General features: G+C 62.9%; 61 protein-coding genes, 1 other RNA gene and 3 pseudogenes (2 of these 65 running past the window's edge). 39 read left to right on the forward strand and 26 right to left on the reverse strand.

Going from position 1 to position 53,622, the window contains the following annotated elements:
• Positions 1-653, reverse strand: partial view of a LysR family transcriptional regulator gene (locus M727_RS0111775; protein WP_027152854.1) — the 5' portion only. It extends 229 nt beyond the left edge of the window; 653 of the gene's 882 nt are visible here — the first part of the coding sequence; it begins with the start codon at positions 651-653; its stop codon lies beyond the left edge, outside the window.
• A 397-nt stretch (positions 654-1,050) separates the two neighbouring features.
• On the opposite strand from M727_RS0111775, the gene M727_RS0111780 reads away from it, so the two are divergent.
• The 3 genes from M727_RS0111780 (at position 1,051) to M727_RS0111800 (ending at position 3,785) form a co-directional block, all read left to right on the forward strand.
• On the forward strand, positions 1,051-2,547 hold the full coding sequence (locus M727_RS0111780; RefSeq protein WP_027152855.1) for a CoA-acylating methylmalonate-semialdehyde dehydrogenase: 1,497 nt from the start codon (positions 1,051-1,053) through the stop codon (positions 2,545-2,547).
• A 330-nt stretch (positions 2,548-2,877) separates the two neighbouring features.
• Positions 2,878-3,177 carry a hypothetical protein gene (locus M727_RS0111790; protein WP_027152856.1) on the forward strand — a complete coding sequence of 100 codons (300 nt, stop codon included), beginning with the start codon at positions 2,878-2,880 and terminating at the stop codon, positions 3,175-3,177.
• A gap of 293 nt (positions 3,178-3,470) precedes the next feature.
• Positions 3,471-3,785: a hypothetical protein gene (locus M727_RS0111800; RefSeq protein WP_027152857.1), complete on the forward strand. Its 315-nt coding sequence runs from the start codon at positions 3,471-3,473 to the stop codon at positions 3,783-3,785.
• Positions 3,786-3,852: 67 nt separating this feature from the next.
• On the opposite strand, the gene M727_RS0111805 is transcribed toward M727_RS0111800, so the two are convergent.
• Positions 3,853-4,545 carry a GntR family transcriptional regulator gene (locus tag M727_RS0111805; protein WP_084646706.1) on the reverse strand — a complete coding sequence of 231 codons (693 nt, stop codon included), beginning with the start codon at positions 4,543-4,545 and terminating at the stop codon, positions 3,853-3,855.
• 69 nt (positions 4,546-4,614) lie between these two features.
• Between M727_RS0111805 and M727_RS0111810 the strand changes: the two genes are divergently transcribed.
• The 14 genes and pseudogenes from M727_RS0111810 to M727_RS0111870 all read left to right on the forward strand — a co-directional run bounded on the left by M727_RS0111810 (position 4,615) and on the right by M727_RS0111870 (position 19,204).
• Positions 4,615-5,508 carry a dihydrodipicolinate synthase family protein gene (locus tag M727_RS0111810; protein ID WP_027152859.1) on the forward strand — a complete coding sequence of 298 codons (894 nt, stop codon included), beginning with the start codon at positions 4,615-4,617 and terminating at the stop codon, positions 5,506-5,508.
• A 106-nt stretch (positions 5,509-5,614) separates the two neighbouring features.
• On the forward strand, positions 5,615-5,965 hold the full coding sequence (locus M727_RS0111815) for a GNAT family N-acetyltransferase (protein ID WP_236473476.1): 351 nt from the start codon (positions 5,615-5,617) through the stop codon (positions 5,963-5,965).
• A complete protein-coding gene (locus tag M727_RS0111820) occupies positions 5,962-7,218 on the forward strand; it encodes an FAD-binding oxidoreductase (protein WP_027152861.1) in 1,257 nt (418 codons plus the stop codon). Before M727_RS0111815 ends, M727_RS0111820 begins: the two co-directional genes overlap by 4 nt.
• 12 nt (positions 7,219-7,230) lie before the next feature.
• Positions 7,231-8,232 (forward strand): 4-hydroxyproline epimerase, encoded by a 1,002-nt coding sequence (locus tag M727_RS0111825; protein ID WP_027152862.1) that lies wholly within the window; start codon positions 7,231-7,233, stop codon positions 8,230-8,232.
• A 337-nt stretch (positions 8,233-8,569) separates the two neighbouring features.
• Positions 8,570-9,472 (forward strand): branched-chain amino acid ABC transporter permease, encoded by a 903-nt coding sequence (locus M727_RS0111830; RefSeq protein WP_023800038.1) that lies wholly within the window; start codon positions 8,570-8,572, stop codon positions 9,470-9,472.
• Between the two features lie 49 nt (positions 9,473-9,521).
• Positions 9,522-9,818: pseudogene (locus M727_RS43990) on the forward strand (DUF3382 domain-containing protein); the annotation flags it as partial.
• Positions 9,819-9,962: 144 nt separating this feature from the next.
• Positions 9,963-11,072, forward strand: a pseudogene (gene livM / locus M727_RS0111835) (high-affinity branched-chain amino acid ABC transporter permease LivM); the annotation flags it as partial.
• Positions 11,072-12,229, forward strand: a complete 1,158-nt coding sequence (locus M727_RS36290) for an ABC transporter ATP-binding protein (protein ID WP_084646708.1) — start codon at positions 11,072-11,074, stop codon at positions 12,227-12,229. The pseudogene livM and the gene M727_RS36290, both read left to right, overlap by 1 nt.
• Positions 12,229-12,957, forward strand: coding sequence for an ABC transporter ATP-binding protein (locus M727_RS0111845; protein WP_027152864.1), 729 nt, complete (start codon positions 12,229-12,231; stop codon positions 12,955-12,957). The genes M727_RS36290 and M727_RS0111845 overlap by 1 nt, the downstream gene beginning before the upstream one ends.
• 17 nt (positions 12,958-12,974) lie before the next feature.
• The gene (locus M727_RS0111850) at positions 12,975-13,322 is read left to right on the forward strand and encodes a DUF6867 family protein (RefSeq protein WP_027152865.1); all 348 of its coding nucleotides are present in this window, start codon (positions 12,975-12,977) and stop codon (positions 13,320-13,322) included.
• Between the two features lie 139 nt (positions 13,323-13,461).
• On the forward strand, positions 13,462-14,580 hold the full coding sequence (locus tag M727_RS0111855) for a branched-chain amino acid ABC transporter substrate-binding protein (RefSeq protein ID WP_023800033.1): 1,119 nt from the start codon (positions 13,462-13,464) through the stop codon (positions 14,578-14,580).
• 240 nt (positions 14,581-14,820) lie between these two features.
• Positions 14,821-18,279 (forward strand): pyruvate carboxylase, encoded by a 3,459-nt coding sequence (gene pyc, locus M727_RS0111860; protein WP_027152866.1) that lies wholly within the window; start codon positions 14,821-14,823, stop codon positions 18,277-18,279.
• Positions 18,280-18,439: 160 nt separating this feature from the next.
• Positions 18,440-18,700 (forward strand): DUF2312 domain-containing protein, encoded by a 261-nt coding sequence (locus tag M727_RS0111865; RefSeq protein ID WP_023800031.1) that lies wholly within the window; start codon positions 18,440-18,442, stop codon positions 18,698-18,700.
• Positions 18,701-18,748: 48 nt separating this feature from the next.
• On the forward strand, positions 18,749-19,204 hold the full coding sequence (locus M727_RS0111870; RefSeq protein WP_027152867.1) for a hypothetical protein: 456 nt from the start codon (positions 18,749-18,751) through the stop codon (positions 19,202-19,204).
• Between the two features lie 22 nt (positions 19,205-19,226).
• Here M727_RS0111870 and M727_RS0111875 read toward each other — a convergent pair whose 3' ends face one another.
• On the reverse strand, positions 19,227-19,736 hold the full coding sequence (locus M727_RS0111875) for an arsenate reductase ArsC (RefSeq protein ID WP_027152868.1): 510 nt from the start codon (positions 19,734-19,736) through the stop codon (positions 19,227-19,229).
• 217 nt (positions 19,737-19,953) lie between these two features.
• Between M727_RS0111875 and M727_RS0111880 the strand changes: the two genes are divergently transcribed.
• A complete protein-coding gene (locus M727_RS0111880) occupies positions 19,954-20,298 on the forward strand; it encodes a hypothetical protein (protein WP_027152869.1) in 345 nt (114 codons plus the stop codon).
• Between the two features lie 60 nt (positions 20,299-20,358).
• Here M727_RS0111880 and msrB read toward each other — a convergent pair whose 3' ends face one another.
• From msrB to M727_RS0111910, 6 genes are all read right to left on the reverse strand, one after another.
• Positions 20,359-20,763, reverse strand: coding sequence for a peptide-methionine (R)-S-oxide reductase MsrB (gene msrB, locus M727_RS0111885; RefSeq protein WP_027152870.1), 405 nt, complete (start codon positions 20,761-20,763; stop codon positions 20,359-20,361).
• 108 nt (positions 20,764-20,871) lie between these two features.
• On the reverse strand, positions 20,872-21,693 hold the full coding sequence (locus tag M727_RS0111890; protein ID WP_027152871.1) for an MBL fold metallo-hydrolase: 822 nt from the start codon (positions 21,691-21,693) through the stop codon (positions 20,872-20,874).
• The gene (locus tag M727_RS0111895; protein WP_027152872.1) at positions 21,694-22,884 is read right to left on the reverse strand and encodes a VWA domain-containing protein; all 1,191 of its coding nucleotides are present in this window, start codon (positions 22,882-22,884) and stop codon (positions 21,694-21,696) included.
• A gap of 10 nt (positions 22,885-22,894) precedes the next feature.
• On the reverse strand, positions 22,895-23,302 hold the full coding sequence (locus M727_RS0111900) for a type II toxin-antitoxin system HicB family antitoxin (RefSeq protein WP_027152873.1): 408 nt from the start codon (positions 23,300-23,302) through the stop codon (positions 22,895-22,897).
• Between the two features lie 43 nt (positions 23,303-23,345).
• A complete protein-coding gene (locus M727_RS0111905; RefSeq protein ID WP_023800023.1) occupies positions 23,346-23,792 on the reverse strand; it encodes a GNAT family N-acetyltransferase in 447 nt (148 codons plus the stop codon).
• Between the two features lie 167 nt (positions 23,793-23,959).
• Positions 23,960-24,799 carry a MoxR family ATPase gene (locus tag M727_RS0111910; RefSeq protein WP_027152874.1) on the reverse strand — a complete coding sequence of 280 codons (840 nt, stop codon included), beginning with the start codon at positions 24,797-24,799 and terminating at the stop codon, positions 23,960-23,962.
• Positions 24,800-24,980: 181 nt separating this feature from the next.
• Between M727_RS0111910 and ssrS the strand changes: the two genes are divergently transcribed.
• The 4 genes from ssrS to M727_RS0111925 all read left to right on the forward strand — a co-directional run bounded on the left by ssrS (position 24,981) and on the right by M727_RS0111925 (position 27,567).
• A non-coding RNA gene (gene ssrS / locus M727_RS39895) (6S RNA) lies at positions 24,981-25,136 on the forward strand.
• Positions 25,137-25,233: 97 nt separating this feature from the next.
• Positions 25,234-25,821 (forward strand): 5-formyltetrahydrofolate cyclo-ligase, encoded by a 588-nt coding sequence (locus tag M727_RS0111915; RefSeq protein ID WP_027152875.1) that lies wholly within the window; start codon positions 25,234-25,236, stop codon positions 25,819-25,821.
• A gap of 81 nt (positions 25,822-25,902) precedes the next feature.
• Complete coding sequence (locus M727_RS0111920) at positions 25,903-26,727, forward strand: YmdB family metallophosphoesterase (protein WP_023800020.1); 825 nt, start codon at positions 25,903-25,905, stop codon at positions 26,725-26,727.
• Positions 26,728-26,799: 72 nt separating this feature from the next.
• Positions 26,800-27,567 (forward strand): TerC family protein, encoded by a 768-nt coding sequence (locus M727_RS0111925; RefSeq protein ID WP_027152876.1) that lies wholly within the window; start codon positions 26,800-26,802, stop codon positions 27,565-27,567.
• Positions 27,568-27,844: 277 nt separating this feature from the next.
• Here M727_RS0111925 and M727_RS0111930 read toward each other — a convergent pair whose 3' ends face one another.
• Genes M727_RS0111930 through M727_RS0111940 form a run of 3 tightly spaced genes read right to left on the reverse strand, consistent with a single transcriptional unit; the run spans position 27,845 to position 29,201 of the window.
• Complete coding sequence (locus M727_RS0111930) at positions 27,845-28,312, reverse strand: SRPBCC family protein (protein ID WP_027152877.1); 468 nt, start codon at positions 28,310-28,312, stop codon at positions 27,845-27,847.
• A gap of 27 nt (positions 28,313-28,339) precedes the next feature.
• A complete protein-coding gene (locus tag M727_RS0111935; RefSeq protein WP_027152878.1) occupies positions 28,340-28,702 on the reverse strand; it encodes a glyoxalase/bleomycin resistance/dioxygenase family protein in 363 nt (120 codons plus the stop codon).
• 16 nt (positions 28,703-28,718) lie between these two features.
• Positions 28,719-29,201, reverse strand: coding sequence for an SRPBCC domain-containing protein (locus M727_RS0111940; protein ID WP_027152879.1), 483 nt, complete (start codon positions 29,199-29,201; stop codon positions 28,719-28,721).
• Between the two features lie 51 nt (positions 29,202-29,252).
• On the opposite strand from M727_RS0111940, the gene M727_RS0111945 reads away from it, so the two are divergent.
• The 3 genes from M727_RS0111945 (at position 29,253) to M727_RS0111955 (ending at position 30,912) form a co-directional block, all read left to right on the forward strand.
• On the forward strand, positions 29,253-29,576 hold the full coding sequence (locus tag M727_RS0111945; RefSeq protein WP_027152880.1) for a helix-turn-helix domain-containing protein: 324 nt from the start codon (positions 29,253-29,255) through the stop codon (positions 29,574-29,576).
• Positions 29,577-29,789: 213 nt separating this feature from the next.
• A complete protein-coding gene (locus M727_RS0111950; RefSeq protein ID WP_027152881.1) occupies positions 29,790-30,539 on the forward strand; it encodes a YebC/PmpR family DNA-binding transcriptional regulator in 750 nt (249 codons plus the stop codon).
• A gap of 61 nt (positions 30,540-30,600) precedes the next feature.
• Complete coding sequence (locus tag M727_RS0111955) at positions 30,601-30,912, forward strand: SelT/SelW/SelH family protein (protein WP_156941523.1); 312 nt, start codon at positions 30,601-30,603, stop codon at positions 30,910-30,912.
• Between the two features lie 29 nt (positions 30,913-30,941).
• On the opposite strand, the gene M727_RS0111960 is transcribed toward M727_RS0111955, so the two are convergent.
• Together M727_RS0111960 and M727_RS0111965 are read right to left on the reverse strand one after the other, a co-directional pair.
• Positions 30,942-31,421: an anthrone oxygenase family protein gene (locus tag M727_RS0111960; protein ID WP_027152883.1), complete on the reverse strand. Its 480-nt coding sequence runs from the start codon at positions 31,419-31,421 to the stop codon at positions 30,942-30,944.
• A gap of 1 nt (position 31,422) precedes the next feature.
• A complete protein-coding gene (locus M727_RS0111965) occupies positions 31,423-32,256 on the reverse strand; it encodes an NAD(P)H-binding protein (RefSeq protein WP_027152884.1) in 834 nt (277 codons plus the stop codon).
• A 112-nt stretch (positions 32,257-32,368) separates the two neighbouring features.
• On the opposite strand from M727_RS0111965, the gene M727_RS0111970 reads away from it, so the two are divergent.
• Complete coding sequence (locus tag M727_RS0111970; RefSeq protein ID WP_027152885.1) at positions 32,369-33,010, forward strand: TetR/AcrR family transcriptional regulator; 642 nt, start codon at positions 32,369-32,371, stop codon at positions 33,008-33,010.
• 66 nt (positions 33,011-33,076) lie between these two features.
• On the opposite strand, the gene rpmE is transcribed toward M727_RS0111970, so the two are convergent.
• A complete protein-coding gene (gene rpmE, locus M727_RS0111975) occupies positions 33,077-33,298 on the reverse strand; it encodes a 50S ribosomal protein L31 (RefSeq protein ID WP_006327661.1) in 222 nt (73 codons plus the stop codon).
• A 206-nt stretch (positions 33,299-33,504) separates the two neighbouring features.
• On the opposite strand from rpmE, the gene M727_RS0111980 reads away from it, so the two are divergent.
• A complete protein-coding gene (locus M727_RS0111980; protein ID WP_027152886.1) occupies positions 33,505-35,307 on the forward strand; it encodes an ABC transporter transmembrane domain-containing protein in 1,803 nt (600 codons plus the stop codon).
• 93 nt (positions 35,308-35,400) lie between these two features.
• Here the strand turns inward: M727_RS0111980 and M727_RS0111985 are convergent, their stop codons facing one another.
• Positions 35,401-36,900 (reverse strand): carboxypeptidase M32, encoded by a 1,500-nt coding sequence (locus M727_RS0111985; protein WP_027152887.1) that lies wholly within the window; start codon positions 36,898-36,900, stop codon positions 35,401-35,403.
• 189 nt (positions 36,901-37,089) lie between these two features.
• Between M727_RS0111985 and M727_RS0111990 the strand changes: the two genes are divergently transcribed.
• Positions 37,090-37,443 (forward strand): DUF1304 domain-containing protein, encoded by a 354-nt coding sequence (locus M727_RS0111990; protein ID WP_027152888.1) that lies wholly within the window; start codon positions 37,090-37,092, stop codon positions 37,441-37,443.
• A 122-nt stretch (positions 37,444-37,565) separates the two neighbouring features.
• Here the strand turns inward: M727_RS0111990 and M727_RS0111995 are convergent, their stop codons facing one another.
• The 9 genes from M727_RS0111995 to M727_RS0112035 form a co-directional block, all read right to left on the reverse strand.
• Positions 37,566-37,964 (reverse strand): hypothetical protein, encoded by a 399-nt coding sequence (locus M727_RS0111995; protein WP_027152889.1) that lies wholly within the window; start codon positions 37,962-37,964, stop codon positions 37,566-37,568.
• Positions 37,965-38,192: 228 nt separating this feature from the next.
• Positions 38,193-39,224 (reverse strand): peptidoglycan -binding protein, encoded by a 1,032-nt coding sequence (locus M727_RS0112000; RefSeq protein WP_027152890.1) that lies wholly within the window; start codon positions 39,222-39,224, stop codon positions 38,193-38,195.
• A gap of 1 nt (position 39,225) precedes the next feature.
• On the reverse strand, positions 39,226-40,251 hold the full coding sequence (locus M727_RS0112005) for a MotA/TolQ/ExbB proton channel family protein (RefSeq protein WP_023800004.1): 1,026 nt from the start codon (positions 40,249-40,251) through the stop codon (positions 39,226-39,228).
• A 115-nt stretch (positions 40,252-40,366) separates the two neighbouring features.
• Positions 40,367-41,074: a hemolysin III family protein gene (locus M727_RS0112010; protein WP_036262149.1), complete on the reverse strand. Its 708-nt coding sequence runs from the start codon at positions 41,072-41,074 to the stop codon at positions 40,367-40,369.
• Between the two features lie 100 nt (positions 41,075-41,174).
• Positions 41,175-41,975, reverse strand: coding sequence for an inositol monophosphatase family protein (locus M727_RS0112015; protein WP_023800002.1), 801 nt, complete (start codon positions 41,973-41,975; stop codon positions 41,175-41,177).
• Between the two features lie 134 nt (positions 41,976-42,109).
• Positions 42,110-42,676: an elongation factor P gene (gene efp / locus M727_RS0112020; RefSeq protein ID WP_027152892.1), complete on the reverse strand. Its 567-nt coding sequence runs from the start codon at positions 42,674-42,676 to the stop codon at positions 42,110-42,112.
• Between the two features lie 161 nt (positions 42,677-42,837).
• Positions 42,838-43,869, reverse strand: a complete 1,032-nt coding sequence (locus M727_RS0112025; RefSeq protein ID WP_027152893.1) for a tetratricopeptide repeat protein — start codon at positions 43,867-43,869, stop codon at positions 42,838-42,840.
• 1 nt (position 43,870) lies between these two features.
• Positions 43,871-44,518 (reverse strand): thiamine phosphate synthase, encoded by a 648-nt coding sequence (locus M727_RS0112030; protein ID WP_027152894.1) that lies wholly within the window; start codon positions 44,516-44,518, stop codon positions 43,871-43,873.
• Between the two features lie 133 nt (positions 44,519-44,651).
• Positions 44,652-45,581, reverse strand: a complete 930-nt coding sequence (locus M727_RS0112035) for a DMT family transporter (protein WP_027152895.1) — start codon at positions 45,579-45,581, stop codon at positions 44,652-44,654.
• 134 nt (positions 45,582-45,715) lie between these two features.
• Here M727_RS0112035 and M727_RS0112040 point away from each other — a divergent pair, with 134 nt between their 5' ends.
• The 11 genes and pseudogenes from M727_RS0112040 (at position 45,716) to M727_RS0112090 (ending at position 52,805) form a co-directional block, all read left to right on the forward strand.
• On the forward strand, positions 45,716-46,174 hold the full coding sequence (locus M727_RS0112040; RefSeq protein ID WP_027152896.1) for an Lrp/AsnC family transcriptional regulator: 459 nt from the start codon (positions 45,716-45,718) through the stop codon (positions 46,172-46,174).
• Between the two features lie 111 nt (positions 46,175-46,285).
• Positions 46,286-47,056: a sulfite exporter TauE/SafE family protein gene (locus M727_RS0112045; protein ID WP_027152897.1), complete on the forward strand. Its 771-nt coding sequence runs from the start codon at positions 46,286-46,288 to the stop codon at positions 47,054-47,056.
• A 189-nt stretch (positions 47,057-47,245) separates the two neighbouring features.
• Positions 47,246-47,650 carry a hypothetical protein gene (locus tag M727_RS0112050; RefSeq protein WP_027152898.1) on the forward strand — a complete coding sequence of 135 codons (405 nt, stop codon included), beginning with the start codon at positions 47,246-47,248 and terminating at the stop codon, positions 47,648-47,650.
• Between the two features lie 393 nt (positions 47,651-48,043).
• A complete protein-coding gene (locus M727_RS0112055; protein WP_027152899.1) occupies positions 48,044-48,574 on the forward strand; it encodes a DUF1465 family protein in 531 nt (176 codons plus the stop codon).
• Positions 48,575-48,639: 65 nt separating this feature from the next.
• Complete coding sequence (ruvC, locus tag M727_RS0112060; protein ID WP_027152900.1) at positions 48,640-49,149, forward strand: crossover junction endodeoxyribonuclease RuvC; 510 nt, start codon at positions 48,640-48,642, stop codon at positions 49,147-49,149.
• A gap of 158 nt (positions 49,150-49,307) precedes the next feature.
• The gene (locus tag M727_RS43995) at positions 49,308-49,469 is read left to right on the forward strand and encodes an AbrB/MazE/SpoVT family DNA-binding domain-containing protein (RefSeq protein WP_348627159.1); all 162 of its coding nucleotides are present in this window, start codon (positions 49,308-49,310) and stop codon (positions 49,467-49,469) included.
• 114 nt (positions 49,470-49,583) lie between these two features.
• A pseudogene (locus M727_RS43020) lies at positions 49,584-49,739 on the forward strand (DNA-binding protein); the annotation flags it as partial.
• Between the two features lie 43 nt (positions 49,740-49,782).
• Entirely contained in the window at positions 49,783-50,403 is a 621-nt protein-coding gene (ruvA, locus tag M727_RS0112075) for a Holliday junction branch migration protein RuvA (protein ID WP_027152901.1), read from the forward strand.
• A 40-nt stretch (positions 50,404-50,443) separates the two neighbouring features.
• Entirely contained in the window at positions 50,444-50,716 is a 273-nt protein-coding gene (locus tag M727_RS0112080; protein ID WP_027152902.1) for an AbrB/MazE/SpoVT family DNA-binding domain-containing protein, read from the forward strand.
• On the forward strand, positions 50,716-51,753 hold the full coding sequence (ruvB, locus tag M727_RS0112085; RefSeq protein ID WP_027152903.1) for a Holliday junction branch migration DNA helicase RuvB: 1,038 nt from the start codon (positions 50,716-50,718) through the stop codon (positions 51,751-51,753). The genes M727_RS0112080 and ruvB overlap by 1 nt, the downstream gene beginning before the upstream one ends.
• 128 nt (positions 51,754-51,881) lie before the next feature.
• On the forward strand, positions 51,882-52,805 hold the full coding sequence (locus tag M727_RS0112090; protein ID WP_027152904.1) for a metallophosphoesterase: 924 nt from the start codon (positions 51,882-51,884) through the stop codon (positions 52,803-52,805).
• Here the strand turns inward: M727_RS0112090 and M727_RS0112095 are convergent.
• Positions 52,789-53,622: the 3' portion of a cellulase family glycosylhydrolase gene (locus M727_RS0112095; protein ID WP_027152905.1), read on the reverse strand. Its footprint extends 417 nt past the window's final position; the window shows 834 of its 1,251 coding nt (coding positions 418-1,251); its start codon lies off the right edge, out of view — the gene reads right to left on this strand; its stop codon occupies positions 52,789-52,791. The genes M727_RS0112090 and M727_RS0112095 overlap by 17 nt on opposite strands.

Here is a 53,622-nt window from a genome sequence, read left to right on the forward strand (position 1 = left end):
GAGATGGCGAAGCTCGTGCGCCAGTCGGCACTGAACTCGGCCGCATAGTCGAGCGAGGGGCTGACGATGAGGTCCGGCACATAGCCGATCAGCGTGTGTCGGCCAAGCTCGGCCGGCGTCTGCGGCAGGCCATGCGCGTCGGCATAGGCGCGGGACGCGAACAGGCCGAGCGTGTAATCGACCAGCTTTCCCGCCACCAGCCTGCCTTCGGTCGGCCGCTCCACGGTGATGGCGATGTCGGCCTCGCGCCTGGACAACGAGAAGGAACGCGGCACCGGCACCAGCTGGATGGTGAGTTCGCGGTGAAGCGCCGTCAGTGCGCCGAGGCGTTTGGCCAGGAAGGCGACGCCGAAACCATCTGGTGCGCCGATGCGCACGGTGCCGGAGACGTCGTCGCCTTCGCCCGCCACGGTCGAGCGCGCGGCGATCATGTCGCCTTCCATGCGCTCGGCGATGTCGAGGAAGCGCTCGCCCGCCGGCGTCAGCTCGCTGCCGGTAGTTAGCCGGCGAAAGAGTTTTGTGCGCAGCGCATCCTCGAGCGCGGCGACGCGGCGCGAGACAGTGGCGTGGTTCAGCTCCAGCCGCCTGGCCGCGCCAAGGATCTGGCCGGCACGCGCCACCGCCAGAAAGATGCGGACGTCATCCCAGTTCATGAGGAGCGTCCGGATGACGACGATTACGGCAGCGCTCCAGGGCGCGCCCCTCTGTCCTGCCCTCTTTGCCAAATCTTGGCATCTCCCCCACTTGGGGGGAGATCGGCCGGCCGCTCCGGCGGCGACTTTCTTGCAACGTTGCGGGTTGGCGAAAGCGGGGATGACAGCCAATCTCCCCCCTCGTGGGGGAGATGTCCGGTAGGCCAGAGGAGGGCGCGAAGGAACTCAATTTCTCAATCCTTGCCGCTAAGGGACCTGCATTCCTACCATTTGCGGCAATTGATGCACAGTCGTCGCTCCCACTCTATTTGCCGCACAACGGTTGCGTTTCCGCTCACGTTGCCATCGGCGGCGCAAAGGCGGACAATGCCGCATCACAAATACAGGGAGAGAAACCATGATCGACTACGGTCATTTCATCGGCGGCAAGCGTGTCGCTGGAACCAGCGGCCGCAAGCAGGACGTCATGCAGCCGATGGACGGCACGGTGCGCGGCACCGTGGCGCTGGCTTCGCAGGCGGAACTGCGCGCGGCGGTGGAAAACGCCAAGGCGGCGCAGCCCGGCTGGGCGGCGACCAATCCGCAGCGGCGCGTGCGCGTCCTGATGAAGTTCCTCGAACTGGTCGCCCGGGAGTATGATGCGCTGGCCGACATTCTGGCGCGCGAGCACGGCAAGACCATCGCTGACGCCAAGGGCGATATCCAGCGCGGCCTGGAAGTGGTCGAGGTTTGCATCGGCGCGCCGCACATGATGAAGGGCGAGTTCACCGACGGCGCCGGCCCCGGCATCGACGTCTATTCGATGCGCCAGCCGCTCGGCGTCGTTGCCGGCATCACGCCGTTCAATTTTCCGGCGATGATCCCATTGTGGAAGATCGCGCCGGCTATCGCTTGCGGCAACGCCTTCATCCTGAAGCCTTCGGAGCGCGACCCAGGCGTGCCGATGCGCATCGCCGAACTGTTCATCGAGGCCGGCCTGCCAGCCGGCATCCTCAACGTCGTCAACGGCGACAAGGAGGCGGTCGACGCCATCCTCGATGATCCCGACATCAAGGCCATCGGCTTCGTCGGCTCGACGCCGATCGCCCAGTACATCTATTCGCGCGGCTGCGCGGCCGGCAAGCGCGTGCAGTGCTTCGGCGGCGCCAAGAACCACATGATCATCATGCCCGACGCCGACATGGACCAGACCGTCGACGCGCTGATCGGCGCCGGCTACGGCTCGGCCGGCGAGCGCTGCATGGCGATCTCGGTGGCGGTCCCGGTCGGCAACGATACCGCCAACCGGCTGATGGAAAAGCTGGTGCCGCGCGTCGAAAGCCTGAAGGTCGGCCCATCGACGGATTCGTCCGCCGATTTCGGCCCGCTGGTGACGGCGCAGGCGCTGGAGCGGGTCAAGGGCTATGTCGACATCGGCGTCAGGGAAGGCGCCAGGCTGGTCGTCGACGGGCGCGGCTTTTCCATGCAGGGCTATGAGAACGGCTACTATATGGGCGGCTGCCTGTTCGACAACGTGACCGCCGATATGCGCATCTACAAGGAAGAGATTTTTGGGCCGGTGCTCTCCGTGGTGCGCGCGCCGACCTACGAGAACGCGATCAAGCTCGCCAACGATCACGAAATGGGCAACGGCGTCGCCATCTTCACCCGCGACGGCGATGCGGCCCGCGATTTCGCCTCGAGGGTCCAGGTCGGCATGGTCGGTATCAACGTGCCGATCCCGGTGCCGATCGCCTACTATACGTTCGGCGGCTGGAAAGCGTCTTCCTTCGGCGACCTCAACCAGCACGGACCGGACGCATTCCGGTTCTACACCAAGACCAAGACGGTGACCTCGCGCTGGCCGTCCGGCGTGAAGGACGGCGCCGAATTCGTCATCCCGACGATGAATTAGCCGGACGGTTGCTTGTCTGCGCGTCCTCGCCTTCGGCTGCGGGCGCGCGGGCAGGCGTGAAGGACGGCGCCGAATTCGTCATCCCGACGATGAACTAGCCAGTCGACAAAGAGCTCCAGATTTTATGATTGAAGACGAAAAAGGCCCGGCCAGAAACCGGGCCTTTTTGCTGACCGTCGCGGCCGCGTGTATGCCTGAACGCTAATGTGATGGAACCAGGCGGACAGCAGAAGCCTTAACTTGCAATCCTGCCGCGAAGGAGACGCGGCAGATCGACCAACGGCGCTGGCGACAGCTTCGGGGGCTACGGCCGGCGCAAGGAGGTGTGAGATGACACGTCTCAGGGTGTCGATACTTGGCGCGGCGGCTGCCGCGTTTTCCGCGGCCCCGGCAACAGCGGCCGAACAATGCGCGCCACGAGCCGACATGATCAGGGCGCTCGGCGAGAAGTTCCAGGAAAATCCAACCGCGCTCGGCGTCGTCAATCCGAATGTGATTGTTGAAGTCTTCGTTTCCGACCAAGGCACCTGGACCATCCTCGCCAGCGACACACGCGGTCAAAGCTGCGTGGTTTCGGTGGGTGAAGGCTGGGAGAGCGCGGTGAAGACAGCGGCGCTGCCAGGGACCTGAGCCGCCTAGCGGGTGGCAGCCGCCTTAGCATAGCCGCGCGCGCGCAGGCCTCGGTTCTCGGCGACGACCATGAAACGGATCCACAGGCGCCCCCAGCGGGCGCCTGCTTGCGCTTTTTTGTTGCCGACACCATATATGGAACATAGTGGGAACATTTTGAATCGTCCCCGCTGATGACAGACCGGAACACGGAAAGGAACGACGCGATGATGATGACGTCGGGACCGGCCTGGATCGTTCCGGCAAAATGAGGGCTCTTCCTTTGCCGGACGTGATGGCAAAGGAGATGCCCTATGGCGCGCAAATCGCTGTTGGTTGGGTTGAAAACCCTCATTCTTGCTGGCGCATTGGCGGTGGGTACGAACGCCGCAAGCGCCCAATATCAATACTGCGTTGAACATCGCGATCTCGTCGCCCACCTGAGCGAGCAGTTCCAGGAAAGACAGTTTGCTTTCGGGCTGATCGGTCAGATGGCGATTATGGAAGTCTATGTCGCCGACAGCGGAAGCTGGACGATCATCGTCACCGACGTCGCCGGCAGAAGCTGCATCGTCGCGGCCGGCGAACATTGGGAAAACGTGGTGATCCCGACCGACCAGGACGCATGACGAATTGAGCGATGCTCAGCGCCTGTGGGCGGAACTCAAAGAGCCTGCCGAAGCTTGCTGCCGATCTCTATCGCGTAGCGGCCGCCGCGGCATGACCGCGCAGCAGCGCCATCAGGCGCTTGGCATCCTTGGCGGCGGCGTCTTCATCGCCGTCGAGGATCGAGCGGATCAGCGCGACATGGTGCTCGGCCGATTCGGCAAGCCCGGTATCGGCCTTGTAGCGGAACCAGAAGCGGCGGCTGTGGGTCTGCAACGGGGCCGCCAGCCGCGCGGCGAAGGGATTGTCGGCCGCCAGCGCCAGCGCCTCGTCGAGCGCCTTGTCGGCCTGAATGAAGGCCAGCACATTGCCCGATATCACCGCCCTCTGCATGGCCAGTGCCGCGTCGTGAAACAAGTCGGCGGCCTCGCGGGTGACGAAGCGGGCGGCCGAGCGGGCAAGAACCACCTCGACGCCACGCCGCGCATCGAGAACGCGCAACCAGTCGCCGGGATGCAGCGGGGCAATGGCGATGCCGGCACGCGGCCGGACATCCAGCAGTCCCTCCCATGCCAGCCGCTGGATCGCCTCGCGCACCGGCGTGCGGCCGAGCCCCAGCCTGTCGATCAGCGCGCCTTCGGTGATGAAGCTTGCAGGCACCAGTTCGAGCGTCACGATCATGTGCTCGAGCACGCGGTAGGCTTTCGCCGCCACTGGCTCGAATGCCGGGCTTGTTTCATTGAATATCAAAGGCGGGCTCCTGATATATTTTTGGTATATCATAGCAAAATCCGTGTTGACAGTCCGTTTCCTAATAAATATACGACTGATATATCAGATGGAGCGACCGCTATGTGGACCGGAGTTTTCCCCGCCGTCACGACCAAATTCACTGAGGACGACAGCCTCGACCACGCCGAGATGGAGCGCTGCTTTGCGCTGCAGATGGAGGCTGGCTGCGACGGCATCATCGTCTGCGGCTCGCTCGGCGAGGGGCCGATGCTCTCGCATGACGAGAAGATCGACGTGCTGAAGACCGCGCAGAAGATCGCCGGCAACAAGCCGGTTCTGCTGACTGTCAACGAAGCCGGCACCCGCGAGGCGGTGGCGATCGCGCGCCGCGCCGCCAGAGAGGGCGCAAACGGGCTGATGGTGGTGCCGAGCCCGATCTACCACACCAATGCGGAGGAGACGGTCGCCGCGCTGCGCGCCGTCGCCGAGGCCGGCGACCTGCCGGTGATGATCTATTCCAACCGGCTTGCCTATCGCGTCGACGTCACCGTCGATCAGATGGAGGAACTGGCGAAGGACAAGCGCTTCGTCGCCATCAAGGAATCCTCCGACGACATCCGCCGTTCGACCGAAATCATCAACCGCTTCGGCGACCGCTACGATTTGTTCACCGGCGTCGACAATCTGGCGTTCGAGGCGCTGTCGGTCGGCGCCATCGGCTGGGTGGCCGGGCTGGTCACCGCGTTTCCGCGCGAGACGGTCGCGATCTACCAGTTGATGAAGCAGGGCCGCCGCGAGGAGGCGCTGACAATCTACCGCTGGTTCCGGCCGCTGCTCGACCTCGACGTGTCGACCTATCTGGTGCAGAACATCAAGCTCGCCGAAGTCCTGGCGATCAACACCAACGACCGCGTGCGCATGCCGCGCCAGCCGCTGTCGGGCGAGCGCCGCAAGATGGTCGAGAAGATCGTCCGGGATGCGCTGGCGGCGCGGCCGGAGCTGCCGAGGTTTTGAGGAAGGTTTTATGCCGTCTCGGATCCGTCTCAAACGCGTCGAAAGGGATGGAGATTGGGCGGCATATCACCGTATTCGTAAGCGGGTTCTTTGGGAGAACCGGGGCTTGGATGGATATGACGAACAGCATCCCGACGACCGTCTTACGAGCAATCACCCACTGCTCCTCATGCACGATGGCAAGCCGGTAGGCACTGCCAGACTAGACGTTGCTGGTCCGCGCCTCGGCGTTGTCAGGCTTGTTGCCATCAAACCGAATCTGCAGCGGCGTGGCCTAGGCCGGATTCTCATGCAGGAAGTCGAGAGCTATGCCCGCCATGTTGGTTTGGAGCGGCTTGAAGTCAATGCCGCTAAGGAGGCAGAGGGGTTCTATCAAAGCCTCGGCTGGGTGGCCGTTCGGTCCGACCGGAAAAACCCATTGATGACAAAGTCCCTCAGTCCTGGAGAAATCCAATAGTGGCGGCGCCAAACCAAACGGTCGACATCGCCATTATCGGCGGCGGCATCATCGGCATCTGTGTCGCCGCCTATCTGGCCGAGGCGGGGCGAAACGTCACGATCTTCGATCGGACGGGGATCTGCGAGGAAACGAGTTCCGGCAATGCCGCCGCCCTGGCCTTTTCCGATGTGCTGCCGCTGGCCCACAAGGGCATGATCAGGCACTTGCCGAAATGGCTTGCCGATCCGCTCGGCCCGCTCAGCATCCCGCCGGCCTATCTGCCGAAGCTGCTGCCCTGGCTCATCCGCTTCTGGCGCGCCGGACGAAGCGACCGCTACGAGGCCAGCCTCGCGGCGCAGGCCGGGATGATGCGGCTCGCCGAGGCCGAATGGGCCGGGCTGATGGCGCGCTCGGGCACCGAAAATATGCTGCGCGAGGACGGCTCGCTCGAACTTTACGAGAGCGAGGCCGAGTTCAAGGCGTCGCTGCCCGGCTGGGCGGCGAGGCAACGCTTCGGCATCGGCTTCAGCCATGTCGAGGGCGATGCGCTCGCCGCCTTGCAGCCGGGCCTGTCGCCGCGTTTCGTCAAGGGCACTTTCGTGCCGGGATGGAAGACCGTTACGGATCCGAAATTATTGGGCAAAGCGATCTGGGCCTATGCCGAGACCAAGGGCGCGCGTTTCGAAAAGGCTCGGATCGACCACGTCGGGGCGGGACAGGACGGCGCGACATTGACGCTGGCCGATGGCACGGTGCGGCAGGCAAAACGCCTCGTCATCGCCGCCGGCGCCTGGTCGCATCTCCTGGCGAAACATATCGGCGACCGCATCCCGCTCGAAACCGAGCGCGGCTACAACACGACGCTGCCGAAGACTGCCTTCGACGTGAAGCGGCAACTGATCTTCTCCGGCCACGGCTTCGTCGTCACGCCGCTTGAAACCGGCGTGCGCGTCGGCGGCGCGGTCGAGTTCGGCGGCATCGAGCGGCCGCCCAACTACGCCCGCTCAAAAGCGCTGCTCGACAAGGCACAGAAATTCCTGCCGGGGCTTGACCCGGCCGGCGGCCGCGAATGGATGGGATTGCGGCCGTCGCTCCCGGATTCGCTGCCGGTGATCGGTGGCGCCAGGCAGGCCGGCACGATAGTCTATGCCTTCGGCCACGGCCATCTCGGCCTGACCCAGGCGGGTGCCACCGGACGCCTGGTCCGCGATCTCATTCTCGGCCAAAATCCGGTGTTTGATCTTTCTCCGTTTTCTCCGAACCGCTTCTGACGGGATCTAGAAATGGCGCGCCACTCCTTCTTCTGCATCGACGGTCACACTTGCGGCAATCCGGTGCGGCTGGTCGCCGGCGGCGGACCGCTGCTCAACGGCGCGACGATGATGGAGCGGCGCGCGCATTTCCTGGCCGAGTATGACTGGATCCGCACCGGGCTGATGTTCGAACCGCGCGGCCATGATTTGATGTCCGGCTCGATCCTCTATCCGCCGACGCGGCCCGATTGCGACATCGCCATCCTGTTCATCGAAACCTCGGGTTGCCTGCCAATGTGCGGTCACGGCACCATTGGCACGGTGACGATGGCAATCGAGCACGGGCTGGTCAAGCCGAAGACACCGGGCTTGCTCAGGCTGGACACGCCGGCCGGCCTGGTCACCGCCGAGTACAGGCAGGTCGGCGACTATGTCGAGGAGGTGCGCATCACCAACGTGCCGTCCTTCCTCCATGCCGAGGGTCTGACTGTCGAATGCCCGCAGCTCGGCGAGATCAGCGTCGATGTCGCCTATGGCGGCAATTTCTACGCCATCGTCGAGCCTCAGAAGACCTATCGCGACATGGCCGACCACTCTGCCGGCGACCTCATCGCCTGGAGCCCGGTGGTGCGGCAGCGGCTCAACGAAAAATACCCCTTCGTGCATCCCGAGAATCCCGGCATCGAACGGCTGTCGCACATACTGTGGACGGGCGCGCCGACCGACAGCCAGGCTGATGCGCGCAACGCCGTCTTCTACGGCGACAAGGCGATCGACCGCTCGCCTTGCGGCACCGGCACCTCGGCGCGGATGGCGCAGCTTCACGCCAAGGGCAAGCTTGGGACCGGCGACGAATTCGTCCACGAATCGATCATCGGTTCGCTGTTCAAGGGCAGGGTCGAGAAGGAAGTCACGGTGGCGGGCAAGCCGGCGATCATACCCTCGATCGGCGGCTGGGCGCGCATGACCGGATTGAACACGATCTTCATCGACGATCGCGATCCGTTCGCGCACGGATTCGTCGTCAAATAGAGAGAGAATCCTGACGCAGGGGAATCGAACAGAATGCAAGGATCGATTGCCCAGACGGCGCAACGATCCCGCTCATCAACTTATTTTTACGGCGATTCCTTCGAAGCATCGTGCATTTTGACGACGAATCGCCAAAGACATTGCGTTAGGCCAATGATAGGGTCGGCGATAGTCCAGAGGCCGGGAAGGGAAGAACGGGCAATCCGATTGCGTGCTTCAAAATCACGCATGCCGATTAAAGAATGACGTTGCAATCCGGGCTCGAAACTTTACGACTAGGGGAAATACGAAAAGGAATGCGTCTGCATGGGCGACATTCCAGGGGAGCCACGACAGCATGCAGTATTTTGTCCAGCAGCTTATCAATGGGCTGACGCTGGGATCGATCTATGGACTGATCGCGATCGGCTACACGATGGTCTACGGTATCATCGGCATGATCAATTTCGCCCATGGCGACATCTTCATGGTCGGCGCCTTCGCCGCCCTCATCGTTTTCCTCATCCTCGGCGCGATGTTCTATTCGGTGCCGGTGGTGATCGCGCTGCTGGTCATGATGATCGTCGCGATGCTGCTGACCAGCCTGTACAACTGGACGATCGAAAAGGTCGCCTACCGGCCGTTGCGCGGGTCGTTCCGGCTGGCGCCGCTGATCACCGCGATCGGCATGTCGATCGCGCTGTCGAACTTCGTCCAGGTGACGCAAGGGCCGCGCAACAAGCCGATCCCGCCGATGGTGTCCAAGGTCTATAATATCGAGGGCGTCAGCGTGTCGCTGAAGCAAATCGTCATCGTCATCGTCACCGCGCTGCTGCTGGCGCTGTTCTGGTACCTAGTCAACAAGACCTCGCTGGGTCGAGCCCAAAGGGCGTGCGAGCAGGACCGCAAGATGGCGGCGTTGCTCGGCATCGACGTCGACCGCACCATCTCGATCACCTTCGTCATGGGTGCCGCCCTTGCCGCCGTCGCCGGCACGCTGTTCCTGATGTATTATGGGGTCATCGCCTTCTCCGACGGTTTCACGCCCGGCGTGAAGGCGTTCACCGCGGCCGTGCTCGGCGGCATCGGCTCGTTGCCCGGCGCCGTGCTCGGCGGGCTTATGATCGGCTTCATCGAAAGCATGTGGTCGGCTTATTTCTCGATCGACTACAAGGACGTCGCGGCCTTCTCCATCCTGGCGATCGTGCTGATCTTCCTGCCTTCCGGCATTCTCGGCCGGCCAGAAGTCGAAAAGGTCTGAGTTCATGGCGGTCACCACGTCTCCGGAGCGCGACATCGTCGCCACTCCCATGCAGCGCGCTACCCGCGAAGCGCTTTATGCCGGCGCCATCGCGCTCGGCCTGTTCGTGCTGTTCATCGGCCTGAGGACCGATCAGAACATCTCCAACGAGCTGATCCTTGTACAGCGCTGGTGGCTTCTAGCAGTCGTGGTCGTGCTGACCATGGCCGGCCGTTTTCTCTATGTCGCCTACGGACAGCCTTTTCTGGCAAATCAGAAGATCGTCGACGTCGCCACCGGCCTGCTGCCGCAGAGCATGGCGGCGCGGTTCTTCCGCTTGCCGTATTTCATCGCTGCCGTCGTCACAGTGGCCGTGCTGGTTTTCCTCGCCGGCTCCCTTGACGGATTGCTGGGCCCTGGCCTGGCCGGTTATGCACGGTTCCTGAGAGCGCTGGCGACCATCTACTCCCTGGCCTCGGTGATGTTTTATTTCCGAACCTTCATCCATGCCCATTTCTCGGCATTGGGCATAACCGCACTGGCGCTCTACCCGATCATCGTTGTGCTGGTGCTTGCTCTGTACGGAGGATCGGTGGCCGCCGGGTTCCAGGGTTCTCTGAAATGGGTCGACAATTACGGCATTCAGATCCTGATCTATGTCATGCTGGCCTGGGGGCTGAACATCGTCGTTGGCCTCGCCGGCCTGCTCGACCTTGGTTATGTCGCCTTCTATGCCGTCGGCGCCTATGCCTATGCGCTGCTCGGCACGCAATACGGCCTGTCGTTCTGGATCCTGCTGCCTGCCGCCGGCGCCATGGCCGCCTTCTGGGGGGTGCTGCTCGGCTTTCCGGTGCTGCGCCTGCGCGGCGACTATCTGGCGATCGTGACGCTGGCCTTCGGCGAGATCATTCGTCTCGTGCTGATCAATTGGCGTGAGGTTACCAACGGCTCGGCCGGTATCTCCGGCATTCCCAAGGTCACGTTTTTCGGACTGATGTCGTTCAACGTCTCGGATCCGAACTATATCGCCAAGGTCTTGGACATCGCCACGTCGAGCGCCTATTACAAGATCTTCCTCTACTACCTGATCCTCGGGCTCTGCCTGCTCACCGCCTTCGTCACCATAAGGCTTAGGCGCATGCCCGTCGGCCGCGCCTGGGAAGCGCTGCGCGAGGACGAGATCGCTTGCCGCTCGCTCGGCATCAACACCACCACCACCAAGCTCACCGCCTTTGCCACCGGCGCCATGTTCGGCGGCTTCGCCGGCTCGTTCTTCGCCGCGCGGCAAGGTTTCGTCAGCCCCGAATCCTTCATCTTCCTGGAATCGGCTATCATCCTCGCCATCGTCGTGCTCGGCGGCATGGGTTCGCTGGTCGGCATCGCCGTCGCCGCCATGGTGATGATCGGTGGCACCGAGGTGCTGCGCGAGCTCGATTTCCTGAAACAGGTCTTCGGTCCCGACTTCACGCCGGAACTCTACCGCATGCTGCTGTTCGGCATGGCCATGGTCATCGTCATGCTGTGGAAGCCGCGCGGCTTCGTCGGCAGTCGTGAACCGACAGCCTTTCTCAAGGAGAGCAGGGCTGTATCCGGCTCCTTCACCAAGGAGGGCCACGGCTGATGAGCGATGCGAACCCATCCGTGAACGATGCCATCCTGCAGGTCGAACATCTGTCGATGAAGTTCGGCGGTCTGGTCGCCATCGGCGACCTGTCCTTCCAGGCCAGGCGCGGCGAGATCACCGCGCTGATCGGGCCGAACGGCGCCGGCAAGACAACCGTGTTCAACTGCATCACCGGCTTCTACAAGCCGTCTGAGGGCATGCTCACGCTCAACCGGCGCGACGGCTCGAGCTATCTGCTCGAACGGCTGCCGAACCATGAGATTCCGGCGCGAGCCAAGGTGGCGCGCACCTTCCAGAACATCCGCCTGTTTTCCGGCATGACGCTGCTGGAGAACCTGCTGGTGGCGCAGCACAACAAGCTGATGAAGGCGTCCGGCTACACTGTCCTCGGCCTGTTTGGCTTCAGCGGCTACCGGACGGCGTCGGCCGAGTCGATCGATCTCGCCAGGCACTGGCTGGAAAAGGCCGACCTCGTCGATCGAGCCGACGATCCGGCCGGCGACTTGCCCTACGGCGCGCAGCGGCGCCTGGAGATCGCGCGGGCCATGTGCACGGGTCCGGAACTGCTCTGCCTCGACGAACCGGCGGCAGGGCTCAATCCGAAGGAATCAATGGCGCTCAACGCGCTCCTTATGGACATCAAGGACAACACCGGCACCTCGATCCTGCTGATCGAGCACGACATGGCGGTGGTCATGCAGATTTCCGACCATGTCGTGGTGCTCGAATACGGGCGCAAGATCTCGGACGGCAGTCCGCATGCGGTGCGCACCGACCCGCGTGTCATCGCCGCCTATCTTGGGGTCGAAGACGAGGACGTCGAGACGGTGCTGATCGAGGTCGGCGACGAAGACGTCATCGAGCAACTCGACACCGGCCCGGATTCGACGCACGGTCCGGACTCGTCGTCCTCGTATTTCGCCGGGCCAGTGATCGACACCGTCGGACACAGTGAGGGCGAACGCGTCACGGTGTCGAAGGGCGCGTCGAAAGCCGGGCAGGTCGATGCAAGGTCGGGCGCGGCGGCAAGGCCCGCATCGCCGGCCGAAGCCAAACCGACGGAGAAACCTTCCGCGACAAAGCCGCCGGCCGCCAAGGCTCCGGCAAAGCCCAAGACACCGGGCGACTCCGACCGGGGCGGAGGGAATGAATGATGGCCGGCACAACGCTGCTCGACATCAAGGGCGTCCAGACCTATTACGGCAACATCAGGGCGCTGAACGGCGTCGATGTCACCGTCAAGCAGGGCGAGATCGTGGCGCTGATCGGCGCCAATGGCGCCGGCAAGTCGACGCTGATGATGACCATTTTTGGTGCACCACGGGCGCGGGCGGGCACCATCACCTTCGCCGGCACCGACATCACCCAGTTGCCGACCCATGAGATCGCGCGCATGCGCATCGCCCAGTCGCCGGAGGGCCGGCGCATCTTCCCGCGCATGACGGTGATGGAAAACCTGCAGATGGGCGCCAGCCTCGACGACCTCAAGCACTACGACGAGGACGTCGAGAAGGTATTCACGCTGTTTCCACGCCTGAAGGAACGCATTGCCCAGCGCGGCGGCACGCTGTCGGGCGGCGAGCAGCAGATGCTTTCGATCGGACGTGCGCTGATGGCGCGGCCGAAACTGCTCTTGCTCGACGAGCCGTCGCTGGGCCTGGCGCCGCTGATCGTCAAGCAGATCTTCGACGCCATCCGCGAGTTGAACCGCACGCAGGGGCTGACCGTGTTCCTGGTCGAGCAGAACGCCTTCGGCGCGCTGAAGCTCGCCACGCGCGGCTATGTCATGGTCAACGGCAACGTGACGATGAGCGGCACCGGCAAGGAGCTGCTCGCCGATCCGGACGTGCGCGCCGCCTATCTCGAAGGCGGCCATCACTGAGTTCAGGAGTTTTCATCATGCAGGGCATTCTCTATGAGGAACCCTCGGTCTGGCAGTTCTTCTTCGTCACCTGCCTGCTTGGCGGCTGGGCGGCGTGGATGACGGGCAAGGCCTGCGCCCAGACATGGCGCAGCGTCGTCCAATTGTTCGCCTATTTGCTCGGCCTCGGTATAGCCGTAAGGTTCATCCATCACGCGCTGTTCGGCGGCACGATGTTCTCGCTGCACTACTACATCGTCGACACCATCGTCCTGATGATATTGGGCTTCATCGGCTATCAATACACGCGCACGAACCAGATGGTGACACAGTATAGCTGGCTCTACGAAAGAGCATCGCTTTTGAGTTGGAAACCAAAAGGTTGACGTTCATCATTAACGCCGTTTCGGGGATGAATCGGCGTGACAAGTGCCTGAAAATCGGCAAAGTACGCTTTCTGCGAGTAAAGGTGGGCATCGCATGAAAGCATCATCCACGCCCACTCTGTAAATGGGAGCGTTTTACATGAGAAAATCACTTTTGTCCGCCGTCGCCCTGACCGCGCTCGTCGCGTTCAGCGGAAGCGCGTGGGCTGACGTCCTGATCGGAGTTGCCGGTCCGATCACCGGCCCGAATGCCGCCTTCGGCGCGCAGCTGCAGAAGGGCGCCGAACAGGCTGTCGCAGACATCAATGCGGCCGGCGGCATCAACGGCGAGCAGGTCAAGCTCACGGTCGGCGACGACGTCTCCGATCCGAAGCAGGGCATTTCGGTTGCCAACAAGTTCGTCGGCGACGGCGTCAAGTTCGTGGTCGGCCACTTCAACTCGGGCGTTTCGATCCCGGCATCGGAAGTCTACGCGGAGAACGGCATCCTCGAGATCACGCCGGCCGCGACCAACCCGCAGTTCACCGAGCGCGGCCTGTGGAACACGTTCCGTACCTGCGGACGCGACGACCAGCAGGGCAGCATCGCCGGCGCCTATCTCGCGGAGAACTTCAAGGATGCCAAGATCGCGGTCGTCCACGACAAGACGACCTATGGTCAGGGCCTTGCCGACGAGACCAAGAAGGCGATGAACGCTGCCGGCGTGACGGAAGTCATGTATGAAGGCGTCAATATCGGCGACAAGGACTTCTCGGCGTTGATCGCCAAGATGAAACAAGCCGGCGTTTCCATCATCTATTGGGGTGGTCTGCACACCGAAGCCGGACTGATCATCCGCCAGGTGGCTGACCAGGGCCTCGAGGCCACGCTGGTTTCCGGCGACGGCATCGTGTCGAACGAACTGGCCTCAATCGCCGGTGACGCGGTTGCGGGCACGCTGAACACGTTCGGCCCGGATCCTCGTCTGATCCCGGCGAACAAGGAACTGGTCGAGAAGTTCCGAGCGCAGGGCTTCGAGCCGGAGGCCTACACGCTTTATTCCTACGCCGCCATGCAGGCGATCGTGGGAGCCGCCACAGCCGCCAAGTCGAACGATCCGATGGAAGTTGCCAAGGCTCTCAAGGCCAACGGCCCGTTCAAGACCGTGCTGGGCGATCTTTCCTACGACGAGAAGGGCGATCCGACGCTGCCTGGCTACGTCATGTACGAATGGAAGAAGGGCGACGACGGCAAATACACCTACGTCCAGAAGATGTAAGCCTGTCGACGGACGACGACAATTCCGGAATGCCCGGCGCCTCGCGCCGGGCATTTTTCGTGTGTGCCGTTTTACCTTTCGTCGGAGCACCCTTTGCGCATTCGAGGGAACGCGCGGCGCTCTACCCAATGGCTGGATTTAAATCGGTTTAATCGTCGCCGCCCGATTTTGTTTGCGCTGCAGCATTTTCGCGTTAATCATGGCGCAGTTCCCCTTCCGTCAGCGTCCGGAGCCTTGTCCTTGGCAATCACGAAGATCCTTGTCGCCAACCGGTCCGAAATCGCCATCCGCGTCTTCCGCGCGGCCAACGAACTCGGCCTCAAAACCGTGGCGATCTGGGCCGAGGAGGACAAGTACTCGCTGCACCGCTTCAAGGCGGATGAAAGCTATCAGGTCGGGCGCGGGCCGCATCTGACCAGGGATATGGGGCCGATCGAAAGCTATCTGTCGATCGAGGAAGTGATCCGCGTCGCCAGGCTTTCGGGCGCCGATGCCATCCATCCGGGCTATGGGCTGTTGTCGGAAAGCCCTGAATTCGCCGAAGCCTGCGCCAAGGCCGGCATCATTTTCATCGGACCCAAGCCGGATACGATGCGCAGGCTCGGCAACAAGGTCGCCGCACGCAACCTGGCGATCGAGGTCGGCGTGCCGGTAATCCCCGCCACCGAGCCGTTGCCGGACGACATCGAGACGGTGAAGGCGCTCGCCAGGACGATCGGCTATCCGGTGATGCTGAAGGCGTCGTGGGGCGGCGGCGGCCGCGGCATGCGCGCCATCCGCTCGGAAGCCGATCTCGCCCGCGAGGTGACGGAAGGCAAGCGCGAAGCGAAAGCTGCCTTCGGCAAGGACGAGGTCTATCTCGAAAAGCTGATCGAGCGCGCCCGCCATGTGGAGGTGCAGGTGCTGGGCGACACACACGGCAATGCCGTGCACCTGTTCGAGCGCGATTGCTCCATCCAGCGCCGCAACCAGAAGGTGGTCGAGCGCGCGCCGGCGCCGTATCTCGAAATGTCGCAGCGCGAAGAGCTTTGCGGCTACGCGCTGAAGATCGCGCGCGAGACGAGCTATATCGGCGCCGGCACGGTCGAATTCCTGCAGGATGCCGACACCGGCAAATTCTACTTCATCGAGGTCAACCCGCGCATCCAGGTCGAGCACACGGTCACCGAACAGGTGACCGGCATCGACATCGTCAAGGCGCAGATCCACATCCTCGATGGCTTTGCCATCGGCACGCCGGAATCGGGCGTGCCGGCGCAGAAGGATATCAGGCTCAACGGCCACGCGCTGCAGTGCCGCATCACCACGGAAGATCCCGAACATAATTTCATCCCCGACTATGGCCGCATCACCGCCTATCGCGGCGCCACCGGTTTCGGCATCCGCCTCGATGGCGGCACCGCTTATTCGGGCGCGGTCATCACCCGTTTCTACGACCCGCTGCTGGAAAAGGTGACGGCCTGGGCGCCGACGCCGGCCGAGACCATCGCCCGCATGAACCGGGCGCTGCGCGAGTTCCGTATTCGTGGGGTGGCGACCAACCTCACCTTCCTCGAGGCGATCATCAATCACCCAAGTTTCGCCGAAAATTCCTATACGACCAAGTTCATCGATACGACACCGGAACTGTTCGCGAGCGTGAAGCGGCAGGATCGCGCGACCAAGCTGCTCAACTACCTGGCCGATGTCAGCGTCAACGGCCATCCCGAGACTCGTGGCCGGCCGCAGCCGAAGGCCGATGCGGCGGCGCCCATGGTGCCCTATCTCAACGGCAATGTGCCCGATGGCAGCAAGCAGAAGCTCGACGCGCTTGGGCCGGAGAAATTCGCGGCCTGGATGCGCGCACGCAAAGAAGTGCTGGTCACCGACACGACGATGCGCGACGGACACCAATCCCTGCTGGCAACGCGCGTGCGCACCTATGACATCGCCGGCATTGCCGGCACCTATGCGCGCGCACTGCCGCAGCTTTTGTCGCTCGAATGCTGGGGCGGGGCGACATTCGACGTCGCCATGCGCTTCCTCACCGAAGACCCGTGGGAGCGGCTGGCGCTGGTGCGCGAGGCAGCGCCCAATCTGTTGCTGCAGATGCTTTTGCGCGGCGCCAACGGCGTTGGCTACACCAACTATCCGGACAATGTCGTCCAGCATTTCGTCAAACAGGCAGCAAGCGGCGGCGTCGACCTGTTCCGCGTCTTTGACTGTTTGAACTGGGTCGACAACATGCGCGTCGCCATGGACGCTGTCGGCGCCGAAGGCAAGCTGATCGAAGCAGCGATCTGCTACACCGGCGACATACTCGACCCGGCCCGAGCCAAGTACGACCTCAAATACTACGTCGCACTGGCCAGGGAGTTGCAGGCGGCCGGCGCCCATATCATCGCGGTCAAGGACATGGCCGGGCTCTTGAAGCCGAATGCCGCCCGCGCTCTGTTCAAGGCGCTGCGCGAGGCGACCGACCTGCCGATCCACTTTCATACGCACGACACGTCAGGCCTGTCGGCGGCGACGGTGCTGGCGGCGGTGGACAGCGGTGTCGACGCCATCGACGCGGCGATGGACGCCCTGTCCGGCAACACCTCGCAGCCTTGCCTGGGCTCGATCGTCGAGGCGCTGAAGGGCACCGAGCGGGATCCGGGCCTCGACCCGCAATGGATCAGGAATATCTCGTTCTACTGGGAGGCGGTGCGCAACCAGTATGCTGCCTTCGAAAGCGACCTGAAGGGGCCGGCCTCGGAAGTCTATTTGCACGAAATGCCGGGTGGGCAGTTCACCAACCTCAAGGAGCAGGCGCGCTCGCTCGGGCTGGAGACGCGCTGGCACGAAGTGGCGCAGACCTATCACGACGTCAATCTGATGTTCGGTGACATCGTCAAGGTGACGCCGTCGTCCAAGGTCGTCGGCGACCTGGCGCTGATGATGGTGAGCCAGGACCTGACGGTTGCCGATGTCGAAAATCCGGCCAGGGATATCGCCTTCCCCGACTCGGTCGTGTCGATGCTGCGCGGTGATCTCGGCCAGTCGCCGGGCGGTTGGCCGGAGGCATTGCAGAAGAAGGTGCTGAAAGGCGACAAACCGATCACCGTGCGGCCCGGTTCGCTGCTGAAAGCAGCCAATCTCAAGGCCAGCCGCAAGGAGATCGAAGACAAGCTCGAACGCAAGCTCAGCGAATTCGAATTCGCCTCGTGGCTGATGTACCCGAAGGTCTTCTCCGACTTTACCGCAGCGCAGGAAACCTATGGGCCGGTCAGCGTGCTGCCGACGCCGACCTATTTCTACGGCATGAAGCCGGAGGACGAGATCTTTGTCGACATCGAGAAGGGCAAGACGCTGGTGGTGCGCTGCCTGGCCATAGGCGATGTCGACGAGAAGGGCATGGTCACCGTGTTCTTCGAGCTCAACGGCCAGCCGCGCCGGGTCAAAGTGCCGGATCGGGCGCATGGCGCTTCCGCCGCCAAGGCGCGGCGCAAGGCCGAGCCCGGCAACGAGGCGCATGTCGGCGCACCGATGCCGGGCGTCGTCTCGGCGCTCGCCGTTGCCGCCGGCCAGGCGGTCAAGGCCGGCGACGTGCTTTTGTCCATCGAGGCGATGAAGATGGAGACGGCATTGCATGCCGAGCGTGATGGGGTTGTCGCCGAAGTGCTGGTCAAGACCGGCGACCAGATCGACGCCAAGGATCTGCTGATCGCATTCGGATGAGACAGAAATGTTGCCCAGGCAGAGTTGTCTGCGTCTGGCGGCAGCCCTTCATGCCGCATCGATAACAGCTTGACCGGTCGGCTCCGGTCGGGCATCGAACCGCTGCAAATTCGCCGCGACGGTTCGTGAGTCGCGGCATGGAAAACGACGCGGAGAGAAAATGGCCGACGACATCACCGAGACCAGCCAGACTGTTGCCGCCGGCCAGCTGCGAGCCTTCATCGAGCGCATCGAGCGGCTCGAGGAGGAGAAGAAGACGATCGCCGACGACATCAAGGAAGTGTTCGCCGAGGCCAAGGGCACCGGCTTCGACACCAAGGCGATGCGGTCGATCATCCGGCTGCGCAAGAAGGACCAGGCTGAGCGGCAAGAGGAGGAAACCATCCTCGATCTCTACAAAGCCGCACTCGGCATGGTGTAAGGCTGGTAACAGCCCTGGGCGCCGGTTGCGCCTGCAACGGGTCGAACCATGAGCGAATTCGACTTTGGCGGCCGCCGCGCCTCTGAGTTCCGCCAACGCGGCTTCTGGACGCTGTTCGCGGAACGGCATCCGGAAGAAAGGCCTCTGATGGCGCGGCGCGGACCCTGGTTCTGGCAGCGCGGGCTGCCCGACTTCGCATTGGTCCTTTCCATGTATGTCGCGCCGGCGCAGAACCATGTCGGCGTCTTCTTCGGCCGCAACGAGAAGTTCGGTGCCACGCAAGCCTGGTCGCGGTTGAAGCCGTTCCAGCCGGCGATTGAAGACAGGTTGAAGCTCAGGCCGGAACAGAGCTGCGAAGGCCTCGGCATCAATTCGCTGTGGCGCGTGAACTGTTTTGCCGAGGACAATTGGCCGGCCATGGCCGACTGGCTGGTGACGGAAGCATCGCGTTTCGAGCGCGCCGTTGCCGAGGTGCTGGGCGGGGGTGGCGAAGCCGGACCGTGAATTCGCGTCGCAGTGGCTTGAGTTAGTTCGGCTTCGCCGTGTCGCGGCCAATCCGATCGAGATGCTGTTGCAGCGCCAGATGGTCGAGCGCATCCACCCGCAGATTGGTGAACAGCGAGATGCGGTTGTTGAGCATGCGATAGGCATCGGCAAAGGCAAGATGCAGTTCGGCTTCGGTGCCGTCTGCCTTGGCTGGGTCCGGTATCGACCAGAGCGCGGTCATCGGATGACCCGGCCAGATCGGACAGGATTCATTCGCGGTGCTGTCGCAAAGCGTGAAGATGAAATTCATTTCCGGCGCGTCGGGCTCGGCAAACTCGTCCCAGCCTTTCGAACGGGCGAAGCTCGTGTCGTAGCTAAGGCTTTCGAGCAGCTGCAATGCGTAGGGATTGACCTCACCCCTCGGCTGCGAACCGGCGGAAAAGGCCTTGAACCTGCCGCCACCGATCCGGCTGAGGATGGCTTCCGCCATAATCGATCGCGCCGAATTGGCGTTGCAAAGAAACAGCACGTTGTAGACATTATCGCTCATCTCAAGACCTCCCCTGGCAGGCGACTGGATGATGGGGGCGGCAGAGTCCGGCAAGGTGTCTTTGCCGAGACGCCGACAAGGGCGACGTAGAAAGGTTTCACGACCGTTTGATGACAATTTGTCAAATCATACGCTTGCGTGCCGATGATCGATTTGCGTTGACAGGCTTGCTGCTTTGGAAATCTCTGCGGCTGTCGAATGAGAGAAAGCCGTATCGATGAGTGCGCCGGAGACTTTCGAAGGCGAAGACGGCAAGGCAGGCCGTGCGGCGGGTTTCTTCCGCTCGCGCTGGCAAGGCACGGCCCCGCTAGACCGGCTGTTCTGGCGCGATCTTGTCCTTGTCGGCACGGCGATCAACATCGCCGTGTCGGTGCTGGCGCTGATCCTGCTCGGGCTGAAGCTGCCGCTCGCTCTCGTTCTGGCGGTGCATTTCGCGCCGGTGCCGTACAATTTCTTCCTGACTTTTGCGGTGTGGCGGACCGCCGAGAAAACCGGCGGCGTCAAGGCTTCGCTGATGACGCTGGGGGCCGTGCTGTGGCTGATCCTGGTGGTGGTGATCTGACAGGACAGTGCTGCCGTCAAAGGCCGGCGGAAGCCGTCCTTTGACAACGTTGAATTCCAGTCAGGCGGCCGGCTCGAATTTCAGCGCGACCCCGTTGATGCAATAGCGTAGGCCTGTCGGCGGCGGGCCGTCCTCGAAGACGTGGCCGAGATGGCTGCCGCAGCGGGCGCAGTGGCATTCGGTGCGGACCATGCCGTAGCTGCGGTCGACGGTCGTCTCGACCGAACCGGGCACCGGATCGTTGAAGCTTGGCCAGCCGGTGCCGCTCTCGAACTTCAGCTTGGATTCGAACAAGGGCTGGTCGCAGCCGACGCAGGAAAAAGTGCCGGCGCGCTTCTCGTGGAGCAGCGCGCAACTGCCCGGCCGCTCGGTGCCGTGATTGCGCATCACCGCGTATTGCTCCGGCGTCAGCCGCGCGCGCCATTCGGCATCTGTTCGGGTAACAGGGTAGGTGTGACTATCCATCTTTGCCTCTTAGCTCATGCTGCTATTGGGCTGCTTTCCCAAGTTCGCCTAAAATAGGCATTTGTTACGGCGTTTGCCCGTATTTCCAATCCTGCCGCGAAGAATTCCTCAGGCGATCGCTGCCAGATACCGCGCAACAGATCTTGCAAATGCCGTCTTTGCATCGCCGATGACGTTCTGGTTCCACCATGCGCCATAGATATGGTCGAACGCGAAAGGCTCCAGTGCCGACGCGATGCGGAGTACCTTCGGCGCATTGAGCGGGATGTAGTTCGGGTAGCTGTACATGAAGCTGACATGGCGGCGGGTTGGCGTCACCTGCAAGATGTCGCCGGCCAGGATGGCGTCGTCGCCGTCGCGCTTCCAGTGCAGCACCTGGCCACCGGCAAAGTGACCGCCGCAACGGATAAGTGTCAGCGAGGGGTTCAGGGCGCGCGTCTCGCCCTGCCAACTGACAACAGCCGGATGCGGCCGCATGATCCACTTGCGGTCATCGGCATGCAGATAAATCGGCACGCCGCCAAACGCCTCGCTCCACTCGACCATCGCCGAATAATAATGGCAGTGCGAAATGGCGATCGCGGTGAGGCCGCCTCGTCGGTTGATTTCGGCCACCGCCTCGTCGCTGACCATCGAGATGCAGTCCCACAGCACATTGCCGTGCGGCGTCTGTGCCAGCAGCGCCCGCTGACCGATGGCGAAGCGCGGCTCGATGCCGAAGGCGAGCACGCCGGCGTCGTCCTTCATCACGATCCGATGCCCGGCGGCGAGCTCTTGCGGCGTGATCCAGGCCTGGCCCTCCCAGCGCACATATTGCCGCTCGTCCTCGCAGATCGGGCAATGTTGCGGCGGCGCGGCTGCCGCCGCGAACTGGACGCCACATTGCAGGCAGAGGAAACAGGTCGGACGTCCTGTTTTGCGTGAATCCATTCAGTGCTTCCTTGAAAGCTGCTTCGTCGCGGCCTCGAGCCCGGCGAGCGTCAGCGGAAACATGCGGCCGCCGAAGATGTCGCGGATCATGGCGATCGAATGGGTAAAACCCCAGTGCTTTTCGCTTTCGGGGTTGAGCCATACCGCGTTCGGCCATTGCTGCAGCAGACGGCTGAGCCAGACGACGCCGGCCTCCGGATTCCAGTGCTCGACCGAGCCGCCGGGATGCGCGATCTCATAGGGGCTCATCGAGGCGTCGCCGACGACGATCACCTTGTAGTCCGGACCGTATTTGTGGAGGAGATCGAAAGTTGGAATCACCTCCGCATGGCGACGGCGATTGTCCTTCCACACACTCTCATAAAGGCAGTTGTGGAAGTAAAAATATTCGAGCTGGCGGAATTCGGCGCGGGCGGCCGAAAACAGCTCCTCGACGCTTCTGATGTGATCGTCCATCGAGCCGCCGACATCGAAGAACATCAGCAGCTTCACGGCGTTGCGCCGCTCGGGCCGTGTCTGCACGTCGAGATAGCCGTGCTCGGCCGTGGCGTGGATTGTGCCGGGCAGGTCGAACTCTTCCTCGGCGCCTTCGCGCACCCAGCGACGCAAGCGCTTCAGCGCGATCTTGATGTTGCGGGTGCCGAGCTCGACGGCATCGTCGAAATTCCTGAACTCACGCCTGTCCCAGACTTTCACCGCACGGCGGTTGCGGCTCTCATGCTGGCCGATGCGAACGCCTTCGGGATTGTAGCCATAGGCGCCGAAGGGTGAGGTGCCGCCGGTGCCGATCCATTTCGACCCGCCCTGGTGGCGGCCCTTCTGTTCCTCCAGCCGCTTTTTGAGCGTTTCCATCAGCTTTTCGAAACCGCCCAGCGCCTCGACCAGCTTTTTCTCCTCATCGGTCAGGTGCTTTTCGGCAAGCCGCCGCAGCCATTCCTCCGGAATGTTCTCGACGTCGACCGGGTTTTCGCCAGCCAGCGCTTCGACACCCCTAAAGATGTGCGAAAAGACCTGGTCAAAACGGTCGATGTGGCGCTCGTCCTTCACCAGTGCCGAGCGGGCGAGATAGTAAAAACCCTCGACGTCATAGTCGACCAGCCCCGCCTCCAGCCCTTCCAGCAGCGACAGATATTCCCGGAGCGAGACGGGAACCCGCGCAGCCTTCAGTTCGAGGAAGAAGGGGATGAACATCGTCCGACTTCTATCTGTGCCCTTCGATCTTCTCGCGAGCGGCGCTGGCGATGAAGGCGGAACGCGTGAGGCCGCGTCGGCTCGCTTCGGCATCGATTGCCGCCAAGAGACCTGCGTCGAGCGACAGATTGGCTCGGACAGGCCGTCCGGAATCGATCAGCACGGGGATCATCACGGCAGATTCTCCGGCGGCGCTATCGATTTCGCCCAGTCGGAGCAGATCTACCACCGTGCGCGCGTCGGGCAAGGGCAAGTGCTTCGCCCTTCGTGCCTCAGCCCATTCGCGAACGGCGGAGGTCGCGTCGGCTATCGCCTCCTCGGGACTTGCGCCACCGCCGTGACATCCGGGAAGATCGGGGACCCGCACTCCCCAGACATCATCTGCGCCGTCAAGAATTCCGACAAAGTGCGTCATCATTCCTCCTTAAATCCATCCGGCAAGCCGGGCGATCGACCGTTCATCACATCAGATCATATTCGATGAAGCCGGTCCTGCGCGCCACGTGGTCGTAGAGCTTGCGCGCGGTGGTGTTGGTCTCGTGCGTCATCCAGTAGACGTTCTTGACGCCGATCTTGCCGGCTTCCTGCTTGACTGCTTCGATCAGGGCGGCGCCGACGCCTTTGCCGCGCACGTCCGGGTCGGCGAACAGGTCCTGCAGATAGCAGTTGTTTTTTTCGGACCAGCAGGAGCGATGGTAGAGATAGTGCGTCAGGCCGACCGCCTTACCGCCGAGCGTGGCGATGAACCCTTTTGGTTCAAACTCACCCGCCGTGAACAGCCGCTTCCAGGTGACGGCGTAGACGTCTTCGGGCAGCTCGGTTTTGTAGAAGGTGAGGTAGGCAGTCCACAGACGCTGCCAGTCGGCGTGGTCGGATTGTGCCAGTGGGCGGACGGTGATCTCGGTCATTTCATTTCCTTCCGAAGCTTCGGCCCAGGCTGCCCCGGTGCCCGGACGGCGGCAACGGTCCAGCAACGGGAAAGCGCTGTCCGCCGCATGCCCGGCCCTCCGCTATGGCTTCGGGCGTTCGTCGCTCGAAAAGCCAAATCGTCGGCTTTTCGTCGGCCGACCGCTCCTCACCCCTGCCTTCTCGCCATGAAGGCCAGCCGCTCGAACAGATGCACGTCCTGTTCGTTCTTCAACAGCGCGCCGTGCAGCTTGGGCAGTGCGTTTTTCGGGTCGGCGCGCAAATCCTCGGGCGCGATATCGTCGGTCACGAGCAGGCGGATCCAGTCCAGTGCCTCGGAGGTCGACGGCTTCTTCTTCAGGCCCGGCACGTCGCGGATCTCGTAGAACTGGGTGAGTGCGGCGCGCACTAGGTTCTGCTTGATGCCGGGATAGTGCACGTCGACGATCCGATGCAGCGTCTCGACGTCGGGAAAGCGGATATAGTGGAAGAAGCAGCGGCGCAGGAAGGCGTCCGGCAGTTCCTTCTCGTTGTTGGAGGTGATGATGACGATCGGGCGCACGGCAGCGCGGATCGTTTCGCCGGTCTCGTAGACGAAGAACTCCATTCGATCGAGTTCCTGCAGCAAATCGTTGGGGAACTCGATGTCAGCCTTGTCGATCTCATCGATCAGAAGCACGACCTTCTTGGCCGTCGCGAAGGCATCCCACAGCTTGCCACGCTTGATATAATTGCTGACGTCGTTGAAGCGCTCGTCGCCGAGTTGGCTGTCGCGCAGCCGCGACACGGCGTCATACTCGTAGAGCCCCTGCTGCGCCCTCGTCGTCGACTTGACGTGCCATTCGATCAGCTCGAGGCCGAGCGCGGCCGCCACTTGCCTGGCCAGTTCCGTCTTGCCGGTGCCGGGCTCGCCCTTGACCAGCAATGGCCGCTCCAGCGCGATCGCCGCATTGACCGCCACCATCAAATCCTTGTCGGCGACATAGGCCGCCGTGCCTTCGAAACGCATTTTTGCTCCTCGGTTGTGATGGCAACCGTAAGGAGGCAGCCCGGCCCATGCAAGGCGCAGGGGCGAGGGCGCTGTGAAGCCTTGTGCCAGGAAACTCCCAGGCAGGGGTTTGCGACGAATTAAGCCAGGGAGCATGGCCATCTCTATGGCGCTTGGTTGATCGTCGGCCTATATTGGGCGTGACGGTCTGCGCTTCCCGGCAGGAGAACATTTTCCCCGGGGCCTTAATGATCCCTAGGGAGCTGTCCCTGGGAAGACCCGTGGGTTTTCTCATACGGCGCCCACCTACTTTGTAGGTTCCCGGGATCGCTCTCTCCACCGGTTGTGTGGATCGCCACTCGACGCAAAGGATCCACTCAAATTCGGTGGACCGTGCGGTGGAAAACGTCGCTCCTAAAACTCCATCCAAATCTGACCTTTTCTACCGTCGGCGCATGACATCCTTGAAAGACCTGAAAAAAAAACTGCGACGCGAAGCACTCGGGCGCCGCGACGCGCTCGATCCGTTCTGGCGGGTGGAGGCAGCGCTCGAAATGGCCGAGACGGCGCGGGACAGCATTGCGATGGAGCCGGGCCAGATCGTCTCCGGCTTCTGGCCGATGCGCTCGGAAGTCGACGTCCGGCCGCTGATGTTCGCCTTGCGCGAAAAAGGTGCACGGCTTTGCCTGCCGGCGATTCTCGACAAGACCACCATCGTCTTTCGCGAACTGGTGCGCGGCGCGCCGATGATCGACATGGGGTTCGGCACCGTCGGGCCGCATGAGGAGGCCGAGGTGCTCGATCCCCAGGTGATGCTGGTGCCGCTCGCGGCTTTCGACGCGCGCGGCCACCGCATCGGCTATGGCGCCGGCTATTACGACCGTGCCATCGCGCGGCTGGTCGACAAGGGGCAGCCGCCCAGGCTGATCGGCATTGCTTTCGACTGCCAGCAGGTGGCGCTGGTGCCGGACGAGCCGCATGACGTGACCATTCCGGAAATACTCACCGAGAGCGGGTTGCGCCGGTTCGCGCCGAAATTGTAGATAAGTTCCTGGACGCATGGTCTTTTCCGGAAGTCATGCAGCTTTTTGCTTCGCTGACCTTCGGTTCGGGATCATGTTTAGATGAGACTTCTCTTCCTCGGCGATATGGTCGGCAAGACGGGACGCACGGCGGTGTGGGAACAACTGCCCGGCCTGATCTCGGATTTCAAACTCGACTTCGTCATCGTCAACGGCGAGAACGCCGCCGGCGGCTTCGGCATCACCGAAGAGATCTTTCGCGAGACGATCTCGGCGGGCGCCGACGTCGTCACCACCGGCAATCATGTCTGGGATCAGCGCGATGCGCTGGCTTTCGCGCCGCGCGAGGAACGCTTTCTGCGTCCGTCCAATTTCCCCAAGGGCACGCCGGGGCGGGGCTCGGGCGTCTACATCGCCAGGAATGGCGCGCGCGTTCTGGTCGCCAACATCATGGGCCGGGTGTTCATGCATCCCGAACTCGACGATCCATTTCAAGCCGGCGAGCGCGAGCTTGCCGCCTGCCCGCTCGGCGAGCAGGCCGATGCGGTGGTCATCGATTTCCATGCCGAGGCGACCTCTGAAAAAATGTGCTTTGCGCACTTCGTCGACGGCCGCGCCAGCCTGGTTGTCGGCACTCACACGCATCAGCCGACCGGCGACCACCATATCCTCAACGGCGGCACCGGCTATATCTCAGACGCCGGCATGTGCGGCGACTATGATTCTTCGCTCGGCATGGACAAGGAGGAGCCGCTCAACCGCTTTCTGTCGAAGGTGCCGAAAGGGCGCTTCGAGGCGGCGAGCGGCCCGGCGACATTGTGCGGCGTCGGCGTCGACATTTCGGATCGCAGCGGCCTGACCGAGCGGATTGCGCCGTTTCGCCGCGGGCCGCGGCTGGAGGAAACGGCGCCCTCGTTCTGGTCATGACATTGATGTAAGCGATTGTAGTACCTAATTGCCGGCTACGCCTGCTTCAGATCGTAAGAGGGGACGACCTCCATGCAGCTCATCGAATTCCTGGCGCCGCATTTCGCCTTTGTCTCCGATCCGACTGCATGGGTAGCGTTGCTGACGCTGATTGTGCTGGAGGTCGTGCTCGGCATCGACAATCTGATTTTCATCTCGATCCTGACCAACAAATTGCCGGAGGCGCAGAGGGCCCGCGCCCGGCGGCTCGGCATTTCTGCCGCGCTGATCATGCGGCTGGTGCTGCTTGCCACCATCTCGATCATCGTCCAGTTGACGACACCGGTGTTCACCGCTTTCGGCCATGGCTTTTCGTGGCGCGATCTGATCCTGATCGCCGGCGGCCTGTTCCTCGTCTGGAAAGCGACCAAGGAGATCCACCACACGGTCGATCTCGAGGATCACCAGGACACGATGATGGGTGAGACGCTGCAGCTTTCGCTGGCCGGCGCCATCTTCCAGATCCTGCTGCTCGACCTCGTCTTTTCGATCGATTCGATCATCACCGCGGTCGGCATGACTGACGAGATCGCCATCATGTACATCGCCGTGATCGTCGCGGTCACCGTGATGATGCTGGCGGCCGGACCGCTCGCCAACTTCATCGCCAAGAACCCCAGCATCGTCATGCTGGCGCTGAGCTTCCTGCTGATGATCGGCATGACGCTGATCGCCGACGGCATGGGCTTCCATGTGCCGAAGGGCTACATCTACGCCGCCATGGGTTTTTCCGCCCTTGTCGAGGGCCTCAACATGCTGGCGCGACGCCGGAGGAAGGCAAAGGCGGGCGCGGGGCACTGAGGTTGGCGGAGCGAAGCGACGGCGCGAAGGCCTGAGCTCTGCCTCAATTGTCGCGGCCATGCAGAACCTTGAGACGTCGGAGGGACAGCACCCCCTCTGTCCTGCCGACCCCGCAAGGAGGGAGATTGGCAGCTTTAGCGCTCCGCTCGTCCTGCAGCGTTGGAGATTGGCGAAAAGCCTCAGCGACATCCGATCTCCCCCCTTGCGGGGGAGATGTCCGGCAGGACAGAGGGGGGTGGGAAGGATCGCTGCAGAATGGCTTTTGGCACCCGGCGACTTAAGCGGTCGGCACGCCCTTCGGATGACGGTCGCCGATCAGGCCAAGCGTCAAACCTTGCTCCAACCAGGCCTTGGCGCCGGCGAGCACCAGCGCGAAGCCCTCGGTCGAGCCGATCGCCTGCTTGACCTGCTCATCGGGGCTGCCGGCAAAACCGTAATTGCGAACCTCGACAAAGGTCCTGCCGCCCGGCATCTCGGTAAACTTCCAGACCACCGTGGTCGGCGGATCGCTCCATTGCATGACGATCTTTTCGTTCGTGACGAACTCGCTGACCGTGACCGGCGTCGAAACGCCATACATCCGCCACTCCCAGCGAACTTCCTTGCCGCTGTCCAACCTGCCGCTGCCGTGGGTGAACCAGAATTTCGTCGTGATCGCCGGATCGACGATGGCTTCGAACACTTCTGCGACCGGCCGCCGGATCAGCATGCCGGCTTCGGCGGTTGGTGTCTCACGGATGTCCATTTCGTCCTCCTTCCGAACCGGTCTCCGTCACCAGGCGTCGGGTTCGCGCACCAGGTGAATGATGTTGGCCGGATTGGTGATCCAGCCGCCACGAAAACCTTCGCCGAGCACCTCGATGGCGTCGCAGCGCACAACACCGGCTTTGGCGAGATGATCGGCGGCGGCCGGAAAATCGTCGGTGAACAGTTCCAGCCAGATCTCGGCCTGGCTCAGCATCGGCGCCTCGTCGATCCACAGGCGATTGGGGCCGAGTTCGAAACCAACGGCCGGGGCCATGGCCGTGAACGGTTTTAGGCCGACGACATCGCGGTAGAAGGCGATCGTCTCCTGGTGTTGGTGGGACGGCACTTTCATGGCGATGTTGATGCCGCCGGTGATCTTCGCAGCCATTCTTTCCTCCGTCTTCTCAGATATTGTCTTCATTGGCAGGCTCGCCCTTCATCTCGCTGCGATAGTAGCCGTCGCGCAAATTGATGCCGTATTCGACATAGGCCTTCATGCAGGCCAGCATCTGCGACCAGCCCTCGCAATTGAGGTAGGACTTCTTCAGGCCGACCGCGTCCTCGTGCCAGCCGGCCTCGGCGATGGTGACGAAGGTGCCGCCGTCGTCCAGCGGCTCGAAATTCATCTCGATGCGGGTCTTGTAGGCCGGCTTGCCGTCGGCGTCGGTGGCGTCCCAGCGCAGCACGATGCGGTTGTCTTTCTCCACCTTGTCGACCTCGACCGGGACCTTGCCCCACCAGACGACCCTGGCGCCGGCCACCAGCGGGGCACTGGCGCCGCCGATGGTGGTGAAATAGCCGCTGAGCTTGTTCGGATTGACGACCGCATCGAAGACTTCGGCGACCGGTTTGCCGATGCGGCCCGAAACTCTGAATCCAAGAGACATATCCACAGCTCCTTCCTTGATCAGAACCGCATTATGTTATAAAAATATAACATGTCAAGCAAAGCGCAGGGCGACAATGTTTTCAAGGCGCTGGCGCATCCGCGCCGGCGCGCGCTGCTCGACGAGTTGAAGGACGCGCCGCGGACCACGGGCATGCTGTGCGATGCCTTTCCCGACATGGACCGCTGCACCGTCATGCTGCATCTGAAAGTGCTGGAGGAAGCCGACCTGGTGGTGGCGCGGCGCGAGGGGCGCGAGCGCTGGAACCATCTCAATGCGCTGCCGATCAAGCAGATCCACGACCGCTGGATCAGCCAGTACGCCACGCATGCGATCAGCATTCTCGACCGGCTGAGATCCGATCTGGGGGAGTGAGCGGCCGCAGGCATGCAACTGGCTGGCGTGTTGAGCACCGCCCTTACGGCGCGGCTGGACGAATTGAGCCGATTTATCTATAAGCCGGCCATTCCGAGATAGAGCGCCATACGTCAGCAGGGACGCTCTGAAATTTTGAATTCGAGCATTTTGGCAAAGGCGAGGTGACTACCTCGCCGCAGGATGCTCTGCCAAGAAAACGACAGGGGTGCCATGGCTGGCCATTCACAGTTCAAGAACATCATGCACCGCAAGGGCCGCCAGGATGCAGTGCGGTCGAAAATGTTTTCCAAGCTGGCGCGCGAAATAACGGTCGCCGCCAAGAGCGGCACGCCGGATCCGTCGATGAACCCGCGCCTGCGTCTTGCCGTGCAGAACGCCAAGGCGGTGTCGATGCCGAAAGACAACATCCAGCGCGCCATCAACAAGGCATCGATGGGTGACGCCGAGACTTACGAAGCCGTGCGTTACGAAGGCTACGGACCGGGTGGCGTCGCGCTGATCGTCGAGGCGCTGACCGACAACCGCAACCGCTCGGCGTCGAATGTGCGCGCCGCCTTCACCAAGGCCGGCGGGGCAATGGGCGAAACCGGCTCGGTGTCGTTCATGTGGGACCGTGTCGGCGAGATCTTCTATCCGGCATCGGTCGGCAGCGCCGAGAAGGTCATGGACGCGGCGATCGAGGCCGGGGCCGACGACGTCCAGTCGGACGAGGACGGCCACACGATCTATTGCGCCTTCGAGAATCTCGGTGAAGTGTCGAAGGCGCTGGAAGGCGCGCTCGGCGAGGCAGAGTCGGTGAAGCCGATCTGGAAGCCGCAGACCAACATTGCGGTCGACGAGGAGCGGGCACAGTCGCTGATGAAGCTGGTCGCCACGCTCGAGGACGATGACGACGTGCAGAGCGTCTACGCCAATTTCGAAGTCGACGACGAGACCATGGCGAAACTCAGCGCGGCATGAGCACAGCTCAGCCAGACATGAGCGGAGTTCAGTCCGAGATATGAGCGGAGCTCAATCTGACATGACCGAAAAGCCGTTGCCCCAGGTCCGCATCACCTATTGCGCGCAGTGCCACTGGCTGCTGCGGGCCGGCTGGATGGCGCAGGAGCTGCTGTCGACCTTCGCAACGGATCTGGGCGAGGTCACGCTGGTGCCCGGCACCGGCGGCATCTTCACCATTTCCTGCAACGACACTCTGGTCTGGGACCGCCAGCGCGACGGCGGCTTTCCCGATGCCGCAAGGCTCAAGCAACTGGTTCGCGACGTGATCGATCCGGACCGCGATCTCGGCCATGCCGACCGCAAGGGCGACAAGTCAAAAGACCCTGCCTGACGCAAGGTCTTTTAACTTCCTGCCCTCATTCACCGCCATGCCACGATGAAGCAGGCCAGCGCGACGATGGCGGTAATGGTGCGGACGTGGTTCCACATCACCCAGTCCCTGAGATAGGTGGCCCACACGGCGCCACCGTTGGCGCTTGCCGGATCGACGGCGGCCAGCGCGTTGTTGAGCGGCACGTTGAAGATCATCGTCACGATCAGGTTGCCGACGAGGTAGATCAGGGCGCCGGCGAGAAGCCACAACGAGCCCGGTTGGCCCCAGCCGATGACAGCGCCGACGACGAGGACGAGGCAGATCAGCCCGGTGCCGAAAAGCGCGGTCATGAACATCGGCGTCACCGCAGTGACGTTGATCGAATTCATGGCGGCGATACCGCCCACGGCAGGCATGCGGGCGAGGCCCGGCATGACGAAGCTGGAGAAGGCGAAGAAGACACCAGCGACGACGCCCGAGCCGAGCGCGGCGATGAAGGTGAGGCTGGGAAGCAGTTTCATGATCATGTCAGTCACTCCATATGCCCGTACCAGCGGTTTCGGTTGCATAGGCGGAAAAGTTTTTTGGGGCGCGGCCGAGCACGCGCTCGACGCCGTCGGTCAGCGACTCGTTGCGGCCGTCGAGCACCTCGGTGAACAGCTCGTTGAGCAGCCAGGCGAACTCGGCCGGCAACTCGTACCCGGCTACTGCGGCGGTGAACTCGGCATGCGAAATCCTGACAAAGCGGATGTCGCGGCCGGCCGCCTTGCCGATCTCGGCGACCGCGTCGGCGAAGCTCAGCAGACGCGGCCCGGTCAGCTCGTAAAGCTGGCCGACATGGCCTTGCCGGGTAAGCACTGTCACGGCGGCGTCGGCAATGTCGTCGGCATCGACGAAAGGCTCTCCGACAGTGCCGACCGGCAAGGCCACCTCACCGGCCAGCAGCGGATCGAGCAAAAAACTCTCGCTAAAATTCTGGGAGAACCAGGCGCAGCGCAGGATCGTCCAGTCGGCGCCTGAGGCTTTGAGCATCTCTTCGGCTCGTTGCGCTTCGGTTTCGCCGCGCCCCGACAGCAGCACCAGTCGGTTGACGCCACGTTCCACGGCAAGACGCGAGAAGGCGCCGACCGCTTCGGCCGCACCGGGTACCGCAAGATCAGGATAGTAGCTGATGTAGACGGCACCGACTCCGTCAAGCGCGGGGGCCCAGGTAGCTTTGTTTTCCCAGTCGAACGGCGGCGTGCCTGAACGCGAGCCGATCCGTACCGGCAGGCCCTGCGCCGTCAGCCTGTCCGAGAGACGACGGCCGGTTTTGCCGGTGCCGCCGAGGATCAAAATCGGTTTTGTTGCTGTGTCGATCATGGAGATTTTCCTTTGCATACAAACATGAGTAATCCTCACATTTGCAAAACGTGATAAACCCTCGTATTTTGCGAGTCAAGCCAATTTGTTGATCATTCGCCGGGAGACAGTGATGGAAGGCTCGAGCGTAGCGGGTTCACAGGATGGCCAGATCGCATCGCCGCGCCGGGCGCCCAGCCAGCAACGCAGCCGCGAGCGGGTCGAGCGGATGCTGGCCGCCGCCTCTGCGCTGATCGCCGAGCAAGGCAGCGATGCCATGCGCATGGGCGAAGTTGCGGAACGGGCCGGCGTGTCGATCGGTTCGCTCTACCAGTTCTTCCCGGACAAGCGGGCGATCATCTGGGCGCTGGCCGAACGCCACACCGCCGAAAGCCAGGCCTGCATCGCGGCAGCGCTTGCACAGGTCAGCGACGCCGAAGGGCTGCGGCGGGCATTTTCCGAGCTGGTGGATATCTATTACGGGCTGTTCCTGGCCGAGCCGGTGATGCGCGACATCTGGTCGGGCACACAGGCCGACAAGGCGCTGCGCGAACTCGAGCTCGCCGACAGCCGGGCCAACGCCGAATTCCTCACCGCGGTGCTGAAGCGGCTGCGGCCTACCGCCGATCCGGCGGCGCTGGAAACGACGGCGTTTCTCATCTGGCAGATGGGCGAGGCCACCATGCGGCTGGCGATCTCGGTCGGTCGAAAGGAAGGCGACGACCTGGTCGCCGCCTACAAGCGGATGGCGCTGCGCGAACTGGTCGACCAATAGAGCCGCATTTCCAACAAAAAACCCGCCACGAGGGCGGGTTTCTTCGATCCGAAAAAAGCTTGCGGCCTACAGCCCAAAACCTTCGAAACGCTTCTTGAACTTCGACAGACGGCCGCCGCGGTCGAGCAGGGTCTGCTGGCCGCCGGTCCAGGCCGGATGGGTGGTCGGGTCGATGTCGAGGTTCATCGTATCGCCTTCCTTGCCCCAGGTCGAACGGGTCATGTATTCGGTGCCGTCGGTCATGACGACCTTGATGGTGTGGTAGTCGGGATGGATATCGGTCTTCATTGTGCTATTCCTGGTTCGCCGGCGCCGCTGACGGGCATAAAGCCTGCGTCGATGCGCCCCTTTTTAAAACTCGAAGCCGCAGCTATTGAGGAGCCACGGCTTTTGAAAACGGTCGGCGAGCCTATACATCAGCCGGAATTGAATCACAAGGCCGCGGTAAGCGCATATTGAGGCGCATGCCCAGAAGGCGGCCAAAGGAAACGGTCATGGCGCATAAAAGCGGCGATGCAGACGAGCGTAGGCGCTCGCTCAAGCCGCTGCGGCGCCTGTTCCCCTACATCACCCGCTACCGGAAAATGGTCATTGGCGCGGTCGTCTCGCTGACCGTTGCTGCGGCGACGACGCTGGCGCTGCCGCTGGCCGTGCGGCGCATGATCGACCATGGCTTTTCCGCTTCCGATTCCATTTTCATCGCCGAGTATTTCGCCATGCTCGTGGTGATGGCTGCCTTGCTCGCCGCGGCGTCGGCCAGCCGCTATTATTTCGTCATCACGCTGGGCGAGCGCGTCGTCGCCGACATCCGCAGCGACGTGTTCCGCCATGTCACGACGCTGTCGCCATCCTTTTTCGACACCGCACAGTCGGGCGAGATCGTCTCGCGGCTCGCCGCCGACACGACGCAGGTCAAGTCGGCGGTCGGTGCCACTGCATCGGTAGCGCTGCGCAATGTCATTCTTGGGCTTGGCGCCGTGGCGATGATGGTCTTCACCAGCCCGAAACTGTCGGGCCTCGTCATCGCCGCCATTCCGGTGATCGTGCTGCCGCTGGTCGCCTTCGGCCGCTCGGTGCGGCGCAAATCGCGGCTGGCGCAGGACACACTGGCCGACGCCACGGCCTATGCCAGCGAGCAGATCGGCGCGGTGCGTACACTGCAGGCCTTCACCAATGAGAAGCTGGTCACCGGGCATTTTTCAGCTGCCGTGGAAGCCGCTTTCGCGGCGGCGCGGTCCTCGATCTTTGCCCGCTCCTTCCTCACCTTCTTCGCCATCTTCATGATCTTTTCCTCGGTGGTGGCGGTGCTGTGGTTCGGCTCGCGCGACGTGCTCGACGGCACGCTGTCGCCTGGCACGCTCGGCCAGTTCCTGCTCTATTCGGTGTTCGCGGCCGGCGCGCTTGGCGCGCTGTCGGAAGTGTGGGGCGAGCTTTCCCAGGCGGCGGGTGCTGCCGAACGGCTGACCGAGATCCTGGCCGAGAAGCCCGCGATCCAGGCCCCCGCGCATCCGAAACTGCTGCCGGCGACGGCCAGAGGCGCAATCAGTTTCGACGACGTGTCCTTCTCCTACCCGGCCGGGCCCGACCGCGCTGCCGTCCACGGCCTGAGTTTCCAGGTCAAGCCCGGCGAGACGGTGGCGATCGTCGGCCCGTCCGGCGCCGGCAAAAGCACCGTCTTTTCGCTGCTTCTGCGCTTCTACGACCCCGTGACCGGCAAGATCATGATCGACGGCGTCAATGTGCGCGAGGCCGACCCCGTCGCCATCCGAGAGCGAATCGCCATCGTGCCGCAGGACGTCACCATCTTCGCGGCCAGCGCGCGCGACAATATCGGCTTCGGCCGTCCGGACGCCAGCCAGGCCGAGATCGAGGCGGCGGCCAGGGATGCGCTTGCCGACGAGTTCATCCTGAAACTCGAGAAAGGCTATGACAGCCAGGTCGGCGAGCGCGGCGTGACCTTGTCCGGCGGCCAGCGCCAGCGCGTGGCGATTGCCCGCGCGATTCTGCGCGATGCGCCGATCCTGCTGCTCGACGAGGCAACCTCGGCGCTGGACGCCGAAAGCGAGACGCTGGTGCAGACGGCGCTGGAGCGGCTGATGCAGGACCGCACGACGATCGTCATCGCCCACCGGCTGGCGACGGTGCTGAAGGCGGACCGGATCCTGGTCATGGATGGCGGCAGCATCGTCGAGGAAGGCACCCACCGGAGCCTCGTCGCCAAGGGCGGCATCTATGCGCGGCTGGCCAAGCTGCAATTCGAAACCGGGGCGAACGCTTTCAGGGGCGCCGCGGAGTAGTAGGACGACGCTGCCAAACGGCTTCGTCTTTTGCAAATGGCGCTGGTCGGCAGTGACGAAATTGCCGCCGCGTTCGATGCGCTTGAAGGTATGTCAGGCGCCCTTCAGCACCTCCCCATAGCGCTTGCGCAAATGCTCGGTGAAATGCGTGGCGTTGAGCTTCTCGCCGGTGGCGCGCTCGAGCAGGTCGGGCGTCGACCAGCGCGAGCCTTGCGACCAGATCCTTTCACGGCGCCAGTCGTTGATCGCCGCGAAATTTCCCTTGGCGAGGTCTTCGTCGGCCGAGGGATGATCTCTGGTCAGCGCCGCCCATTGCTGCGCCGCCATCATCGCGCCCAGCGTATAAGACGGGAAATAGCCGAAGGCAGCACCCGGCCAGTGCACGTCCTGCATCGGTCCGTCGGCAGGATTGTCGATGGTCGACAGGCCGAGATAGTCGCGCATCTTGGCGTCCCAGGCCTCCGGCAGGTCGGCGGCCTCCAGCCGCCCCGAGACAAGCTCCTGCTCCAGCTCGTAGCGCAGGACGACGTGCAGCGGATAGGTCACCTCGTCGGCGTCGACGCGGATCAGCCCGCGCTCGACCCGGTGCACATGCGGCAGGATGTCTTCGATCGACCAGGTCTCGCCGAGGTGCTTTTCGACCACCGGCAGCGCCCAGCGCCAGAATTCGGGGTTGCGGCCGATCTGCTTCTCGACGAACAGGCTCTGGCTTTCATGCACGGCCATGCCGCGCGCCTTGCCGAGCGGCCAGTGCGCCCACGCCTGCGGCAGGTTCTGTTCGTAAAGCGCGTGGCCGGTCTCGTGCAGCACGCCCATCAGCGCCGACAGGAAATCGGAGGTCTTGTAGCGGGTGGTGATGCGCACGTCGCTCGGCACGCCGCCGCAGAACGGATGATGCGATACCGAGAGCGAGCCGTGGGTGAGATCGAAGCCGACCGCTGCCATCATGGCGAGTCCAAGCTCGCGCTGCTTTTCGATCGCATAGCTGCCCGAAAGCGGCTTCAGCGGATGTTTCGCCAGCCGCTTTTCCTGCACGGCCAGTGCCTCCGGCACGAAATCCCTGAGAAAGGTCTTCAACTCGGCGAAGACCGGCGTGATGTCGGCGGCGCGGTTGCCGGGATCATATTGCTCCATCAGCGCGTCGTACGGATCAAGGCCGAGCACGTCGGCGCGAAGGGTTGCTTCCTCGCGTACCAGCGCGACGACGCCTTCGAGCGCCGGCAAGAACCCAGCCCAGTCGTTCTTTGCACGCAAGTCGCGCCACAGCTGCTCGGAGCGCATCCGGGCGGTGGTTTGGCGCTCGACGAATTCGACCGGCAGGCAGGTCAGGTTGGTGTATTGCCGCCGGAATTCCTTGACCGCTGCCTGCTGTTCTTCGTTCAGCGTTTCCTGTTCGGCCGCTGCGATCCAGTCGGCGATCTCCGGCGCGGTCGCTCTGGCGTGATGCATGCCGGCCAGCGCCGACATCGCCTCGGCGCGCTTTTCGCCGCCGCCGACGGCCATGTGGGTCGCCTCGTCGGCGCCGAGAATGGCGAGCGCATGCTCCAGTGCTTCGAGCTTGTGGCCGAGGTCGTCGAGTTTTTGAAAGGACATGGCGGGTTCCGCTGAATTTGAACGGCGGGAAAAGATACCAATGCGCTGATATTGGCAACCCTGAAAGGCCGTCGGCGATGGGCACATTGGTTGCTGGCCAGGATGCACGCTGCAATGGGTCTTGCGGGAGCGGTGGCGTGCGTGATCAATATCGCGAGGCGGCGCCGCGTCGCATCGGGGAGACGAAGCTTGATCGCCAATGTGCTGGTAGGGTTGGTGGCGCTGATCCACCTTTACATCGTCTATCTGGAGATGGTGCTGTGGGACACGCCGCGCGGCCACAAGGCGTTCAAGCTGCCGCCGGAATTCGCCAGCGCATCGAAAGTGCTTGCGGCCAACCAGGGGCTCTACAACGGCTTTCTCGCCGCCGGGCTGATCTGGGGGCTTTACCTCGGCGCGGCCGGTTTCCAGATCAAGGTGTTTTTCCTGCTCTGCGTCGCCATCGCCGACCTCTACGGCGCGGCGACGGTCGGCAGGAAAATCCTCTACGTCCAAACCGTGCCCGCTGCAGTTGCTCTGACCGCAGTTTGGCTGGGCCCATAACCCCGTAATCGGACTCGATTTTTGGAAAAGCTCCCTGCCTGGGGCTTTCGGTGCGGAACGGATCTTGCGCAAAATCAACAGATCATGCGCAAGATCAAAGTGCGGCGCTGTAATGGATGATTTCAGCCTTTTGGATAGTTTGGGCCGTAGCCGTTCGGATAGTACCCGCCATCGCCGCCGCTGCCGATGAGGAAGGCGCTGCCGGTGGCAGCCCGCAGCCTTTGGCTCACATGATCGATCTGCGCCAGCATTTTATGATACTGCGTGGCCGGCATCGTTCCATCTCGCGCGGCCCTCTGCGCTGCCCGATCAAGTTGAGCGACCTGCGTGCGCAAGCCACGCGCTTCGTCCAGCTTGATCCTGTTCGCCTGCATGGCGCCTCGGATACCGGTATCCACGCTCTCTATCTGGTTGATCAAAGCTGCCTCATGCGGGCCGGCGTCGGCGCCGGCAAACGGAACGGTGACGAGAAGTGCGGCGAGCGTTGCAGTCCTGAGTGTCTTGGGAGTGAAAGAGCGCATGTTGCGTCTCCTTTTACAGGGGAGGCGGCGATTGGGAGGGCCACCTTCCGGCTGTGGGCCGTCGGTTCCGTCGGGTCGCGATGGACGCTTCCACCGCCGGCGGTTCTCGGCCCCGTGACATAGCTAGGAGCGATCCTCGGCAAAACGCAATCAAAAAAAGGTAATCTTTTCAGGCTTGCTGGCTCTGCATCGGGCCCTAAGAGCGGCCGCCGCCTGGAGCCGGGGCGATCAGCGCTCGGTCAGTTTCAGCTCGATGCGGCGGTTCTTGTTGCGCGCGTCTTCGGTGTCGGCGGGGTCGAGCGGCTGGAATTCGCCGAAGCCGGCGGCAACCAGGCGGTTGGCCGGCACGCCGTTCTCGATCAGGAACTTCACCACCGAGGTCGAGCGCGCCGTCGATAATTCCCAATTGTCGCGGTAGCGGCCGGTGCCCGACAGCGGCTTGTCGTCGGTGTGGCCGTCGACGCGCAGCACCCAGTTGATCTCCGGCGGGATCTCCCTCTGCAGGTCGATGATGGCGTCGGCGAGCTTCTTCATCTCGTCCTTGCCGGCATCGTTGATCACTTCGGAGCCTGTCGGGAAAAGCACTTCCGACTGGAAGACGAAGCGGTCGCCGACGATGCGGATGTTCTCGCGGTCGGCGAGGATTTCGCGCAGGCGCCCGAAGAAGTCGGATCGGTAGCGGTTCAGTTCCTGCACACGTTGCGCCAGCGCGACGTTCAGGCGGCGGCCGAGATCGGCGATCTTGGTGTTGGACTCGCGATCGCGCGCTTCGGACACGTTGAGCGCTTCTTCGAGTGCTCCGATCTGCCTGCGCAGCGCCGAGATCTGCTGGTTGAGGATTTCAACCTGGCTCAGCGCCTGCTGGCTGATCTGGCGCTGGTTGTCGAGTTCGCCCGAAAGCGCCGTGGCCCGCTGGTTGGCGGCGTCGCCGGCACCGGCGCCTTGCGCCAGCAATTGCTCGAGCCGGCTCTTTTCCGCCTCCGACGCCGACAGCGACGCCTGCAAATTGGCGAGCGAATCTTCCTTGTCCTGCGTTGTCGAGCGCTCCAGCGCCAGAAGCTGGGTCAGTTCGTTGATCTGCGAATTGAGGCGGTTGAGCACCGTGTCCTTGCCGGAGATTTCGCGACCGAGCAGGAACTGCGCCAGCACGAAGACGGTGAGCAGGAACATGATCGCGAGCAGCAACGTCGACAGCGCGTCGACGAAGCCCGGCCAGTAATCGATACGGCGATCGGCACGCCGGCTCCTGGCGAGAGCCATGCTAATGGACTCCAGTCTTCTTCAAGGCGTCGGCGATCTTCTCCAGGGTGTTGCGCATCGCCTTCTGCTCGTCCGACTGGGCCTCGACCCAGTCGCGCATGATCTGCTGCTCCGAGCGCATGTTCTTGACCAGGCCCGAAATGCCGTCGGCAAGGTTGGCCATGGCGGTGGCGACACGCGGATTGGCGCCGCCGCCGTTCTCTTGCATGCTGCGCAGTCTTTCCGACAGGACGCGGATCTCGTCGGAGGACTCGACCCTGGGCGGTTCGGCGACGACGATGTCGGAGGACAGGTCGGTGACCGAGGACAGCCAGTTTTCGAGCTCGGTGTAGAAGCGTGTCTGGGCGCGGCCAGCCTGCAGGTCGAGGAAGCCGAGCACCAGGGAACCGGACAGGCCGAACAGCGAGGACGAGAAGGCGGTGCCCATGCCGGCCAGCGGCGCGGAAAGCCCGGCCTTCAGCGATTCGAGCACGGCGGCGGCATCGCCGGTACCGGGATCGAGCGAATCGATGGTTTCGCGGATCGAGCCGATCGTGTTGAGCAGGCCCCAGAAAGTGCCAAGCAGACCAAGGAACACCAGCAGCCCGACAAGATAGCGCGAGGTGTCGCGGCTTTCGTCGAGGCGGGTGGCGATCGAATCGAGCATGGTGCGCATTGAGCTGGTCGAGAAGGCGATCGTCGGCGAGCGGCCGATCATCGCCTTCATCGGCGCCAGCAGCACCGGTTCGGTGGTTTCGGAGCCGGCCCGAAAAGAGTTGACCCAGCGCACTTCGCGAAACAGCCGGCCGACCTGCGCGAAGGCCAGCAGGATGCCGACCGCAAGCACGCCGACGATCAGGCCGTTGAGACCGGGATTGGTGGCAAAGGCTGTCGAGATCTGACGGGTCAGGATGGCGGCGATGAAAGCGACGATCATCAGGAAGATGACCATGGTCAGGAGAAAGACCTGCGGGCTCGACAATTTGTGCGGATCGTACATCAGCACGTCGGAGCGCCTGCCCATGCCGAAGGATTTGAGTAAAGCCATCCGTGCCCCGTTTCCGATGCCGCCGCCGCCGCCAATTCACGTTTGACGGCGACTCTAAACGCAATTGTGACCAAATTGAATGGCGCTTGGCAATATTGCCAAGCGGACCATTGCGTTAGAGTCGGTTGATGACCAGGCAGTCGGCCATGGCGGCAAGATGCAGGCCGGCGCCGGTGACGACAAAGCCGTGCCACAGCGCATTGTGGAAGCGCAGGCCCTTCCAGGCGAAGAAGATGACGCCGCAGGAATAGACGATGCCGCCGGCGACGATCAGCGCGATCGATGTCGTCGGCAATGTCTGGACGAGCGGCTCGACAAGAACGATGCCGCTCCAGCCGATGGCGAGATAGAAGATGATCGCCAGCCGGTCGAAGCGACCGGGAAGAAGCACTTTGATGGCGATGCCGATCGCTGCCGCGACCCAGACCAGGACGATCATCGAGATGGCCAGCGGCGAGCCGTCGAGTTGGGCGAGGAAAGGCGTGTAGGTCGCGGCGATCAGGAGATAGATCGCGGCATGGTCGAAGCGCCGCAATATCCACTTGGCTGGCGACGACACCGGCCACAGATTATAGGCCAGCGACACCGACAGCACGGTGAGCAGCGAAACCACATAAAAGGCGGCGGCGATATATTCGCCCGGACCGGTATGGAAGGCAGCCAGCGCCAGCAGCGTCGAGCCAGCAGCAATGGCGAGCACGATCCCCACCGCATGGACGATGCCGTCGGCGATCATTTCGGCGCGCGAATAGTGCCAGCGTCCCATGAACGGGATTTCGATCTGGGGTATCTCGATCTGGGATTTCGGGCCGATGCGCGTCATGAATGATCCTGCATCCCCTTATTTGTGTGGATGCCGGACAGCATTTCAAGCTTTCGTTGCGGTTTTGCGACTGCGGCGGTTCAGCGCGCCAAGCTAGAGCCTAGCGCGGCGTCACCGGCTTCCTGACGGTTTTCAACAGCGCACGCTGGATGGTCTCGTTGCCGGCGACGATCGAGCCGCCATCCAGCATGTTCTGCCCGCCGGCGAAGTCGGAGATGAAGCCGCCCGCCTCGCGGATCAGGAGGATGCCGGCGGCGACGTCCCAGGCCGACAGGCCGGTTTCCCAGAACCCGTCCATGCGGCCGGCAGCGACGTAGGCGAGATCGAGCGAGGCGGAGCCGAGGCGGCGCACGCCCGAAACTTCGGCCATCACGTTGCGCAGCTCGATCAGGAAATTGCCATGTTGGCCGCGGCCGAGATGCGGCACGCCGCAGCCGATCACCGTGTCGATCAGCTTGGTGCGGCCGGCAACCCGCAGCCGGCGGTCGTTCATGAATGCGCCGCCACCGCGCTCGGCGGTGTAGAGTTCGTCCATCGCCGGATTGTAGACGACACCGGCGACGATCTGGCCCTGGCGCTCCAGCGCGATCGAGATGGCGAAGAGCGGAATGCCGTGCAGGAAATTGGTGGTGCCGTCGAGCGGGTCGACGATCCAGCGGTGCTGGCTGTCGTCGCCTTCGATCAGGCCGCGCTCCTCCATCAGGAAGGCATAGCCCGGCCGCGCCTTCGACAGCTCGGTGAAGAGGATTTCTTCTGCCTTGCGGTCGGCCTGGCTGACATAGTCGCCCGGCCCCTTCATCGAGACCTGCAGGTTCTGCACTTCGCCGAAATCCCGCGACAGCGAGCGGCCGGCCTTCATAGCGGCCTGGACCATGACATTGAGGATCGCGGAACGCGCCATTGCTCTTCTTCCTGCCGCTGCGCCTATTTGCCTTGAGGCATGATCCTATCCAAAAAGTCTGCAACTTTTTGGGATTATGCATGCCTTGAAGCATGACCTTGTCCAAAAAGTCTGCAACTTTTTGGGATCATGCCTTAGTCGGCGCGGCGCACGTAAGTGATTTCGTTGGTGTCGACGATGATACGCTCGCCCGAGCCGATGAAAGGCGGCACCAGCACGCGAATGCCGTTTTCCAACATCGCCGGCTTATAGGACGAGGCGGCGGTCTGGCCCTTCACCACCGGGTCGGCCTCGGTGATCGTCAGCGTCACCTGGTCGGGCAGCGAAATGCCGATCGGCCTTTCGTCATAGAGCTGGACCGTCACCATCATGCCGTCCTGCAGGAAGGCAGCGCGATCGCCGACGAAATCCTTTTGCAATTCAAGCTGCTCGTAGCTTTCGGTGTCCATGAACACCAGCGCTTCGCCCTGTTCGTAGAGGAAGGAGAAATCCTTCATCTCCAGTCGGATCTGCTCGACTGTCTCGGCCGAGCGGAAACGCTCATTGAGCTTGGTGCCGTTGATCAAGTTCTTCAACTCGACCTGATTATAGGCGCCGCCCTTGCCGGGCTTGACGGTGTTGGTTCTGACCGCCACCCACAGGCCGCCATCATGCTCGATGACATTGCCGGGACGGATTTCGTTGCCATTGATCTTGGCCATGATGATGTGATCCGGAATGAGATTTTCGCGACGAAAGCGATTTGGCGCCTCCAAGACCACAAATCGCCAGGAGAGGCAAGTGAGCGGACAGGAGGGGGAGTAACGGCGGAGCCATCTCCTTGTCTGCATCCGCTGCCCGATTATTCACTGTCCGCGACGCTTTAAGGCAGGCGGTTGGCCTTCTGCAGCGCCTGCTTGGTCTGGTCGTCGGTCAAGCCCTGCAGAAAATCATCCATCTCCGGATCGATCAGCCCGGCGCGCCGTGCGACGACGTACCAGGCCCCGGCAAGGATCGGATCCGGATCGGTGCCGATGCCGCCCATGTAAAGCTTGGCGAGGCGGTTCTGGGCGGCGACATTGCCGCCCTCGGCGGCCTGTTTCATCCAGCCGAAGCCGGACTTCAGGTCGCGGGCGCCACCGCGTCCCTCGATCATCCAGGCAGCGAGATCGATCTGCGCCGTATCGTAGTTCTGCCTTGCTGCCTGCGCCAGCAGGCCGCGCGCCTGGGCATCGTCGCGCAGCTTGCCGCCGACGCCATTGGCATAGACCTGCGCCAACGCATATTGCGCGTCGGCAAGGCCGGTCGCGGCGGCGCGCTGATAATAGGACACCGCCTTTGCGATGCCGGCATCGCCGGGGTCCTGCTGGACCAGCAGCTGCGCGAAATTGAACTGCGCCAGACGGTTGCCGGCCTCGGCGGCGGCCTGCATCAGCGCGTAGGCCCCTTTCTCGTCCTTCTTGACGTAGCGGCCGTCGAGCAGCATCAGCGCATATTGGAACTGCGATTCCGGTATGCCCTGCTCGGCGGCAAGCGCGTACCACTTGGCCGCCTCCGCCGCGTCGACCGGCACGCCAAGGCCGCGCGACAATATCTCGGCGATCAACGTCTGCGCCGCCGGATCGCCGTTCTGGGCGCGAACCAGAGCGAGGTTGTAGGCCGTCTTGTAAAGGCCGCGCTGGAAGGCGCCATAGGCAGAATCCGACGGCTTTGCACCGAAGCGGTCGGGATTAATGGCGTCGGCCGACGGCAGCGGCGCCATGGTGGCGGGCTGCGGCAGCGGCGTGGCGATCGGCTTGTCCGTGCTTGCAGCGGTGTCGGGCTTCGGTTGCGGCAATGGGACGGTTTCCGCCACGGCGACCTGCACCGTGAGCTGCGCCAGCAAAGCACCGAAAAGGATTGTCGGCGCGGGCACGTCAGTCCTCGAAACGCGGCGCGGTTTCGTCGAGCAGCGCGTTGGCGCTGGCGACTGCCATCTTTGGGTCGATGCCCTCGGCAAAGACGGCGCTGGACAGCGCCACGAATTCGGCGCCGGTGGCAGCCACCGCTTCCACCGAAGTGATGTCGGACCCGGCCATGACGATGCAAGGGATCTGGATCACATCCGCCCACCATTGCCCCAGCGACAGGTTGCGTGGGTGCGGCTCCGGCTTGTTGTCGTAGCCGAAGCGGCCGAAGAAGATGTAGTCGGGCCTGAGCTCGCCGAGTTCCAGCGCATCGTCGCGGGTCTTGGCGCCGCCGGTGCCGACCATCATTTTTGCCTGAAAACGTTCGATCGTCCCGGCGAGTTCGGCCTTGCCGGCCTCGACATGAATGCCGTCGGCCTGGACGCGACCGGCGATGCGGGTGTCGCCGGCAATGATGACAGCGATGCCTGCCGCTTGCGCCGCCGGCACGATCTGTTCGGCGAAGGCCTGGAAGGAGGCTTCGTCCATGTCGTTTTCGGGCAGGATCAGCGAGGCGACGTCGCCGCCCTCGAACGCCGCGCCGATGTGCTCAGCCGGCACGCCGGCCGGCGCGATCAGCACGATGCGGCAGCGATTTGGAGGCGTTGCGTCGTTCATTGGTTTTTGACCCCGGTTTTCGCCTATGCCGGGCGAAGATGGTTGCATTGCGGCATAGAGCAAAGTGCCGGCCTTGAACAGGCGGGCGGCCAGGACCGTTGGCGCATGATTGTCGCACGGCGACGTTGTTGCCTCACTTGATTGCCTGGGTGCTCTCGGCTGGGGTCTTCGATTTCCACAGCGTCCAGCCAAGATTCATGCCGGCGGCGGCGACCAGGATGGCGGCGCCGCCGACCATCTGGGCTGGATGCAGCCGGTGGCCGAAGGCGACGACATCGACCAGGATCGCGACCACAGGGTAGATGAAGGACAGCGACCCCTGCAGATAGGTTGGCAGTTTCTGAATGGCGCCGTACATCAGGATGTACATCAGACCGGTATGGACGACGCCAAGCGTCGCCAGCATGCTCCAACTCCACACGTCGGCGGGAAGGTGGGAAAGGTTGGCGAAGGGTGCCAGGATGACGACGCCGACGCAGACCTGGATGAGGGCGATCAGGTGCGGCGACGTGCCTTTGAGCTTCTTGGTGACGATGGCGGCGACGGCCCAGAAGAAAGCCGCACCCAGCGCCATCGCGATGCCGATAAAATAATCCGTGCCGACATTACCTGTATTGGGGCCTGCATCGGAGCCGGCATCAGGCGAGCCTTGCACGATCAGCAGCATGCCGGCGAAGGCGATGCCAAGCCAGGCCAGCTTTGTCAGGGTCAACCGCTCTGAGAAGAAGAGCGCGCCAAAGCCGACCAGCATGAAGGGCTGCGTGTTGTAAACAGCCGTGGCGATCGAGATCGAGGCGCGGGAAAACGAGCTGAACAGCAGCAGCCAGTTAATGACGATGGCAGCACCCCCGAGAGCCGAGATCGCCACGATGCGCAGTGACAGCCTGCCGCGCAGCAGCCCCAGAGCAGCGCAGATGATCAGCAGCGTTATCGCGCCGAAGGCGCAGCGCCAGAAGACGACGTCCATGATGGGCTCGCCCGACATGACGACGAACCATCCGATCGTGCCGAGGATCACCATTGCGGCCGTCATTTCGGCCGTGCCACGCACCGTGCTGTCCATGAATATTGCCTCTCGAAACGCTAATGGTTGATAATCCCATGCCACATCAGCGCTTTCAATGATTTGCGCCAGGTGATATGCCCGTCGTGCCTAATTAAATAAGGTGAAGACGGCATTTTCCTTGGGAATGTCAAATGCTAGACGATCTGGACCGACGCCTTCTCGAAATCCTGATCAAGGATTCACGAAGCTCATTGAAGGAACTGGCCCAGCAGGTTGGACTGTCGTCGCCGAGTGTCGCGGAACGCCTGCGTCGGCTGGAGGATCGTGGCGTTATCAGGGCCTTCACCGTCGAAATCGATCCCCAAGCGCTCGGCTACACCTTGCAGGCGATCGTTCGCATCCGGCCCTTGCCGGGCAAGCTGCATATTGTCCAGAAGTTGATCGAGGAGATTCCGGAGTTTGGCGAATGCGACAAGGTGACGGGCGACGACTGCTTTGTTGCCCGGCTGTTCGTGCGCTCGATCGGCGACCTCGACAAGCTTCTCGACCGTATCGCCGACAAGGCCGAAACGAGCACAGCCATCATCAAGGCGCAGCCAATCCGCAGGCGCCCGCCGCCACTCGGCGCAACTGCCTCCTCAAAACCGTGACAGGCCTCAGCACGACCGACCACAGCGTCGTGTGCGCATTTGCAGTCGCGGCGCGAAAGTTTATCGGCTATTCCAGCGTCTACACGCTTTCCCTCCAACTGCTCCCCGACGATGTCAGGCTTGCTACTCGATCCGTGGTTCTATGCCGTCGCCATTCCAGCCGTCATCCTGGTCGGCCTGTCCAAGGGCGGCTTTGGCGGTGCGGTCGGATTCGTCGGCGTCCCGCTGATGGCGCTTGCCATGCCGCCGGTGCAGGCAGCCGCCATCCTGCTGCCCATACTGTGCCTGATGGACATCGTCTCGGTGTGGACATGGTGGGGTGTCTACGACCGCAAGATGCTTGCGGACATGATGCCGGGGGCAGTGATCGGCATCGGCCTCGGCTGGCTGACCGCGGCGCTGGTGACAGCGGAAATGGTGCGGCTGATCGTCGGCGCGGTGGCGATTATCTTCGTGCTTCGCTGGGTCTATCTACAGATGCGGCACGGTGCGAGCCACTCAGCCGAGCCCAACCGCGCGGTTGCCGCATTCTGGGGGACGGTCGCCGGCTTCACCAGCTTCGTCGCCCATGTCGGCGGCCCGCCCTTTCAGGTCTATGCGCTGCCGATCCGGCTCGATCCGAAAGTGCTGTCGGGCACCGCAGCAATCTTCTTTGCCGCCACCAACGCGTTGAAGCTCATCCCCTATTTTGCGCTCGGACAGTTCGACACCACCAACCTGACCGCGTCGGCGGTTCTGGTACCGCTGGCGCCGCTCTCGACCATCGCCGGCGCCTGGCTGGTGCGGCGGATGCGGCCGGAACTGTTCTACCCCTTCACCTATGCGACCGTAGCGGTCGTCGCGGTCAAGCTCCTGTGGGACGGGATCGCCGGCCTTCTCTAGATTGCCAGCCGATGGAAGTCGCCGGCAGCCGAGCCGTCAGCAGCGTCACGGCGGTTTCAGGCGGGCGCGATGCGACATCGTCCAGAAACATTGCCGATGCTAATGCGCCGATGCCGGGGACCCGGTGGCGGGGCGACCGCCTGATCTCAACCCATTCCCATGACGGGAAAAGGCAATTCGGGGCATAACATGCAAAAGGTAGCACGAAACTTCTTCACGCTGGCCGTCTTCTACGCACTGGTCGGGATGGCGCTCGGCCTACAGATGGCGATCAGCAAAGATCATGCGCAGATGCCAACCCACGCCCACATCATGGTGGCCGGATGGCTGATGTCGGCGGTGTTTGCATTCTTCTACCATCTGTTTCCGGCAGTCGCGGAAAAGACGCTTGCCACCGTCCATTTCTGGTTGACGGCAATCAGTGGCACCGGACTGTTGATCGGCCTTTACATCATGCTTGCCGGCAACCCGGCGATCGAGCCGCTGGTGGCAACATCCTCGATGGGCTTTTACGCGGGGCTGCTGCTGTTCGCTTACATCGCGCTGCCGGTGGTGTGGAAAGCCGAACGGCATGCTGAGACGCAAAAGGCCTGAGTCCAAAGGTCTGGGCCCCAAAAAGCCTGGAGTTATTGTGCTGTTACGGCACAGGCGGGCGACGCTTGATCAAAAAATATCCTCGCCGTTAAGGCTTCATTAAGCTTTACAGGCGTTTACTATGCGCATCCAGTGATCTGGATTCTTACCGAGTGGTTGGAGCCACTTTGTTTGACGCCTCCCTGTTAAACTCCTGAGAGCCGCCTTATCCGCGGCTCTTTTTTTTCGCAATCCGGATTGCTGGTCGCCTGCGCCGCCGTTAACCGTTTGTTAAACATGTGCTTGCCTTCACCGGCGGCGAAGCGCATTTTCAAGCCTCGGTCATATAGGGTGCAGGCGTGACGGCGATGACGCCGATTCGGCCGGCTGTAAGGGCAAGTGCAGGGCGTATCGATGAACGATCCTTCGAAGGGAAGCGCGAAAACCATCAAGCTGGCGGAGCGCCGGGTTTTCTCCCAATCCTTCAAGCCGCTCTACCAGGAAGGCATGGGCCTGGTCGAGCAGGCGGCCGAATATCTGGACGGGAAGGGCCGGGCCGAGGCGAAGAAACTGTCCAGGCTGGCGGCGACGCTCTATGCGGCCGAGTCGATGCGACTGACCACGAGGCTGATGCAGGTCGCCTCCTGGCTGCTTTTGCAGCGCGCGGCGAATTCCGGCGAGATGACTCGCGATCAGGTTGCTTCCGAAAAATCCAAGGTGCGTCTCGATACCGCTTCCGCCAACAACGATGCCGCAGGCTGGGTCGAACTGCCGAAGGATTTTCTTGACCTCGTCAACCGCTCGCTGCGCCTGCAGGCGCTGGTGCGTCGCATGGACGAGGAAATCTACGGCGGCGCCGCGGCCGAGGTCGCGCCATCCGACCGCCGCATCAATCCGGTTTCCGATCAGATCACGCTGCTGAACACGGCTTTCGCCCGCGGCTGACAGACCTGTTTCTGGTTTGTTCACTTTTCGCTGGCATCGCTGCCCGCCACGGGTAGACTTGGCGGATGGGGGAAACGATTCGCATCATCGGCATCGATCCGGGCCTGAGGCGCACCGGCTGGGGTATCGTCGAGAGCCTCGGCAACTCGCTGCGCTTCGTCGCCTCCGGCACCGTGCGTTCCGACGACAAGGCGGCGCTGGCGACACGGCTTTGCCAGTTGCATGACGGGCTTGCCGAGATCCTGCATGGCGCCATGCCTCACGAGGCGGCGGTCGAGCAGACCTTCGTCAACAAGGATGCAGCAGCGACGCTGAAGCTCGGCCAGGCACGTGGCATCGCCATGCTGGTGCCGGCGCTGGCCGGCCTGGTCGTTGCCGAATATGCGCCCAACGCTGTCAAGAAGGCGGTGATCGGCGTCGGTCATGGTGACAAAAAGCAGATCCACATGATGGTCAAGGTGCTGATGCCGAAGGCGACGTTCGACACCGACGACGCCGCCGACGCGCTGGCCATCGCCATCTGCCACGCGCATCACCGGCAGAGCGTTGTCTACAGGTTGGCGGCGTTGGCCTAGAGCGACGTGCGTCCATTTGGACGCACAAAGTACGCTCTAGCACTTTGAATCCACGCATCGTGCTTTCCGAAAATCGATTCCGATTTTCGGGCCGATGCGATAAGTTTGTTCTTGACTTGTTCTCGGGCGGCAGTCAGTAAAACCTGCGAGGTATTACCATGCGGGTGACAACCAAAGGACAGGTGACGATCCCGGAAGAGATACGAGATCGCCTGGGTATCGGCCCAGGCTCGGAGGTGGAGTTCTTGGCTACCGAGGACGGCGTTCGTTTTGTTTTGTTGCGGTCAGCGAAACATTTCCGAAGAAGAGGCTTCCCGTAGATTCAGCCGGCTACTCGATCATATGGCCGGGACGTTGGATCTGGGAGGCATGACGACGGACGAGTATACGGAGTGGCTGAGGGGTCCACGTGAAAATCTCGACATTGATTGACACAAATGTCAGGCGGGCTCCGCGAACGAACCCCGCCGGATTTCTTTATTGGAGCCCACGCCGTCGTTGCTGGACATCGTTTGCTGACACGCGATGCCGCGCGCTATCGCAGCTATTTCCCGGACCTCGACATCATGTCTCCGGAAACCTATCCATGAGGGCCCTTATCCATGAGAGCTTTGTATCCATGAGAGCCTTGGCATGATCGGCAAGCTGAAAGGCACGCTGGACGAGGTCGACGAGGATTTCTGCATCATTGACGTGCACGGCGTCGGCTATGTCGCCCACTGCTCGACGCGCACGCTGGCCGCCTTGCCGGCCCCCGGCGAGGCGGTGGTGCTGTTCATCGAGACCTATGTCCGCGAGGACATGCTGCGGCTGTACGGTTTTCAGTCAGTTCTGGAGCGCGAATGGTTCCGGCTGCTGATGAGCAATGTGCAGGGCGTCGGCGCCAAGGTGGCGCTGGCTATTCTCTCGACGCTGGCGCCGGCCGAACTCGCCAATGCCATCGCGCTGCGTGATATTGCCATGGTCAGCCGCGCGCCCGGAGTCGGCAAGAAGGTGGCCGAGCGCATCGTCACCGAACTGAAGAACAAGGCGCCGGCCTTTGCGGGCGCTGCCTCCGGCACCATCGGCCTGAAGCAGGAGCTTGGCGAAGGCGTCGCGCCGGCGCCGATCACCGACGCCGTCTCGGCGCTGGTCAATCTCGGCTATTCGCGCGATACCGCCGCCAATGCGGTGGCGGCGGCGCTGAAAAGCGCCGGCGAGGACGCGGATGCGTCGAAGCTGATCCGCTTCGGACTGAAGGAACTGGCGCGGTGAGACATTGCCCGAGAAATAAATTCCGACTAGGAACAAGAGCATGGGCGGATATGCGGGTTTGAGCTCCAGGGGGCAGCTTACGATTCCAAAGAAAGTCCGGGACGCGTTGTCGCTCAAGGCTGGCGATACGGTTGCGTGGACGGTCATGGATGGTCTTCTGATCGGAACGCCGCGCAATCCTAGATTTGCCGACCTTGTCGGATTTCTGGGCAATCCGCCCGGCGGTCCCGCCACACTGGAGGAAATCGACGCCGCGGTGGGGGATGCTGACGATCGCCACGTCGCTGGCGATCGCGACGGAAGTGGCGACTGATGAGCCTTTCGCCACGCCTCATTGCTCCCGACAAGCGCGGCGAAGATGCCGAGCAGACCTTGCGGCCGCAGACGCTCGGCGATTTTGTCGGCCAGGCGGCGGTGCGGGCCAATCTCAAAGTGTTCATAGAGGCCGCCAAGGGCCGCAGCGAGGCGCTCGACCATGTGCTGTTCGTCGGCCCGCCCGGCCTCGGCAAGACGACGCTGGCGCAGATCATGGCACGCGAGCTCGGCGTCAACTTCCGCTCGACCTCCGGTCCGGTCATCGCCAAGGCCGGCGATCTCGCAGCACTGCTCACCAATCTCGAAGACCGCGACGTGCTGTTCATCGACGAGATCCACCGGCTCAACCCGGCGGTCGAGGAAATCCTCTATCCGGCGATGGAGGATTTCCAGCTCGACCTGATCATCGGCGAAGGGCCGGCGGCGCGCTCGGTCAAGATCGATCTTGCCCGCTTCACCCTGGTCGCCGCCACCACCCGGCTCGGCCTTTTGACCAATCCGCTGCGCGACCGCTTCGGCATTCCGGTCCGCCTCAATTTCTACTCGGTCGAGGAACTGGAGCAGATCGTGCGCCGCGGCGCCCGCATCCTTGCCATGCCGCTCGGTGACGATGGCGCGCTGGAGATCGCTCGGCGCGCGCGCGGCACGCCGCGCATCGCCGGCCGGCTGTTGCGCCGCGTGCGCGATTTCGCCTCAGTCGCCGGCGACGGTCACGTCGACCGCCAGATCGCCGACGAGGCGCTGACGCGACTCGAAGTCGATGCGCTGGGCCTCGACGCGCTCGACCGCCGCTATCTCTCGATGATCGCGCGGAATTTTGGCGGCGGGCCGGTCGGCATCGAGACCATCGCGGCAGGGCTTTCCGAGCCGCGCGACGCCATCGAGGACATCATCGAGCCCTATCTGATCCAGCAGGGTTTTATTCAGCGCACACCGCGCGGCCGCGTGCTGACCGCCAATGCCTGGCGGCATCTCGGCCTCGATGCGCCGAAGGACCTGGCGCAGCAGCAGATCAGCCTGTTCCAGGAAGAGTAGCGTCGGCGCGGCGTTGCCGCCTTCGTTGCTGCGCAAAATCTCCTAATCCTGGTCAGCTTGCCGGCGCATTTGCGGGCTCTAACGCTTCGCTGTGGGACCGTCGGTTCCACGAACGACGGGGTTGAGCGATGATCACCAGACGCGGCTTCCTGCGCCTCATCGGCGGTTCCTTCCTATCTGCCGTGTCGCTCAGTGCTTATGCTGTTGGCCTCGAGCCGATGCTGCTGACGCATGTAAAGCGCTATTCACTGACCCCGCCAAACTGGCCTGCAGGATTGCGGCTTCACGTCGTCGCTCTCGCCGATATTCATGCCTGTCGGCCATGGATGACGCCGGAGCGGATCAGGTCGCTTGCCGAACGGGCGAACAGCCTGCAACCGGATCTGATTGTCCTGCTTGGCGACTATGCAGCCGGCACACGCCTGGTTACGGACTGGGTGGGCTCCTCCGAATGGGCGCCGGCCTTGTCAGGGCTGAAGGCGCCGCTCGGCGTGTGGTCAATCCTTGGCAATCACGACTGGTGGGAGGACCTTTCCGCCCAGAAGGCCGGGTTGGGGCCGACGGTGGCGCGCCGGGCGCTCGAGAGCGCCGGCATACCGGTCCTGGAAAACGATGTGGTGCGCCTGGAAAAAGACGGGCATGGCTTCTGGGTCGCCGGACTTGCCGACCAACTCGCGCTACGACCGGGCAGGGCCTGGGGCCGCAGCAGGTTCACAGGACTGGACGACCTGCGCGGCACGCTGGCAAAGGTGAGCGACAAGGCCCCTGTTATCCTGCTGGCACATGAGCCGGACATTTTTCCGAAGGTCCCGCCACGGGTATCATTGACTCTTTCGGGCCATACCCATGGCGGACAGGTGCGGTTGCTCGGCTATTCTCCGGTCGTGCCATCCCGCTTCGGCAACCGTTTTGCCTATGGCCATGTCGTGGAGGAGAACCGCAACCTGATCGTCTCCGGAGGTCTCGGCTTCAGCATCCTGCCGGTGCGTTTCGGGATGCGCCCAGAGATTCTTTCGATCGAACTGGGTTCGGCGCTCAATGAAGTGACCTGATCGCATCCATCACATCCGGCTCGGACTTGTCGCCATCAAAAGCGTCGACGATGCCGAAGGCGCCGCCATAGCTCCAGACCGACCATGCGAAGCCATGGGCTTCGGCGCGCGCGATCATGTCCCTGACATAAGCGGCACGGTATTCGGCCGGCATCACATAGGCATTGCCGTATTCCTGGCGGATCATGCCGAATTCGCCGAGCGTGATGTTCTCCGGTTTTATTCCGTTGGCCTTTGCCCAGGCCTCGACTCTGGTGAACGGCGACTCCATCGTCTCGCGCAGCTTCTCATCCGTGTCCAGGCTGGCGACCTGCTCGTCGAGATAGGCAAGCAGGCCGCTCTGGCGCGCCCATGGCGCCTCGGCCTTGATCCTTGCGCGGATCGTATCGAGCGCAGTATCCAGCTGGGCGCGCGGGACGGCGCTGAGCGGATAGGGCAGGCCGGTGACATAGGGGATGAAGTCGCCGGCCCAGGTCGCGCCCTGATGGGTCAGCAGGAACGGGTCGTAGGAGTGAAAGGTCCAAATGATGTTGTCGTCGGGGATCGCCTTCGAATCGATCTTTGCCAGCGATGCCGCATTGGAATAGCAGGCGCCGGTCAGGATCAGGGTGAGCCTGGTGGCTGACGAACGCGCCGCCGCGAACAGTTTCTGCTGGCGCTCCGGCCACAGGCCGGTACCGTCGGCGTCGCAGTCGATAACCGGCTCATTCATCGGCTCGAAAGCGACTTGGCGCGGGTCCTCATCGGCCAGCGTGCGCGCCATCTTGCGCACCATTTCGACATAGGCTTCGAACATTTGTGGATCGTCCATCACCTC

The sequence above is a fragment of the Mesorhizobium sp. WSM2561 genome, assembly GCF_000513915.1.
GTDB classification, from domain to species: domain Bacteria; phylum Pseudomonadota; class Alphaproteobacteria; order Rhizobiales; family Rhizobiaceae; genus Mesorhizobium; species Mesorhizobium muleiense.

What these genes read in the sequence shown, in the direction of transcription:
- M727_RS0111780 (WP_027152855.1), top strand. Translation starts at nt 1,051, where the DNA reads ATGATCGACTACGGTCATTTCATCGGCGGCAAGCGTGTCGCTGGAACC.
- M727_RS0111790 (WP_027152856.1), top strand. Translation starts at nt 2,878, where the DNA reads ATGACACGTCTCAGGGTGTCGATACTTGGCGCGGCGGCTGCCGCGTTT.
- M727_RS0111800 (WP_027152857.1), top strand. Translation starts at nt 3,471, where the DNA reads ATGGCGCGCAAATCGCTGTTGGTTGGGTTGAAAACCCTCATTCTTGCT.
- M727_RS0111805 (WP_084646706.1), bottom strand. Translation starts at nt 4,545, where the DNA reads ATGATATACCAAAAATATATCAGGAGCCCGCCTTTGATATTCAATGAA.
- M727_RS0111810 (WP_027152859.1), top strand. Translation starts at nt 4,615, where the DNA reads ATGTGGACCGGAGTTTTCCCCGCCGTCACGACCAAATTCACTGAGGAC.
- M727_RS0111825 (WP_027152862.1), top strand. Translation starts at nt 7,231, where the DNA reads ATGGCGCGCCACTCCTTCTTCTGCATCGACGGTCACACTTGCGGCAAT.
- M727_RS0111830 (WP_023800038.1), top strand. Translation starts at nt 8,570, where the DNA reads ATGCAGTATTTTGTCCAGCAGCTTATCAATGGGCTGACGCTGGGATCG.
- M727_RS36290 (WP_084646708.1), top strand. Translation starts at nt 11,072, where the DNA reads ATGAGCGATGCGAACCCATCCGTGAACGATGCCATCCTGCAGGTCGAA.
- M727_RS0111845 (WP_027152864.1), top strand. Translation starts at nt 12,229, where the DNA reads ATGGCCGGCACAACGCTGCTCGACATCAAGGGCGTCCAGACCTATTAC.
- M727_RS0111850 (WP_027152865.1), top strand. Translation starts at nt 12,975, where the DNA reads ATGCAGGGCATTCTCTATGAGGAACCCTCGGTCTGGCAGTTCTTCTTC.
- M727_RS0111855 (WP_023800033.1), top strand. Translation starts at nt 13,462, where the DNA reads ATGAGAAAATCACTTTTGTCCGCCGTCGCCCTGACCGCGCTCGTCGCG.
- M727_RS0111865 (WP_023800031.1), top strand. Translation starts at nt 18,440, where the DNA reads ATGGCCGACGACATCACCGAGACCAGCCAGACTGTTGCCGCCGGCCAG.
- M727_RS0111870 (WP_027152867.1), top strand. Translation starts at nt 18,749, where the DNA reads ATGAGCGAATTCGACTTTGGCGGCCGCCGCGCCTCTGAGTTCCGCCAA.
- M727_RS0111875 (WP_027152868.1), bottom strand. Translation starts at nt 19,736, where the DNA reads ATGAGCGATAATGTCTACAACGTGCTGTTTCTTTGCAACGCCAATTCG.
- M727_RS0111880 (WP_027152869.1), top strand. Translation starts at nt 19,954, where the DNA reads ATGAGTGCGCCGGAGACTTTCGAAGGCGAAGACGGCAAGGCAGGCCGT.
- msrB (WP_027152870.1), bottom strand. Translation starts at nt 20,763, where the DNA reads ATGGATAGTCACACCTACCCTGTTACCCGAACAGATGCCGAATGGCGC.
- M727_RS0111890 (WP_027152871.1), bottom strand. Translation starts at nt 21,693, where the DNA reads ATGGATTCACGCAAAACAGGACGTCCGACCTGTTTCCTCTGCCTGCAA.
- M727_RS0111895 (WP_027152872.1), bottom strand. Translation starts at nt 22,884, where the DNA reads ATGTTCATCCCCTTCTTCCTCGAACTGAAGGCTGCGCGGGTTCCCGTC.
- M727_RS0111900 (WP_027152873.1), bottom strand. Translation starts at nt 23,302, where the DNA reads ATGATGACGCACTTTGTCGGAATTCTTGACGGCGCAGATGATGTCTGG.
- M727_RS0111905 (WP_023800023.1), bottom strand. Translation starts at nt 23,792, where the DNA reads ATGACCGAGATCACCGTCCGCCCACTGGCACAATCCGACCACGCCGAC.
- M727_RS0111910 (WP_027152874.1), bottom strand. Translation starts at nt 24,799, where the DNA reads ATGCGTTTCGAAGGCACGGCGGCCTATGTCGCCGACAAGGATTTGATG.
- M727_RS0111915 (WP_027152875.1), top strand. Translation starts at nt 25,234, where the DNA reads ATGACATCCTTGAAAGACCTGAAAAAAAAACTGCGACGCGAAGCACTC.
- M727_RS0111920 (WP_023800020.1), top strand. Translation starts at nt 25,903, where the DNA reads ATGAGACTTCTCTTCCTCGGCGATATGGTCGGCAAGACGGGACGCACG.
- M727_RS0111925 (WP_027152876.1), top strand. Translation starts at nt 26,800, where the DNA reads ATGCAGCTCATCGAATTCCTGGCGCCGCATTTCGCCTTTGTCTCCGAT.
- M727_RS0111930 (WP_027152877.1), bottom strand. Translation starts at nt 28,312, where the DNA reads ATGGACATCCGTGAGACACCAACCGCCGAAGCCGGCATGCTGATCCGG.
- M727_RS0111935 (WP_027152878.1), bottom strand. Translation starts at nt 28,702, where the DNA reads ATGGCTGCGAAGATCACCGGCGGCATCAACATCGCCATGAAAGTGCCG.
- M727_RS0111940 (WP_027152879.1), bottom strand. Translation starts at nt 29,201, where the DNA reads ATGTCTCTTGGATTCAGAGTTTCGGGCCGCATCGGCAAACCGGTCGCC.
- M727_RS0111945 (WP_027152880.1), top strand. Translation starts at nt 29,253, where the DNA reads ATGTCAAGCAAAGCGCAGGGCGACAATGTTTTCAAGGCGCTGGCGCAT.
- M727_RS0111950 (WP_027152881.1), top strand. Translation starts at nt 29,790, where the DNA reads ATGGCTGGCCATTCACAGTTCAAGAACATCATGCACCGCAAGGGCCGC.
- M727_RS0111955 (WP_156941523.1), top strand. Translation starts at nt 30,601, where the DNA reads ATGACCGAAAAGCCGTTGCCCCAGGTCCGCATCACCTATTGCGCGCAG.
- M727_RS0111960 (WP_027152883.1), bottom strand. Translation starts at nt 31,421, where the DNA reads ATGATCATGAAACTGCTTCCCAGCCTCACCTTCATCGCCGCGCTCGGC.
- M727_RS0111965 (WP_027152884.1), bottom strand. Translation starts at nt 32,256, where the DNA reads ATGATCGACACAGCAACAAAACCGATTTTGATCCTCGGCGGCACCGGC.
- M727_RS0111970 (WP_027152885.1), top strand. Translation starts at nt 32,369, where the DNA reads ATGGAAGGCTCGAGCGTAGCGGGTTCACAGGATGGCCAGATCGCATCG.
- rpmE (WP_006327661.1), bottom strand. Translation starts at nt 33,298, where the DNA reads ATGAAGACCGATATCCATCCCGACTACCACACCATCAAGGTCGTCATG.
- M727_RS0111980 (WP_027152886.1), top strand. Translation starts at nt 33,505, where the DNA reads ATGGCGCATAAAAGCGGCGATGCAGACGAGCGTAGGCGCTCGCTCAAG.
- M727_RS0111985 (WP_027152887.1), bottom strand. Translation starts at nt 36,900, where the DNA reads ATGTCCTTTCAAAAACTCGACGACCTCGGCCACAAGCTCGAAGCACTG.
- M727_RS0111995 (WP_027152889.1), bottom strand. Translation starts at nt 37,964, where the DNA reads ATGCGCTCTTTCACTCCCAAGACACTCAGGACTGCAACGCTCGCCGCA.
- M727_RS0112000 (WP_027152890.1), bottom strand. Translation starts at nt 39,224, where the DNA reads ATGGCTCTCGCCAGGAGCCGGCGTGCCGATCGCCGTATCGATTACTGG.
- M727_RS0112005 (WP_023800004.1), bottom strand. Translation starts at nt 40,251, where the DNA reads ATGGCTTTACTCAAATCCTTCGGCATGGGCAGGCGCTCCGACGTGCTG.
- M727_RS0112010 (WP_036262149.1), bottom strand. Translation starts at nt 41,074, where the DNA reads ATGACGCGCATCGGCCCGAAATCCCAGATCGAGATACCCCAGATCGAA.
- M727_RS0112015 (WP_023800002.1), bottom strand. Translation starts at nt 41,975, where the DNA reads ATGGCGCGTTCCGCGATCCTCAATGTCATGGTCCAGGCCGCTATGAAG.
- efp (WP_027152892.1), bottom strand. Translation starts at nt 42,676, where the DNA reads ATGGCCAAGATCAATGGCAACGAAATCCGTCCCGGCAATGTCATCGAG.
- M727_RS0112030 (WP_027152894.1), bottom strand. Translation starts at nt 44,518, where the DNA reads ATGAACGACGCAACGCCTCCAAATCGCTGCCGCATCGTGCTGATCGCG.
- M727_RS0112035 (WP_027152895.1), bottom strand. Translation starts at nt 45,581, where the DNA reads ATGGACAGCACGGTGCGTGGCACGGCCGAAATGACGGCCGCAATGGTG.
- M727_RS0112040 (WP_027152896.1), top strand. Translation starts at nt 45,716, where the DNA reads ATGCTAGACGATCTGGACCGACGCCTTCTCGAAATCCTGATCAAGGAT.
- M727_RS0112045 (WP_027152897.1), top strand. Translation starts at nt 46,286, where the DNA reads ATGTCAGGCTTGCTACTCGATCCGTGGTTCTATGCCGTCGCCATTCCA.
- M727_RS0112050 (WP_027152898.1), top strand. Translation starts at nt 47,246, where the DNA reads ATGCAAAAGGTAGCACGAAACTTCTTCACGCTGGCCGTCTTCTACGCA.
- M727_RS0112055 (WP_027152899.1), top strand. Translation starts at nt 48,044, where the DNA reads ATGAACGATCCTTCGAAGGGAAGCGCGAAAACCATCAAGCTGGCGGAG.
- ruvC (WP_027152900.1), top strand. Translation starts at nt 48,640, where the DNA reads ATGGGGGAAACGATTCGCATCATCGGCATCGATCCGGGCCTGAGGCGC.
- M727_RS43995 (WP_348627159.1), top strand. Translation starts at nt 49,308, where the DNA reads ATGCGGGTGACAACCAAAGGACAGGTGACGATCCCGGAAGAGATACGA.
- ruvA (WP_027152901.1), top strand. Translation starts at nt 49,783, where the DNA reads ATGATCGGCAAGCTGAAAGGCACGCTGGACGAGGTCGACGAGGATTTC.
- M727_RS0112080 (WP_027152902.1), top strand. Translation starts at nt 50,444, where the DNA reads ATGGGCGGATATGCGGGTTTGAGCTCCAGGGGGCAGCTTACGATTCCA.
- ruvB (WP_027152903.1), top strand. Translation starts at nt 50,716, where the DNA reads ATGAGCCTTTCGCCACGCCTCATTGCTCCCGACAAGCGCGGCGAAGAT.
- M727_RS0112090 (WP_027152904.1), top strand. Translation starts at nt 51,882, where the DNA reads ATGATCACCAGACGCGGCTTCCTGCGCCTCATCGGCGGTTCCTTCCTA.